The sequence below is a fragment of the Roseburia hominis A2-183 genome, assembly GCF_000225345.1.
In the GTDB taxonomy this organism is placed as follows: Bacteria; Bacillota; Clostridia; order Lachnospirales; family Lachnospiraceae; genus Roseburia; species Roseburia hominis.
In genome coordinates, this window is the sequence record NC_015977.1 from 258187 (window position 1) to 315857 (window position 57671).

At 48.2% G+C, this 57671-nt stretch carries 50 protein-coding genes and 4 pseudogenes (2 of these 54 only partly in view); 41 read left to right on the top strand and 13 right to left on the bottom strand.

The annotated features are described in order from the left end of the window. The 15 genes and pseudogenes from RHOM_RS01085 to RHOM_RS18275 form a co-directional block, all read left to right on the top strand. A protein-coding gene (locus RHOM_RS01085) for a S1C family serine protease (RefSeq protein WP_014078437.1) crosses the window boundary here: on the top strand, positions 1–730 show its 3' portion. 581 nt of this gene lie to the left of the window's left edge; the window shows 730 of its 1311 coding nt (coding positions 582–1311); its start codon lies beyond the left edge, outside the window; it ends in the stop codon at positions 728–730. A gap of 60 nt (positions 731–790) precedes the next feature. Next, a complete protein-coding gene (locus RHOM_RS01090; protein WP_014078438.1) occupies positions 791–1744 on the top strand; it encodes a 3'-5' exoribonuclease YhaM family protein in 954 nt (317 codons plus the stop codon). A gap of 14 nt (positions 1745–1758) precedes the next feature. After that, positions 1759–3183: a 23S rRNA (uracil(1939)-C(5))-methyltransferase RlmD gene (gene rlmD, locus RHOM_RS01095; RefSeq protein WP_014078439.1), complete on the top strand. Its 1425-nt coding sequence runs from the start codon at positions 1759–1761 to the stop codon at positions 3181–3183. A gap of 359 nt (positions 3184–3542) precedes the next feature. Then, on the top strand, positions 3543–3770 hold the full coding sequence (locus tag RHOM_RS01100) for a helix-turn-helix domain-containing protein (RefSeq protein WP_014078440.1): 228 nt from the start codon (positions 3543–3545) through the stop codon (positions 3768–3770). Next, positions 3763–5328, top strand: coding sequence for a type I restriction-modification system subunit M (locus RHOM_RS01105; protein ID WP_014078441.1), 1566 nt, complete (start codon positions 3763–3765; stop codon positions 5326–5328). The genes RHOM_RS01100 and RHOM_RS01105 overlap by 8 nt, the downstream gene beginning before the upstream one ends. A 1-nt stretch (position 5329) precedes the next feature. After that, positions 5330–6403, top strand: coding sequence for a PDDEXK nuclease domain-containing protein (locus RHOM_RS01110; protein ID WP_014078442.1), 1074 nt, complete (start codon positions 5330–5332; stop codon positions 6401–6403). Then, positions 6400–7062, top strand: coding sequence for a hypothetical protein (locus RHOM_RS01115; protein ID WP_014078443.1), 663 nt, complete (start codon positions 6400–6402; stop codon positions 7060–7062). The genes RHOM_RS01110 and RHOM_RS01115 overlap by 4 nt, the downstream gene beginning before the upstream one ends. Continuing rightward, positions 7055–7417 carry a restriction endonuclease subunit S gene (locus RHOM_RS01120; RefSeq protein WP_014078444.1) on the top strand — a complete coding sequence of 121 codons (363 nt, stop codon included), beginning with the start codon at positions 7055–7057 and terminating at the stop codon, positions 7415–7417. The genes RHOM_RS01115 and RHOM_RS01120 overlap by 8 nt, the downstream gene beginning before the upstream one ends. 251 nt (positions 7418–7668) lie before the next feature. Next, positions 7669–8586 carry a helix-turn-helix transcriptional regulator gene (locus RHOM_RS01125; RefSeq protein WP_014078445.1) on the top strand — a complete coding sequence of 306 codons (918 nt, stop codon included), beginning with the start codon at positions 7669–7671 and terminating at the stop codon, positions 8584–8586. Next, positions 8583–9269 carry a GyrI-like domain-containing protein gene (locus tag RHOM_RS01130; protein ID WP_014078446.1) on the top strand — a complete coding sequence of 229 codons (687 nt, stop codon included), beginning with the start codon at positions 8583–8585 and terminating at the stop codon, positions 9267–9269. Before RHOM_RS01125 ends, RHOM_RS01130 begins: the two co-directional genes overlap by 4 nt. A gap of 4 nt (positions 9270–9273) precedes the next feature. Further along, positions 9274–10020 (top strand): N-acetyltransferase, encoded by a 747-nt coding sequence (locus tag RHOM_RS01135; protein ID WP_014078447.1) that lies wholly within the window; start codon positions 9274–9276, stop codon positions 10018–10020. Between the two features lie 500 nt (positions 10021–10520). Next, positions 10521–11531: a LacI family DNA-binding transcriptional regulator gene (locus RHOM_RS01140; protein ID WP_014078449.1), complete on the top strand. Its 1011-nt coding sequence runs from the start codon at positions 10521–10523 to the stop codon at positions 11529–11531. A 119-nt stretch (positions 11532–11650) separates the two neighbouring features. After that, positions 11651–12862 carry an MATE family efflux transporter gene (locus RHOM_RS01145; protein WP_278244838.1) on the top strand — a complete coding sequence of 404 codons (1212 nt, stop codon included), beginning with the start codon at positions 11651–11653 and terminating at the stop codon, positions 12860–12862. Positions 12863–12966: 104 nt separating this feature from the next. Then, the gene (locus RHOM_RS17540; protein ID WP_158307313.1) at positions 12967–13107 is read left to right on the top strand and encodes a hypothetical protein; all 141 of its coding nucleotides are present in this window, start codon (positions 12967–12969) and stop codon (positions 13105–13107) included. Next, a pseudogene (locus RHOM_RS18275) lies at positions 13070–13883 on the top strand (carbohydrate kinase family protein). Before RHOM_RS17540 ends, RHOM_RS18275 begins: the two are co-directional and overlap by 38 nt. 11 nt (positions 13884–13894) lie before the next feature. On the opposite strand, the gene RHOM_RS01155 reads toward RHOM_RS18275, so the two are convergent. Beyond that, the gene (locus RHOM_RS01155; protein WP_014078451.1) at positions 13895–14779 is read right to left on the bottom strand and encodes a LysR family transcriptional regulator; all 885 of its coding nucleotides are present in this window, start codon (positions 14777–14779) and stop codon (positions 13895–13897) included. A gap of 190 nt (positions 14780–14969) precedes the next feature. Here RHOM_RS01155 and RHOM_RS01160 point away from each other — a divergent pair, with 190 nt between their 5' ends. The 7 genes from RHOM_RS01160 (at position 14970) to RHOM_RS01185 (ending at position 21183) form a co-directional block, all read left to right on the top strand. After that, the gene (locus RHOM_RS01160) at positions 14970–15626 is read left to right on the top strand and encodes a YoaK family protein (protein ID WP_044024758.1); all 657 of its coding nucleotides are present in this window, start codon (positions 14970–14972) and stop codon (positions 15624–15626) included. A 25-nt stretch (positions 15627–15651) separates the two neighbouring features. Next, positions 15652–16452 carry a DUF4866 domain-containing protein gene (locus tag RHOM_RS01165; RefSeq protein WP_044024759.1) on the top strand — a complete coding sequence of 267 codons (801 nt, stop codon included), beginning with the start codon at positions 15652–15654 and terminating at the stop codon, positions 16450–16452. A 15-nt stretch (positions 16453–16467) separates the two neighbouring features. Beyond that, positions 16468–17775, top strand: coding sequence for an FUSC family protein (locus RHOM_RS01170; RefSeq protein ID WP_014078454.1), 1308 nt, complete (start codon positions 16468–16470; stop codon positions 17773–17775). A gap of 17 nt (positions 17776–17792) precedes the next feature. Further along, on the top strand, positions 17793–19085 hold the full coding sequence (locus tag RHOM_RS01175) for an adenylosuccinate synthase (RefSeq protein ID WP_014078455.1): 1293 nt from the start codon (positions 17793–17795) through the stop codon (positions 19083–19085). 215 nt (positions 19086–19300) lie between these two features. Continuing rightward, positions 19301–19432, top strand: a complete 132-nt coding sequence (locus RHOM_RS18090; RefSeq protein WP_014078456.1) for a hypothetical protein — start codon at positions 19301–19303, stop codon at positions 19430–19432. Next, the gene (locus tag RHOM_RS01180; RefSeq protein ID WP_014078457.1) at positions 19425–20036 is read left to right on the top strand and encodes a glycerol-3-phosphate acyltransferase; all 612 of its coding nucleotides are present in this window, start codon (positions 19425–19427) and stop codon (positions 20034–20036) included. Before RHOM_RS18090 ends, RHOM_RS01180 begins: the two co-directional genes overlap by 8 nt. Continuing rightward, positions 20011–21183 (top strand): MGDG synthase family glycosyltransferase, encoded by a 1173-nt coding sequence (locus RHOM_RS01185; RefSeq protein ID WP_014078458.1) that lies wholly within the window; start codon positions 20011–20013, stop codon positions 21181–21183. The genes RHOM_RS01180 and RHOM_RS01185 overlap by 26 nt, the downstream gene beginning before the upstream one ends. Before the next feature lie 144 nt (positions 21184–21327). Here the strand turns inward: RHOM_RS01185 and RHOM_RS01190 are convergent, their stop codons facing one another. Together RHOM_RS01190 and uxuA are read right to left on the bottom strand one after the other, a co-directional pair. After that, positions 21328–22941 (bottom strand): mannitol dehydrogenase family protein, encoded by a 1614-nt coding sequence (locus RHOM_RS01190; protein WP_014078459.1) that lies wholly within the window; start codon positions 22939–22941, stop codon positions 21328–21330. Next, entirely contained in the window at positions 22928–24010 is a 1083-nt protein-coding gene (uxuA, locus tag RHOM_RS01195) for a mannonate dehydratase (protein ID WP_014078460.1), read from the bottom strand. Before uxuA ends, RHOM_RS01190 begins: the two co-directional genes overlap by 14 nt. Before the next feature lie 225 nt (positions 24011–24235). On the opposite strand from uxuA, the gene RHOM_RS01200 reads away from it, so the two are divergent. After that, complete coding sequence (locus tag RHOM_RS01200) at positions 24236–25099, top strand: helix-turn-helix transcriptional regulator (RefSeq protein WP_014078462.1); 864 nt, start codon at positions 24236–24238, stop codon at positions 25097–25099. 562 nt (positions 25100–25661) lie between these two features. Here the strand turns inward: RHOM_RS01200 and RHOM_RS01205 are convergent. Then, the gene (locus RHOM_RS01205; protein ID WP_014078464.1) at positions 25662–26558 is read right to left on the bottom strand and encodes an AraC family transcriptional regulator; all 897 of its coding nucleotides are present in this window, start codon (positions 26556–26558) and stop codon (positions 25662–25664) included. Between the two features lie 143 nt (positions 26559–26701). Here RHOM_RS01205 and RHOM_RS01210 point away from each other — a divergent pair, with 143 nt between their 5' ends. The 9 genes and pseudogenes from RHOM_RS01210 to RHOM_RS16445 all read left to right on the top strand — a co-directional run bounded on the left by RHOM_RS01210 (position 26702) and on the right by RHOM_RS16445 (position 37585). Beyond that, complete coding sequence (locus RHOM_RS01210) at positions 26702–28396, top strand: alpha-glucosidase (protein ID WP_014078465.1); 1695 nt, start codon at positions 26702–26704, stop codon at positions 28394–28396. A 244-nt stretch (positions 28397–28640) separates the two neighbouring features. Continuing rightward, positions 28641–29507, top strand: a complete 867-nt coding sequence (locus RHOM_RS01215; RefSeq protein WP_014078467.1) for a CPBP family intramembrane glutamic endopeptidase — start codon at positions 28641–28643, stop codon at positions 29505–29507. Continuing rightward, positions 29480–30751, top strand: coding sequence for a response regulator (locus RHOM_RS01220; protein ID WP_014078468.1), 1272 nt, complete (start codon positions 29480–29482; stop codon positions 30749–30751). Before RHOM_RS01215 ends, RHOM_RS01220 begins: the two co-directional genes overlap by 28 nt. A 165-nt stretch (positions 30752–30916) precedes the next feature. Continuing rightward, positions 30917–32620, top strand: coding sequence for a methyl-accepting chemotaxis protein (locus RHOM_RS01225; protein WP_014078469.1), 1704 nt, complete (start codon positions 30917–30919; stop codon positions 32618–32620). 324 nt (positions 32621–32944) lie between these two features. Next, positions 32945–34732 (top strand): methyl-accepting chemotaxis protein, encoded by a 1788-nt coding sequence (locus tag RHOM_RS01230; protein ID WP_014078470.1) that lies wholly within the window; start codon positions 32945–32947, stop codon positions 34730–34732. Between the two features lie 78 nt (positions 34733–34810). Beyond that, complete coding sequence (locus RHOM_RS01235) at positions 34811–35713, top strand: SseB family protein (RefSeq protein WP_014078471.1); 903 nt, start codon at positions 34811–34813, stop codon at positions 35711–35713. Positions 35714–35814: 101 nt separating this feature from the next. Beyond that, a pseudogene (locus tag RHOM_RS17845) lies at positions 35815–36078 on the top strand (response regulator). 336 nt (positions 36079–36414) lie between these two features. Further along, entirely contained in the window at positions 36415–36978 is a 564-nt protein-coding gene (locus RHOM_RS01240; RefSeq protein ID WP_014078475.1) for a glycerol-3-phosphate responsive antiterminator, read from the top strand. Positions 36979–37012: 34 nt separating this feature from the next. Then, positions 37013–37585 (top strand): TetR family transcriptional regulator, encoded by a 573-nt coding sequence (locus tag RHOM_RS16445; RefSeq protein WP_014078476.1) that lies wholly within the window; start codon positions 37013–37015, stop codon positions 37583–37585. A gap of 84 nt (positions 37586–37669) precedes the next feature. Here RHOM_RS16445 and RHOM_RS01250 read toward each other — a convergent pair whose 3' ends face one another. From RHOM_RS01250 to glpK, 5 genes are all read right to left on the bottom strand, one after another. Next, on the bottom strand, positions 37670–38032 hold the full coding sequence (locus RHOM_RS01250) for a DUF1667 domain-containing protein (RefSeq protein ID WP_014078477.1): 363 nt from the start codon (positions 38030–38032) through the stop codon (positions 37670–37672). Between the two features lie 3 nt (positions 38033–38035). Further along, positions 38036–39322: an NAD(P)/FAD-dependent oxidoreductase gene (locus tag RHOM_RS01255; protein WP_014078478.1), complete on the bottom strand. Its 1287-nt coding sequence runs from the start codon at positions 39320–39322 to the stop codon at positions 38036–38038. A 19-nt stretch (positions 39323–39341) separates the two neighbouring features. After that, positions 39342–40778, bottom strand: coding sequence for an NAD(P)/FAD-dependent oxidoreductase (locus RHOM_RS01260; RefSeq protein WP_014078479.1), 1437 nt, complete (start codon positions 40776–40778; stop codon positions 39342–39344). 92 nt (positions 40779–40870) lie between these two features. Next, entirely contained in the window at positions 40871–41581 is a 711-nt protein-coding gene (locus RHOM_RS01265; protein ID WP_014078480.1) for an MIP/aquaporin family protein, read from the bottom strand. Positions 41582–41615: 34 nt separating this feature from the next. Next, positions 41616–43112, bottom strand: a complete 1497-nt coding sequence (glpK, locus tag RHOM_RS01270; RefSeq protein ID WP_014078481.1) for a glycerol kinase GlpK — start codon at positions 43110–43112, stop codon at positions 41616–41618. Positions 43113–43431: 319 nt separating this feature from the next. On the opposite strand from glpK, the gene RHOM_RS01275 reads away from it, so the two are divergent. Continuing rightward, positions 43432–44448, top strand: a complete 1017-nt coding sequence (locus tag RHOM_RS01275; protein WP_014078482.1) for a cache domain-containing protein — start codon at positions 43432–43434, stop codon at positions 44446–44448. 35 nt (positions 44449–44483) lie between these two features. Here RHOM_RS01275 and ybaK read toward each other — a convergent pair whose 3' ends face one another. Further along, entirely contained in the window at positions 44484–44966 is a 483-nt protein-coding gene (gene ybaK, locus RHOM_RS01280) for a Cys-tRNA(Pro) deacylase (protein ID WP_014078483.1), read from the bottom strand. Positions 44967–45206: 240 nt separating this feature from the next. Here ybaK and RHOM_RS01285 point away from each other — a divergent pair, with 240 nt between their 5' ends. Continuing rightward, complete coding sequence (locus tag RHOM_RS01285; protein ID WP_014078484.1) at positions 45207–45785, top strand: HdeD family acid-resistance protein; 579 nt, start codon at positions 45207–45209, stop codon at positions 45783–45785. Positions 45786–46147: 362 nt separating this feature from the next. Here RHOM_RS01285 and RHOM_RS18405 read toward each other — a convergent pair. Then, positions 46148–46704 (bottom strand): annotated as a pseudogene (locus tag RHOM_RS18405) (hypothetical protein). A 250-nt stretch (positions 46705–46954) separates the two neighbouring features. On the opposite strand from RHOM_RS18405, the gene RHOM_RS01300 reads away from it, so the two are divergent. Together RHOM_RS01300 and RHOM_RS01305 are read left to right on the top strand one after the other, a co-directional pair. Next, on the top strand, positions 46955–48673 hold the full coding sequence (locus RHOM_RS01300; protein WP_014078485.1) for a methyl-accepting chemotaxis protein: 1719 nt from the start codon (positions 46955–46957) through the stop codon (positions 48671–48673). Between the two features lie 47 nt (positions 48674–48720). After that, entirely contained in the window at positions 48721–50412 is a 1692-nt protein-coding gene (locus RHOM_RS01305; RefSeq protein ID WP_014078486.1) for an EAL domain-containing protein, read from the top strand. Between the two features lie 51 nt (positions 50413–50463). Here the strand turns inward: RHOM_RS01305 and RHOM_RS01310 are convergent. Continuing rightward, positions 50464–50821: pseudogene (locus tag RHOM_RS01310) on the bottom strand (flavodoxin family protein). 144 nt (positions 50822–50965) lie between these two features. Further along, positions 50966–52567 (bottom strand): HD domain-containing protein, encoded by a 1602-nt coding sequence (locus tag RHOM_RS01315; RefSeq protein WP_014078489.1) that lies wholly within the window; start codon positions 52565–52567, stop codon positions 50966–50968. Positions 52568–52689: 122 nt separating this feature from the next. On the opposite strand from RHOM_RS01315, the gene RHOM_RS01320 reads away from it, so the two are divergent. From RHOM_RS01320 to RHOM_RS01340, 5 genes are all read left to right on the top strand, one after another. Next, positions 52690–52920 carry a hypothetical protein gene (locus RHOM_RS01320; protein ID WP_044024579.1) on the top strand — a complete coding sequence of 77 codons (231 nt, stop codon included), beginning with the start codon at positions 52690–52692 and terminating at the stop codon, positions 52918–52920. Between the two features lie 41 nt (positions 52921–52961). Continuing rightward, positions 52962–54020: an HD-GYP domain-containing protein gene (locus RHOM_RS01325; protein WP_014078491.1), complete on the top strand. Its 1059-nt coding sequence runs from the start codon at positions 52962–52964 to the stop codon at positions 54018–54020. 23 nt (positions 54021–54043) lie between these two features. Continuing rightward, entirely contained in the window at positions 54044–54610 is a 567-nt protein-coding gene (locus RHOM_RS01330) for a TetR/AcrR family transcriptional regulator C-terminal domain-containing protein (RefSeq protein WP_014078492.1), read from the top strand. 152 nt (positions 54611–54762) lie between these two features. Further along, on the top strand, positions 54763–56880 hold the full coding sequence (locus RHOM_RS01335; protein WP_014078493.1) for an efflux RND transporter permease subunit: 2118 nt from the start codon (positions 54763–54765) through the stop codon (positions 56878–56880). 21 nt (positions 56881–56901) lie between these two features. After that, positions 56902–57671, top strand: the 5' end (the start) of a protein-coding gene (locus RHOM_RS01340) for a flotillin family protein (protein ID WP_014078494.1). 1747 nt of this gene lie beyond the right edge of the window; 770 of the gene's 2517 nt are visible here — the first part of the coding sequence; it begins with the start codon at positions 56902–56904; the stop codon falls past the right edge of the window.

The window sequence follows — 57671 nt, forward strand, 5'->3', positions numbered from 1 at the left end:
GACGGTGGAAGCGTCCATGAAGCACTACGACGGCAATACGGGAATTGCAGTGCTCTCGGTGCCGCGCAGTCAGGTGGATGAGGATACCATGAATGCAATCTCGGTGGCGAAGCTCGGGAATTCACTGACTACAATGCAGGGAACCATGGTTATTGCGGTGGGAAGTCCGCTCGGAACGAACTATTCGATCCTTACGGGGAATATTACATCTACCAACAATGTGATTTCCACGATCGACAATAATTATACCGTCTTTACGACGGATATTGTGGGCAGCAGCAGCGGCAGCGGCGTCATCATCAATGTGAACGGCGAGGTGATCGGTCTGGTAATGCAGGATTACGGCAATGAGGAGGATCAGACGACGCTCACAGCCCTCTCGATCTCCGAGTTAAAGCAGTTGATCGAGAAGCTGTCCAACAATCAGGACATTCCGTATATCGGTCTGGGACTGACGACGGTTTCTGCGGCAACCGCCAAGGAATACGACATTCCGAAGGGTGCATACATCAAGGAAGTCAAGATGGATTCACCAGCGCTGGCGGCAGGACTGCAGAGCGGCGATGTCATTACAGAGATGGATGGAGAAGCTGTCTACACGGTGGACAGTTATGAGAGCAAGCTTCTGGCATTGAAACCGGGCGACGAGGTGGAGATCGTTGTACAGCGGCAGGGCGCGGAGAAGTACGAGGAGATCACCTGTACGGTACAGGTCGGAGTGTTAAAGTAGAGGATAGTAACAGAAGGCGGTGTCTTGCGGCACCGCCATATTATGGAAATGAGGTCAGAAATGAAGTATATTGAGAGCCTGCGTGAGGGCGAGAGAATCAACGAAATCTATTTGTGCAAGGTAAAGCAGTCAGCGCTGACAAAGGCGGGAAAGCCTTATGATAATCTGATCCTGCAGGATAAGACCGGTACACTGGACGCCAAGATCTGGGAGCCGGGCTCGGTTGGAATCGATGAGTTTGATTCGTTAGACTACATCGCAGTCATGGGAGACATCACAAGTTTTCAGGGAAATCTCCAGCTCAACGTAAAGCGTGTGCGCAAGGTGCAGGAAGGGGAATACGATCCGAAAGATTATCTGCCGGTATCCAAAAAGGACATCGACGGGATGTATACAGAGCTTCTCGGACTGATTGCTTCCGTGAAGCACCCGTATTTAAGAAAGCTTCTGGAGAGCTTTTTTGTCGAGGATAAGGATTTTGAAAAACGGTTCAAGTTTCATTCCGCAGCGAAGAGCGTGCATCACGGATTTGTGGGCGGACTGCTGGAGCATACGCTCTCTGTGACGAAGAACTGTGATTATTTTGCGGCAACCTATCCGATATTAAACCGCGATCTGATCGTGTCTGCGGCAATTTTTCATGATATCGGAAAGCTGGAGGAACTCTCGACGTTCCCGGAGAACGATTACACGGATGAGGGACAGCTTTTAGGACACATCATGATCGGCGCCGAGATGGTCGGAGAGCGGATCCGCACGATTCCGGGATTCCCGAAGGGAACCGCCAATGAGTTGAAGCACTGCATTTTAGCTCACCACGGAGAACTGGAATACGGTTCGCCGAAGAAACCGGCACTTGCGGAGGCACTGGCACTCAGTTTTGCGGACAATATTGACGCCAAGATGGAGACAATACGGGAGATTTTTGCAAGTGTTCCGGAGAACAATCTGGAGTGGCAGGGATATAACCGCCTGCTGGAGAGCAATATCCGCAGATCAGGAAGAGAGTCATAGGTATATCACAGGATATGAAGAAAAACGACAGTATTGAGTTAAAGATCGAAGATATGGGCGTTGACGGAGAGGGCATCGGAAAATACGAGGGGATGACCTTTTTCGTGAAAGATGCTGTGATCGGGGATACGATCCGTGCCGGCATCACGAAGCTCAAGAAGAACTACGGCTATGCCAGGGTGCAGGAGATTTTAGAACCGTCGCCGTACCGTGTGAAGCCGGAGTGTCCGCTATATGCGCGCTGTGGTGGCTGCCAGATCCAGGCGATGGACTATAGGCAGCAGCTTTGCTATAAGCAGAAAAAGGTGCGCGGCAATCTGATCCGTATCGGAGGATTTGCGCCGGAACTCATTGATTCCGTGATGGAGGAGATTGTGGGGATGGAGCAGCCGTATCGTTACCGCAATAAGGCACAGTTCCCGATCGGCGCGGACAGGGACGGGATGCCGGTGGCGGGATTTTACGCAGCGCGCACGCATAACATTATCCCGGTAGAGGATTGTAAGCTGGGCGTTACGCAGAATGAGCAGATTCTTGGAGTGGTGCTTTCCTATATGCGTGAGAATGGGGTCCGTTCGTATGATGAGACGACAGGGCGGGGACTGGTGCGCCATGTGCTGATCCGTTACGGATTCACCTCAAAGGAACTGATGGTCTGCCTGGTCATTAACAGAGAGACACTTCCGCAGGAGAAGAAACTGGTGGATGCGTTGTGTAAAATAGAAGGTATGACCAGCATTTCCGTGAACATCAACCGGAAGAATACGAATGTGATTTTGGGGGAGGAGACCCGGACCGTCTGGGGATCGGATTATATCACGGATCAGATTCATCTGCGCGACTGTGACCATGATTTTGCACTGACAGATACGGCAATCGCCTATCACATTTCTCCGCAGTCTTTTTACCAGGTAAACCCGGTGCAGACGGAGAAGTTGTACAGTCTGGCACTTTCCTACGCGGGTCTGACTGGCAGGGAGACCGTCTGGGATCTATACTGTGGCATTGGAACCATTTCCCTGTTTCTGGCACAGAAGGCAGGGAAGGTCTACGGCGTGGAGATCGTGCCGCAGGCGATTGAAGACGCGAGAAGCAACGCGGCATTAAACGGTATTACCAACGCCTCGTTTTTCGTGGGAAAGGCGGAGGAGGTTCTTCCGGAGTTCTACGAAAAGGAGAGCCGGAAGCCGGATGCGGACATGCTTCATCCGGATGTGATCGTTGTTGATCCGCCCCGGAAGGGATGCGATGAGAAGTGTCTGGAGACGATGCTTCGCATGAAGCCGGAACGGATTGTGTATGTCAGTTGCGACCCGGCAACGCTTGCAAGGGATCTGAAGATTCTGTGTGGGGGTGGCTATGAGCTGCGGAAGGTGCGGCCGGTGGACCAGTTCGGACATACAACACATGTGGAGACGGTATGCCTTTTGTCTAATTGAATGACCGACAGCCGGAGAGTGAAAGTTGACTTCTCATTGTTAAAAATACAGTTAATTAGAGGAAAAAGGACATTCCAGACCTGTTAGTTTTACGGGGCATGGGATGTCTTTTTTTCGGTTATGGAAGTGTCAAAAGGACAAGGTAATGATACTGAGGGTATTAAGACGGATATGAATAATATCTATCTTATCTAGAGATAAGGATGGATGGGATGATTGTATAAGGATGGATGGGATGATTGTATAAGGATGGATGGGATGATTGTATAAGGATGGATGGGATGATTGTACAGATTGAAAAAATCACGTTTTCGTGATAAACTTTTCTTAAATCTGTTGGAAAAATGAGGGAGGATGACATGGCAGTCAGTTACAAAAAATTATTCCATTTACTGATAGAAAAAAATATGACAAATGCACAGTTGCAGCAGGAGGCTGGCTTCTCCGCAAATATCATCACACGGCTGAAACGTAATAGGTATATTTCCCTCGAAAGCGTAGAGAGTATATGTCATGTCCTGAACTGTGGCGTTGACGATATTCTGGAATTTGTACCAGAGAATAACGGAGGAAAAGAGAATGGTTGATACCAAAAAAGAACAGGAACGTGACGAACTGCACCGTGCAATATGGGCGATTGCAGATGAACTGCGTGGAGCAGTCGATGGTTGGGACTTCAAAAATTATGTTCTTGGCACGATGTTCTATCGCTACATTTCCGAAAATCTGTGCAATTACATAAACAGCGGTGAGATTGATGCAGGCAATACTGATTTTGATTATGCAAAAATGCCGGATGAGGATGCGGAAGAGGCAAGAGAGGGATTGGTAGAGGAAAAAGGATTTTTTATCCTTCCGAGCGAACTTTTCTGTAATGTCCGAACCAACGCCGCAAATGATGAAAATCTGAATGAGACGCTGGAGCGTGTGTTTCGTCATATCGAGGAATCAGCAAAGGGCAGTGAGGCTGAGAGTGACTTTGCCGGATTGTTCGATGACTATGATGTAAACAGCAATAAACTGGGGTCTACAGTTGCAAAGCGCAATGAAAAACTTGTGAAACTGCTGAATGGCGTAGGTGAAATGAATCTGGGAGATGTGAAAGATCATTCCATTGATGCCTTTGGTGATGCTTATGAGTACCTTATGACCATGTATGCATCAAATGCCGGAAAATCTGGTGGAGAGTTCTTTACTCCGGCAGATGTGTCAGAATTGCTCACACGCCTTGGAACTGTAGGAAAAACGGAAATCAACAAAGTATATGATCCGGCTTGTGGTTCAGGTTCATTGCTTCTGAAGGCTGAGAAAATTCTTGGAAAGGATGCTATCCGTAATGGGTTTTATGGACAGGAGATTAATATCACAACCTATAACCTGTGTCGTATCAATATGTTTTTGCATGATGTGGGTTTTGATAAATTTGATATAGCCTGTGAAGACACATTGCTCAGTCCACAGCACTGGGATGATGAACCGTTTGAACTGATTGTGTCTAATCCGCCATATTCTATCAAGTGGGCGGGAGACGAAAATCCTCTGCTCATCAATGATCCTCGTTTTGCTCCGGCTGGAGTTCTGGCACCTAAGAGCAAAGCGGATATGGCATTTATCATGCACAGCTTGTCATGGCTTGCGTCTAACGGAACTGCTGCCATTGTATGTTTTCCGGGAATTATGTATCGTGGCGGTGCAGAACAGAAAATTCGTAAATATCTGGTAGACAATAACTATGTGGATTGCATCATTCAGTTACCGAGTAACCTGTTCTTCGGCACTTCTATCGCAACCTGCATTATGGTGATGAAGAAGAATAAGACGGACAATAAGACGCTGTTTATTGATGCCACAAGCGAGTGTGTAAAGGTGACCAACAATAATAAGCTGACACAAGAGAATATCGACCGTATTGTGGATGTGTTTGCTAAGCGTGAAGAAATCGAACATTTTTCCCATCTGGCAAGTTATGAGGAAGTATCCGAGAACGCTTATAATCTGTCGGTCTCCACTTATGTAGAGGCAGAGGATACCAGAGAAAAAATTGACATTGTGAAGCTGAATGCGGAAATTAAAGAAATTGTTGCCCGTGAACAAGTGCTTCGTGATGAGATTGATAAGATTATCGCAGAAATCGAGGTGGGATGATATGGAAAATAATCTGATGGTGTATCAGTCTGTTATTACAGATATAAAGAATATCATAAATGCAGGGCAGCAAGAGGCGTATGGTGCCGCCAGTAAGGCAATGGTTCTGACTTATTGGAATGTAGGAAAAAGAATCGTTGAGCAGGAGCAAGCGGGAAAAGAGCATGCTGAGTATGGGAAAAAACTATTAGTTGCATTGTCTGATGAATTGACGAAAGAATATGGAAACGGATATTCTGAACGTAATTTGCGATATTTTAGAAAATTCTACCAATATTTTCCAGACAAGGAGATTTGGAACGCATGCGTTCCGAATTTGAATTGGACGCAATTTCGCAGTCTTTTGCGTGTGTCAGATGAAAATGCACGTATTTGGTATATGAACGAAGCGGCAAAAGAAGGTTGGAGCAGCAGAACTCTTGACCGGAATATTTCCACACAATATTATAATCGTCTTTTGCAATCTCCCCAAAAAGAAAATGTGATTGCAGAGATGAAGCAAAAAACAGTAGGCTATCAAAAAAACAGTTTTGAGTTGCTGAAAAATCCAATCATGGCGGAGTTTTTGGGCTTTAAGAATGAAGACAGTTACTTGGAAAGTGATCTTGAAACGGCAATCATATCTCATATACGTGACTTTCTGATGGAGATGGGACGAGGTTTTGCGTTTGTTGCCCGTCAGCAACACATAGTCACAGAAACGGAAGACTATTATATAGATCTTGTTTTTTATAATATTGAACTCAAGTGTTATGTACTGATTGATTTGAAAATGGGTAAGATTACGCATCAGGATGTCGGGCAGATTGATATGTATGTGCGGATGTATGATGATTTAAAGTGCAAGCCGGGGGATAATCCGACCATTGGCATTTTGCTCTGTTCAGAAACGGATGAGGATATTGCAAGATATTCTGTATTGCACGATAACGATCATTTGTTTATGTCAAAGTATCTGACCTGTCTTCCGACAAAAGAACAACTGAAAGTCGAGATAGAACGCCAGAAAGAGATTTTCTATATGCAGCATCCGGATGCAGGTGAGAATGATGATGGGGAGGAGATTGAGGAATGAGCCATTCAGAAATAGTCAATATTGCTGTTTCAATCGTTTCGATTATCATTGCACTAGTTGCAATATTTCAAACGAAACAACAGATTGCTTTGAGCAACAAACAGCAATTATTCGATAGACGGCTTTCGTGTTTTCTTGAGTTTAATACAATCTACAAATTATATGTATCAAATAAGTTATATTTGAAAGATGAAAGCACATTTTATCACACAAACGATTTGGTTTTTTCTTGGCTAACAAACTGTATTGAGTTAGAAGAAATGACACTCGCTGTATCAAAACCGTTACATCAAGAGGAACAAAAAATGCTGCTCACAAAATATGAGAAGCTAAAAAATTTAGCCATTGAAATTTCAATGATATTTGATGGCGAGACTGCTCGGATAGCAGGCGAATTTGTTTCATCATTTGCGGATTTACTAAAATCTATGTATCAACAGCAGGTATATATTTCTAAGTTAAAAGAACAGGAAACAGTAGATAGAATACCATTGTATCTTGATGACTACGAATCGAAATGTAGAAAAATGGTTGAAAAACTTGGAATATTTGACATGCGTGACAAACTTGAGCATCTGGATCACGAGATGGCTCAAAAATGTGTAACTGACAGTTTAAAAAACAGTGTATGTCTGACGAGGGTGACAAAAAATGAATAAACTTGATAAATTGATTGAAGAATTCTGCCCAGACGGGATGGAGTATAAAGAATTATCTGAGCTTTTTCATACAAGAAATGGATATACTCCATCTAAGGGAAATAAAGAATTTTGGGAAAATGGGTCGGTTCCATGGTTTAGAATGGAAGATATTAGAGAAAATGGAAATATTCTTTCAAAAGCTATACAGTATGTTTCTGAAAAAGCAGTAAAGGGAAAGCTGTTTCCTGAAAACTCAATTATAGTTGCAACTTCGGCAACTGTTGGAGAATTCATGAAGCTAATCTGGATGTTACAGATATTCATTACGATAAAAAATTTCAGATTTACAGAGACGATTAGATACCCAATATGATAAAATAGATGAAGTGGAGGAGGCAATCGTAGAGGCACTGAGATATTTTCAGATGATTCCAAGTGAATCGTAGGATGATTCGGCTTATAAGAAAGAGAAAATTTAACTAATGTTATAGAGCCTTCGGACATTGGGAATAAAACCTGATGTTCGTAGGCTTTTTGTTTACAGAAAATTTTTTTGTGGATATAATAAACATGACATATAGTTGTCGTGTTGTGTTAGATATGATATGTATGGAGAGTGGAATTATGAAGATAGATAGGCTTATTGGGATATTGTCAATCTTACTGCAGGAAGAAAAGACAACGGCTCCTGAACTGGCAGAAAAATTTGAGGTATCCCGCAGGACAATAAACCGGGATATTGAAGACCTTTGCAAAGCAGGTATTCCAATAAGGACGGCACAGGGAACCGGTGGCGGTATAAGTATTATGGACGGATATCGTATGGATAGGACGATACTGACATCCAAAGATATGCAGATGATTCTTGCAGGTTTGCGGAGTCTTGACAGTGTGAGCGGAAGCAGATACTACAGTCAGCTGATGGAGAAAATCCAGACCGGATCATCAGAGTTCATCAGTGGAAGAGACTCTATGCTGATTGACTTATCTTCATGGTATAAGGGTTCCCTTGCTCCAAAGATCGAGGTAATACAGAGTGCAATAGAAAACAGGCGCATCATACGATTTAAGTATTATGCTCCGTCCGGAGAGAGCAACCGAAGGGTAGAACCATATTATCTGGTTTTCCAGTGGTCGAGCTGGTATGTATGGGGGTGGTGTTTAGAACGTAAAGATTACAGGCTGTTCAAACTGAACCGTATGGATTGTGTTGTTGAAACAGACCGTGGATTTCTGTGCAGAGATGTACCAATGCCGGATTTGTCAAATGAGAAGATATTTCCGGGTGGGATAAAGGTAAAAGCTCTTTTCACACCGAATATGAAGTGGCGGCTGGTTGAAGAATTTGGACCGAACTGCTTTACAGAAACAGACGATGGAAGGCTGCTCTTTTCAGCAGACTATACGGATATGGAAAACCTTGTGACATGGCTTATGACATTTGGAGCAAAAGTAGAGGTGCTTGAACCAAAAGAAGCACGGGACATTATCCGCAGGAATGCGGAAGAAACATTAAAAATCTATGGAGGATTAGGAAAATGACATTTGATTATAAAAAAGAATATAAAGAATTTTATATGCCGAAAGGCACACCGTCTATCGTAACTGTTCCGAAAATGAACTATATAGCGGTAAGGGGAAGCGGCAATCCAAATGATGCAGACGGAGAATACAAGCAGGCTATCGGACTTCTGTATGGAATTGCATTTACGATTAAAATGAGCAAAAAGGAAGATCATCAGATTGATGGATATTTCGATTATGTCGTGCCGCCATTAGAGGGATTCTGGTGGCAGGGTGAGCGGCGTCCGGGGGACGCCATGCTGCGAACCGACCGAGCCGGCAGGCGAGACGGCGTATCCGGAATTGATTATGCTCGTAAGGAAGATTTTAAGTGGATTTCTGTTATTCGCTTGCCAGATTTTGTTACCAGGGAGAATTTCGACTGGGCTGTCAGGAAAGCTACGGCAAAGAAAAAACAGGATTTTTCTAAGGTTGAGTTTTTTTCCTATGAGGAGGGCTTATGTGTACAGTGTATGCATATCGGAGCGTATGACGATGAGCCTGCTACGGTAGATGCAATGCACAGATTTATGGAAGAACAGGGATATACACTTGATATAACGGATCAGAGGATGCACCACGAGATTTATCTGAGTGATGCGCGGAGAGTGGCACCTGAGAAATTGAAGACTGTGGTCAGGCATCCGATAAGGAGGGCTTAAAGGTATGGAATATATTAGAGTTACGAAAGAAAATCTTGAAAAGGAGCATATTTGCTGTGCCATTTCCGACAATAAAGATATTCAGGTATCATCAAAGAAGGCATGGCTTGCGGATAGATTTGATGAAGGTCTTGTGTTTCTTAAGAGCGTAGAACGCGGCAAGTGCTTTATTGAGTACATACCTGCGGAGTGTGCATGGAATCCAATCGAGGCACCTGGTTATATGTATATTAATTGTTTGTGGGTGTCCGGTTCTTTCAAAGGTCATGGATATTCAAGTGACTTACTTTCCAGGTGTATTGAGGACAGCAGAGAAAAGGGGAAGGAAGGCCTATGTATTCTTGCGGCAGCAAGGAAAAAGCCATTTCTGGCTGATCCGAAGTTTCTAAAATATAAAGGATTTGAAGTTTGTGATGAGGCTGATAATGGAATCCAGTTATGGTATCTGCCATTTGAAGAGAAAACTGAGCCACCGGTGTTCAAGGAATGTGCAAAACACCCTCATATAAATGAACGTGGCTATGTTCTTTATTATACAAACCAATGTCCTTTCAATGCAAAGTATGTACCAATCCTGGAAGAAACCGCTCAGAAGAATGGCATTCCATTCAAGGCTGTGAAGATCGAAAGTAGGAAGGATGCTCAGAATGTACCAACACCGATTACGACTTATGCACTATTTTGTGATGGGGAGTATGTTACGAATGAGCAGATGAATGATAAGAAATTCTTAAAGCTGGTGGGAAGATAGGAGAAAACAACATGGCATATGCTTTACTTTTTTACGATATGATGTTGTATCGTATTTTATTTTTGAGAAAATGCAGATGGTTTCCATTTCAAAAGAGGTATGGAGATAAAAAGTGTCAGAAATTCGGCATCAGGCATTGCTGACCAAAGACCGTATAGTCCAAACTTCACTTGTAAAATAGTAAGAAATTCTTGCATTTAAGGGAGGCTTGGCAATGAACAAGGATTTTGGATGCTGCTGTGGCTTTCTTGCAGACATGATTATGAAATACGCACCAGAGATAAAAGATGCATACAACATCGACACCTTGCAGCAATGTAGGGTGTTTTTCTATTACAGAAAGTTCATCGGCTCGCCACCGTGCAAGAGGTGGACATACTTCATAACCGTATGCAAGAGGCAGGAATGCAATTTTTGTCATGGGTTATGCACTTAACCTTTGTAACACACATATTTCTGTTGTACCATATAATCAGAATATAGGAAAAGAAGGAATACATATGGCACAGGACAGAGTTCGGATTGCGGATGTTGCAGATTCATTAGGTCTTAGTACTGCAACTGTCTCAAAGGTGATTCACGGAAAAACAGAAAAGATTTCGGATGAGACGGTAAAACGCGTCCAGCAGGAGCTGGAGAGGTCGGGATATATCCCGAATATGGCAGCTATTCTGCTTGCCAGGAATAATTCAAGAATCATCGGAGTGGTGGTGAATGATAATGAAAAGTATGAGGGCAGGGTTTTAGAGGATGGATTTGTTATGGCTTCAATAAATGCTCTCTCCCATGGGGTAAATGAAAAAGGATATTTTCTGATGATAAAAACGACATCTGACATCAGTGAGATTCCGGTGTTTGCATCTATGTGGAATATGGATGGGCTGATTCTGATGGGTTTTTGTGAAGCGGATTATGAGAAACTCAGAAATCAGATGCGGATATCGTTTGTAGTGTATGATGGTTATTTTGAAAAATGTTCCAAGGTGGTCAATCTGGTCATCAATCATTATGACGGTGGTTATCAGGCAGGAAGATATTTTAGGGAGCTTGGACATAAAAAAGCGTTGTGCATAGCGGACAATTTTATCTGCATGGATAAAGAGCGCATCGAAGGTTTTAGCGAAGCCTTTGGACCGGGAGAAACATTAAGATGGAAAATACCAAGGACAGAAAAGGAGAGAATGCGTTTTTATGAGGATAAATATCAGGCGCTGTTAGAGAAAAATGTTACCGCTGTTTTTGCGGTATCAGATTTCTATGCACTTGAGTTTATGAGGTTTTTGCAGGGAAAGAACATTCGGATTCCAAGGGATATCCAGATAATCGGATTTGATGACAACATGGCAAGCAGGGAAAGCCATCCTTCTCTAACAACAATTCATCAGGAGGCGTCCCTTAGGGCAGAAACTGCAATTAAGTGTCTTGAGGCAATGCGCGATGGAGCAGAATGTGAGACAAAAATTGTGTTGCCGGTTGAGTTAATTAAGAGAGAAAGTACGGGGGAATTATAATGTCGAAATTTATGAAAACATTGTGTAAAATAGCAATTCCTGTCACCTTGCAAAGTATGCTGCAGGCATCTTTTTCAATTGTAGACCAGATTATGATAGGACAGTTAGTGTAGACTAACATATCGGCAGTTGGACTATGTGGAAACTTTTCGCTGATTTTTTCTGTAGTGATTGGTGCAGTGAGTACGGTTGCGGGGATACTGATCGCACAGTTTATTGGTGCGGAAGATACAAAAGAGGCATGGTGCAGTTTTGATGTGAGCCTTATTAGCGGAATGGTAATAGCTGCGCTGTTTTTGTTTGCAGCAGGAGTTTTTCCCTCGCAGATTCTTGGGCTGTACACGAGGGATGTGAGTATTGTAAATACCGGTGCGGTCTATTTCAGGATAGTAGCGTTCTCCTATATTCCAATGGCGGCCGGCAATATTTTATCTTCGTGGCTGCGCTGCAGGGAGCATGCCACAATACCTTTTTGGGCGAGCTTTGGGGCAGTCGCTGTAAACACAGGTCTTAATTATCTGCTGATATTTGGAAAATTCGGATTGCCATGTATGGGAATAAAGGGAGCTGCGATCGCAACACTGATTTCGCAGTTATTTAATCTGGTATTTATTGCGGTTGGATTTGCCTTATGTATCAGAAAGGATGAAGATAAACCGGTATGGTCATTGCGTTTCAGTAAAATTACTATCAAGGATTATCTGATCATGATTATGCCGATTCTGGTCAGTGAATTTTTGTGGAGCCTCGGACAAAATGTGGAGTCTGCCGTCTATGGGCATCTTGGAATGGCAAATCTGGCGGCATACACACTTACCTGTCCGATACAGGGGCTTATTGTAGGAGCGCTTAGCGGATTGTCGGCGGCTGCCGGTGTAATGGTTGGCAAGAGGCTTGGCAGGAAAGAGTATGATGAGGCTTATACAGAATCGAAGAAAATAATGTATGCAGGCTTAATTGGTGCGGCAGCAGTATCGATATTGCTCATTCTTCTGGCTGGAGTATATACCGGGCTGTATCGTGTAGATGACAGTGTAAAAGAACTTGGAAAGATATTGCTTATTGTATTTGCCCTGTATGCACCGGTCAAGGTTGAAAATATGATACTCGGAGGCGGTATCATAAGAAGCGGCGGCAATACCAAAATGATTATGATGATTGATATTGTTGGCACATGGTGCATCGGAATCCCGCTGTGTCTGCTTGCAGCATATGCATTTAAGTGGGACATAGTTGGTGTGTATACACTGCTTACCACCGAAGAAATATTCAGGCTGGTGGTAGCGCTTGTTATTTTTAAGAGGCGTAAGTGGATGATCAGCTTATCGTAGTGTGAGGTGATGGATATGGATGATATAAAAGAAAATTATATCAGCAGCTGGCAATTGACTATTGCTGTCAGGTTTCGGATATAAAGGATGATAAAAATTATTTTATGGAATATGAAAAACTGGAAGGCAGGAGACAGTTTGAAGAAGCAGATGATTGTATCTTAAAGGTAATTACTGTAAACGAGGCATATCTCAGGAAGCTGCCGTATGCGGCGCAGACGTACGCGGGGGGAAGTGCTGATTGATTTTACGGAAAACGGCAGCAGTGCACAGGGGAATCTCATGTATGAGGCGAATCCGGGCGGAGCACCCTGCAATGTGCTGGCAATGCTGCAGAAGTTTGGACATAAGACCGCGTTTTTTCTTTTTACCGGAATCCGGGCGCGGATATGATGCTGCGTACAGAGGAACTGCAGGAGCAGATCTTAAAGGACACCCGCATATTTCATTTTGGCACGCTCTCGATGACGGATGAGCCGGTGCGAAGCGCCACAGGACATGCCATTGAGACCGCAAAGGCAAACGGGGCGATGCTCTCCTTTGATCCGAACATAAGGGAACCGCTCTGGCGGTCATTGGAAGAGACGAAGAGACAGACTGCTTACGGGATGGAAGTGTGCGATGTGCTGAAAATATCGGACAATGAGATCTGGTGATTTACCGGCGAGGAGGATTTCGACCGCGAGTGGACATGCTTTGGCGGGAATACTACATTCCTCTGATTCTGTTGTCGATGGGAAGCGGGGGAAGCCGGGCATACTGCAGCAGCCGCAGAGCCGAACAACCTGCATTTATACAGGCGGGCACGATCGAGACGACCGGAGCGGGAGACACGTTCGGTGCATGCTGCCTGCACTATATTCTGGAACACGGCGTGGCGGGATTTGGCACGACGGAGTTGGAAGAGATGCTGCGTTTTGCAAATGCGGCGGCATCGATTGTCACGACACGACGCGGAGCGCTGCGCGTGATGCCGGAACCGGAGGAAATACAGGCGCTTCTTGCAGAAAAAAGCATTTGAGCGGTGTCGTTTCAGGTATCGCTCTGCAGATGTTCCATCAGCTTCTGGGCAGCGATGCTCTTCGGGCGGCTTGTGTCCCGGATGAGGCAGATCTCACGTTCCGGGATCGGCTCGACCAGACGGATGGGAAGCACTTCCCCGCGCGCAATCGGTTCGGAGGCGAGTGCTTCCGGATAGAAGCCGATGCCGAGATTGTGCGCGACCATGGGCAGAATCTGATCGGTCGTGGAGGCTTCCATGTCCGGTGAAAATACAAGATGATGACTTAGAAAATACTGGGAATACAATTCTCTCGTGCCGGTTCCGGCTCCGAGAGAGATAAAAGGAACCTCCGACAGGTCGTGCAGACTCTGCATGCGGGAGGCAATAGCGGCATAGGAAGAACCTCCGATCAGGATTTCGCGAAAGGATAAAAGCGACGTCTTGTGAAGAGGTTTTTTGATGTCGATCGGGGTCGTCACCACGGAAAAATCGACGGTGCCGTGCGACAGGGCACGGATGGCCTGCGGTGTGGAATGGTTGGAAATCTGCAGGCGCACATGTGGATAATTGTGGTGGAAAAGCTCCAGTTTGTTCAAAAGAAACAGGCGCAGAGCCGTCTCGCTCGCGCCGATGGTCACAAGACCGCTTTCGAGACTTTTGTCTTTTAAGATTTCCTGTTCCCCGAGCATCAGCTGTTCGTTGGCGATAGCGACATGGGAGAAGAGGCGTTCCCCCTCCGGCGTCAGGCTGACACCGCGGTTGGTGCGCACAAGCAGCTTGCAGCCGAGCTCGCTCTCGAGCAGATTCATGCAGCGGGAGAGATTCGGCTGGTTGTTCCCAAGAATCTCAGCAGCTTTGGAAAAGCTTTGATATTGTGCAACATAGTAAAAAATGCGGTAGTAATCCAGCGTCATGATCCGTGCCTCCTTTTGCACTCCTTGATATATGATATTGATATATCCAATATATAAAATATACTTTTTACATATCTATTTTCGGTCAGTATAATACAGAAGGATCAAGAAAGCAAGAGAGTTTGGAGTGATACAGGTGAAAAAGGGAAAGTTCACAGGCTGGATGACACAGGTACTTCCGGAAAAGCAGATGTCGGAAGCGTTTATCAACAGTATTTTCCTTGCAATGTCCGGAGGCTTTCAGGATGCATACACCTACTTTACCAGAGACAAGGTGTTCTCCAACGCGCAGACGGGCAATGTGGTGTTGATGAGCCAGCATTTTATGATGGGAGAGTGGAAGGACGGGCTGAAGTATCTGCTGCCGCTTCTGGCATTCGCGTTTGGCGTGCTGGCGGCGGAGCGGATACAGGCGCAGTTCCGCTTTGCCAGGCGGCTGCACTGGCGGCAGGGAATTCTGCTTCTGGAAATTGCAATCCTTCTGATTGTCGGATTCCTTCCGCAGACCCTCAACATGACGGCGACCATCCTGGTGTCGTTCTCCTGTGCGATGCAGGTGCAGGCATTCCGGAAGGTGGACGGCTATTCCTACGCCAGCACGATGTGCATCGGCAATCTGCGGAGTGGTACGGCATCGCTTTCCATGTATTTCAGGGAGCGCCGTCCCGAGTTTTTAAAGCAGGCTCTTTATTATTTTGGCATCATCTTGTTTTTCGCGCTGGGCGCTGGGGCAGGCGGCAACTTATCGGTTCGTTACGGAGTACATGTGATCTGGGTATCAGGCGGACTTTTGATGGTGAGCGTGCTGTTAATGTTCCTGGAAAAGCTGCGTGTATGGAACAGGTGAGAACAGACAGAAAGGGGAGAGTGTAATGGCAACTATTTTTCCAAGGGAAGAAAAAGCGGAGCAGTTGTTCGAGAAGATTCTGGAAAATCCGGATGCGTGTGAGCGGCTGAAGGATACGTTTTATGAGCATTTTCCGGAATCGGAGGATATGGATGCGCAGATGCCGGCGGTATCGCCACAGACTTTTACGAGGGCGCTGTTTCAGGCATACCAGAACAAGGATCTGTCGGCATTTCTGATGGCGATCTGCGGAAACAGCATGTTTGATCTGCTGCGCAACTCTTTTCTGATCCCGATCCGGTTTGACGACAAGGGCAAGACAAACCCGATTCTTTTGACCGATGACCAGGGAATCTTAAGAGAGAAGCTCCCGGTGAACGTCCCGGACAAGGTTTACCAGAAGTTCAGCAGAATCTATCAGCACAGGGAGCCGATCCCACAGATGCGGGAATATCTGGCGTACGGTTTCCGCGAGGAGCACCGCTACGGCGAGGAGGATCTGTCGGTGGAGAGCGTGGAGATCGGGCGACATCTGGGAATCCTGCTGCTCTATGCCATGCCGGAACATTTGCAGGAGCATCTGACGGATGCGCAGGTGTATGTCCATGTATGGGACGCGCTGATGCGGCTTGAAGATGTGCTGCCGCGTGCCTTTATGTATTACGGGAAAATGCAGGTAAACGGGCAGGAGACCGGAAGCGAGGAACTGGGAATTTTCCTTCCGCTGCGTCATTTTGGCGATGCCATGGAGCGCAACATTGAGCAGGCAAACGGGATTGCGCTGGGGTTCCGGGAAGAGATGGAACGTTATGCCAGAAGTGTCTGAAAAGGGATGAGAAGCATGAAAAAAAGTATGCCGCGCATTGGCATGAGGATTATAAAAACATCGATAGCGGCTTTCCTGATATTGTTGATTTTTACTGCGGTAGGGGCAAAGCGGTCGCCGTTCTACGTTCTGATCACGACGATCATCTGTATCCAGCCGGATATTGCAAACACAAAGGACACGGCATTCAACCGTGCGATCGGAACATTGATCGGCGCGGTCACCGGTGCGGTGGCGATGTTTCTGGAAATGCCGGTCAAGGGTCTGCCCGGAGGCGAACTGTGGTGGGATCTTTTAAACGCGGTAATGATCTGCATTACCATTTATCTGACGGTGCTGCTCGGCAAACAGTACATTGCGTTCATGGCGTGCGTGGCGTATTTAAGCGTTGCGGTCATCACACATGATGGAGTATCGCCGTATGAATTCCTGTTTTACAGGGTGGTGGATACTTTCCTCGGCGTGGGAATCGGCAGCCTGGTTGGCAGTTTTCACACACACGGGAAGAAGCGCAACGATGTGCTGTTCGTGGCGGAGCTGGATGATGAGCTGCGCAGTGCGCACCGGCAGATCAGCGAATTTAACAAGACAGCATTAAATCATATGATTGACGAGGGCGCACTTTTTACCATGATTACCAGACAGACACCGGCGTCTTTGATTGCGGAGGTCGAGCACTTAAAGCTGCGCCTGCCGGTGATCGCCCTTGACGGAGCGGTTCTGTATGATATTTATCAGAACAGGTATCTGCATGCATGCCTGATGGAGCACGATATGGGAATCCGTATCCGGCAGCTTTTGACGGAGCAGAACCGCGCATTTTTCACCAATGTCATCGTGGATGACGTGTGGGTGATTTACTATAACGATCTGGTGGACGAGGACCAGAAAGGATACTTAAAGAAACTCCGGACTTCGCCGTACCGCAACTATATGAAACGTGCACCGCACGATGAAGATCATATTTTGTATTTCAGTGTTCTGGACACGCACAACCGGTTGATTATGCTGGAGAAGCAGCTTGAGGAGATGGGATTCGCCGGGAAGCTGAAATTCCTGTTGGAGGATCACGTATTCGGGGAGAAGAGTCTTCTCAAGATTCTGTCGATTGAGGCAAGCCCGCGGAACATGCTTGACCGGCTTATGAAGATGCTGCATGTGCATCACAGTATTGTCTATGGAGACAAAGACTCGGAGACCTGCTGTGATGTGGCGGTGGCGGACAGTGATTTTAACCGGATTGTGCAGAACATCCGCGCAGACTATACCGGAAGAAAAAGAAAGACAAGAGTGTCCAAGAAGCTGGAGGACATCCGCAATTAGAAAGAGAGGCAATTATTATGTTAACATCAGTGACGGGAATTAACTGGGGCGATGAAGGAAAGGGAAGAATCGTGGATCTTCTCACAGAAAAGGCGGACTATGTTGTCCGTTATCAGGGAGGCAATAACGCCGGGCATACGGTGGTGACGGATCAGGGAAAATTTGTGCTGAATCTGCTTCCGTCCGGTATCCTGCATCCGACGGCAGTCTGTGTGCTGGGAAACGGTATGGTGATCGATCCGGATCATCTGCGCCATGAGATTGCAATGATGCAGTATATGAAAGTAAAAGTGGATGCGTCGAACCTTAAGATTTCAGATAAGGCGACCATCTGCATGCCGTTCCATGTGAGACAGGATGTGCTTGAGGAGGAGCGGCTTTCCAAGACGGGTTCCGCATTCGGATCGACCCGGAGAGGCATCGCCTACGCCTACGGAGATAAATATATGAAAAAGACGCTTCGGATGGGCGATCTGCTGGAACTGGATGCGCCGTCCGTACAGCATCGTTTAAAAGTTATCATCGACAGCAAGAATCTGGTGCTGGAGAATGTATACAATCAGGAACCGCTCTCCTATGATGAGATTATGGAGTGGTGCAGAAGCCAGGCAGAATTTTTCAAAGATTATATCTGCGACGTGGGAACATTGCTCGGTGCTGCTGCCGGTCAAGGGAAAAATATTCTGTTTGAGGCGCAGCTTGGAGCGCTCCGCGATATTGATTATGGCATTTATCCGTTTACATCCAGCTCCAATACAATTGCAAGCTATGCCCCGATCGGTGCCGGTATTCCGGGCTGCGCGCTCGACAACGTGGTAGGCGTCATGAAAGCATATTCCACATGCGTAGGCGAGGGACCGTTTGTAGCGGAGACGGCGATGGGCGAAGCCTGGAATGAAAAATTGCGGGAGAGCGGCGGAGAGTTCGGCGCAGCAACAGGCAGACCGCGCCGTGTCGGACCGTTTGACGCTGTTGCAAGCCGTTACGGCATCCGGTGCCAGAAGGCGCAGGATATTGCACTGACCAAACTGGATGTGCTCGGAGCATTTGATAAAATTCCGGTAATTACGGGATACCGTCTGCACGGTGTGTTGCTTGATTCTTTCCCGACGGACAGCAGACTCGAGGAGGCAGAACCGGTGATCGAGGAACTGCCGGGCTGGGAATGCGATATTTCCGGCTGCAGAAGCTGGAAGGATCTGCCGGAAAATGCCAGAAAATATGTGTGTACACTGGAGAAACTCGTGGATCATCCGATTTATCTGGTATCTACGGGAGCAGAGAGGGATGCGTACCTGCTGCGTGAGTGACAAAAACGTCTGCGAGGGCATTTCCTATATCCGGTTTTGTTTTTATTTCATAGGAAATACCGTGATACATTCATGTGTGAAAGTGGAACTTTCCTATGAAATAAAAAACGCTCCGCGAGGATGCGCAGCTCGCGGTAAGGAAAATATCGCTTTGCGAACCGCTCGCGCGCGGAGAATCTCGCAAGCAAGATTCTTTTTTATTACAGGGGAGTGTAATGGAAATAAACGAAAAGGACAGGGTGACAGAAAGAGTTTCTGCCGCCCTGTCTTTTCTTATGAAAGAAAATATGTTACATTACATATCAGTGTTAGAAAACGAGAGCGAGAGGAGCAGCGGTTATGAGTAGTTATCTGGGATTTGTGATCGGCGGCTATCTTCTGGGAAGCATTTTATTTGCTTATGTGCTTCCGAAGCTGACCCGCCATATCGATATCCGGGAGATGTCGGAGGACGGAAATCCCGGAACCTACAATGCATTCCGGTACGGCGGCGCAGTCTGTGGAACCTGTGTGCTGCTGCTGGAACTTTTGAAGGGATTTTTACCGGTGTGGCTGTGCGAGCGGACCGCCGGTCTGCAATCCCTGTGGTTTGCGGCAGTAATGGCGGCGCCTGTGCTGGGACACGCCTATTCCATTTATCACCGCGGGCGCGGCGGCAAGGCGATCGCGGTATCCTTCGGGGTTCTGCTGGGACTGGTGCCGGCGGGAATCTGGCAGCCGTTAGCGATGCTGGTGCTGTTTTATCTGCTGTTTTCACTTTTGCTTAAGATCAAAAGCCATGTGAGACGGAGTATTGTGACGTATCTGTGCTTTGCAGCGGGAACCTGTCTTGCGGTGGAGGAGCGGCCGGTTCTGATCGGAGGCCTGCTGATTGCCGAAACGGTTATCTACCGGCACACATTCGGATGCCCGGGGGAGGAAAAAAATGAATGTACTGATCTTATCATGTAATACAGGCGGTGGCCACAACGCGGCGGCACGCGCGGTTGCGGAGACTTTCCGTGCGCACGGGGACGAGGCGGTGGTGCTGGATTATCTTAAGCTTGCAGGAGAGAAGGTCTCGAGGACGGTCGGTAACGTCTATGTGGAGACGGTAAAGATTGCCCCGGGTCTGTTCGGACTTTTGTATAAGATCGGCATGCTTGTCAGCCGGCTTCTCCGTCGTTCGCCGGTCTATTATGTCAATGGGAAGATGGCAGTCTACCTGGCGGCGTATCTGAAGAAACATCCGGCGGACGTGATTGTCATGCCGCATCTGTATCCGGCGGAAACCATTACCTATATGAAGCGAAAGGGAATGAAGCTTCCGCTCACGGTGGCGGTGATGACGGATTATACCTGTATCCCGTTCTGGGAAGAGACGGACTGCGACTATTATATGATTCCGCACGAGAGTCTGATCCCGGAGATTGTGAAGCGCGGGATTCCGGAAGAAAAGCTGGTGGTGACGGGCATTCCGGTGGCGGCGGCATGCAGTGAGCCGTGGGGTGGTACGCCGGAAGAAAGTGCTGCGGCGGATACACACGCGCACAGCATTGTGCGCAAAAAGGTGCAGCAGGCGGCGAAAAAAAGTCTGGGACTCGAAGAAAAACAGCGGTATATCCTTGTGGCAGGTGGCAGCATGGGAGCGGGATCGATCGACCGGCTGATTCCGGCGTTGCTGAGGCGCATACAAGGGGAGGAGCACCTCATTCTGATCTGCGGCAGCAATCAGAAACTAGAGCAGCGGATGCAGGCACGCTTCGGCAGAGATGCGAGGATGACGATCCTGGGAAGCGTCAGCAACATGCCGGTTTATCTGCATGCGTGTGACATCATTTACACAAAACCCGGCGGACTCACCTCCACGGAGGCCGCAGTGACGGAGATTCCCATTGTCCACACAAAGCCGATACCGGGATGTGAGACAAAGAATCGGAGCTTTTTTGTCAAAAAGGGAATGAGCGTGACCGCATACACGGAATATGGCCTGGTCAGAAAAGGAATGCAGCTGCTTCATAATCCCGGGAAGAGAAACGCGATGCAGAGAGCACAGTGCCAGGGAATGGAAAAACACAGTGCGGAAAAGATATATCAGTTTGTAAAAACAAAAATATAGCGGGAGAGCACAGGAGTATTTTTCGATGTTTTCCGGTCAGCAGCCGGTATAGCGATCGTACATAGAAGAGGGGGCTGCCGCATGAAGCGGGCAGCCCCTCTTGACGTGATAAGTAACAGGAAAAAGGATTGTTCTGTCTCTGGATTAAGCGGTATATTTTGCAAGGGTTGCCGCAACAGCGCCTGTGCCTGCGGTAAGCTCGGTAAAGTAATCGCATACCAGCGTATCCATGCCGAGTGCGCACAGGTCAACGCCCCAGATCTTTGCGTTGGAGAGGATCGGTGCAAGCGTTTTCTTTGCATCGAAAGCCTCGCCGAGTTTTACATCGGCAACATAGGAGGACGCTTCTGCAAGCATCGGGTCCGGGCTTGGGGTGAATGCGTTACCGTTGTCGTCAACACCCATCAGGTAGCGCAGCCATCCGGCAAATACAAGCGGGATCAGCTTTAAGTCGGCAACGTTCAAAGAAGGAGCTGCCGCATAGGCTTTGATGGTCTCGCCGAAACGGATGGCCAGCTTCTGGGAGGTATCGGTTGCAATACGCTGCGGTGTGTCCGGCATAAACGGATTCGGAATGCGGACATTTAATACGGTATCGATGAACTCTTTCGGATCGAGAATGCCCGGATTGATAACAACCGGAAGTCCCTCTTTATATCCGATCACTTCAACAAGCTTCTTTAAAGAAGGATTCTTCATCTCCTCGGAGATTAAGTTGTAGCCGAGCAGGCAGCCGTAAACAGCAAGTGCGGTGTGAAGCGGGTTTAAGCAGGTGCAGACCTTCATTTTCTCGACTTTGTCGACGGTCTCCCGTGTGGTAAAGATCAGACCGCCCTTTTCCAGAGCCGGACGACCGTTCGGGAAGTTGTCTTCGATGACGAGATACTGGCATTCCTCTGCGTTGACAAACGGCGCCACATAGGTGTTTTTGCTGGTGACAACCGGATCCAGTTCCTCGACACCGTCCTTCTTTAAAATCTCCTCGATGGAAGCGTCCGGGCGCGGGGTGATCTTATCGATCATCGTCCACGGGAAGGATACCTTGCCGGAAGTCTTCACATAAGCCTCAAATGCCTCATCGGCAAGACCGTTCTTTACCCAGCCCTCTGCGAATGCTGTGATGGCTGCCGCGAGCTTATCTCCGTTGTGGGAGCAGTTATCCATGCTTACCATGGCGATCGGCTTCTCACCTGCAAGGAAACGTGCATACAGAAGAGATGCGACTTTTCCGATATAGCTGGCCGGCTTTTGCGGACCTGCTGCCATATCTGCGGCAACTGCCGGCATGAAGCTGCCGTCAGAACCGTAGAGGTTGTAACCCTTTTCTGTGATGGTAAAAGTTGCCATCTGCAGGGAGTCCGCGGAGAAAATCTCCTTCAGGCGGGAGAACTGTGCATCGTCCTCGGAATCGAGTGCCAGAGACTCCATCACACTGCCGACAACGGTTTTCTCAACGGTGCCGTTTGCCTTTAAAGTGACAAGAATGCTGTAGTCGTCATGCGGATGATTCATTTTCTCGATAATTTCATAATCGTAACCCTCGGCAACGACAAGACCGCGGTCAAGATCTCCCTTGTTTAAAAGATCCTGTACCACATTTGCCTGGAAGGCACGGAAAATGTTGCCGGCTCCGAAATGAATCCAGAACGGATTCTGCTTTGTTCTGGCGGCAACCGCCTCTCTGTCATACTGCGGAAGTGCGTAACCGGCAGCTTCCCATGCGTTCTTATTTTCTAATCCTTTGTTATTTAGCTTCATAGCGTGCAGCTCCTTTCTCAATTGCTTCCCAAAGTCCGTTCAGGTAGGTGGCGCCAAGTGCGCGGTCATAAAGGCCGTAACCCGGCATAGCGACTTCGCCCCAGATCATACGTCCGTGGTCCGGACGGATCGGACCGTCAAAACCGATCTCGTAGAGGGCACGCATGATTTCATACATATCAAAAGTGCCGTCTGAAGAGAGATGTGCGGCTTCCTCAAAGTCTGTCGGGCTGTTGAATTTCAGATTGCGCACATGGGCAAAATGGATACGTCCCTTTAAGGAACGGATCATATCCGGCAGATCGTTCTCCAGGTTGGTTCCGTAGGAACCGGAGCAGAAAGTTACACCGTTGTGCGGATTGTCGACCATGCTCATCATGCGGAGAATGTTTTTCTTGTTGATGATGATGCGCGGAAGACCAAATACGCTCCAGGCAGGATCGTCCGGATGGATTGCCATGTTGATGTCATACTTGTCGCACACCGGCATGATGCGCTCCAGAAAATACTTCAGGTTGGCAAACAATTTTTCATCGTCAATGTCCTTGTACATGGCAAAAAGCTCTTTGATGTGCGCCATGCGCTCCGGCTCCCAGCCCGGCATGATGCTGCCGTTGGTATCCCCGGCGATGGACTCAAACATTTTCTCCGGATCGAGGGCATCCACAGCCTCCTGGGTGTAAGCGAGGACAGTAGAACCGTCCGGACGCTTTCTGGCGAGTTCCGTGCGGGTCCAGTCGAAAACAGGCATGAAGTTATAGCATACGAGATGGATATCTTCTTTTCCGAGATTTTCCAGTGTCTCAATGTAGTGATCGATGTAGAGATCACGGTCCGGTGCGCCGGTTTTGATGGCGTCGTGGACGTTGACGCTCTCGATACCGGAAATATGAAGTCCTGCGGCAGCAACTTCCGCCTTTAATGCGGCGATGCGCTCTCTGCTCCAGACCTCACCCGGTGCGGTATCGTAGAGGGTGGTGATGACTCCGGTCACGCCCGGAATCTGTCTGATCTGCTCTAAGGTGACGGTGTCAAATTTGGAACCGTACCATCTTAAAGTCATTTCCATAGTGTGTAACCTCCGTTCTTTTCTGCTCCGTTAAGGAAGTGTCATATTGGATGATTTCATTATATAAAATCCGCTCCAAAAGCAAATTGAAAGACTTGTTGCATACATTGCAAAAGTTGCTATCTTCCGCTATAATCAGGGAAGAGTTTGAAAAAATATAAGACGAAAAAGGAAAGCAACGGATCAATGGCGGCATGAAAGGAGTGCCCGAAGAGGAAATAGCGCATGCAGAAAAATTTACAGACCAGATTCAGCACCAGACAGTACATGCTGTCCCGCGATTTTGAACTATATTATTATAATGAACATTACACGTCAAAAGTGGATACGCACACACACGATTATTATGAGTTCTATTTTTTTATGGAGGGGGACGTCTCGATTGAGATTGAGGGGCAGAGATACCCGCTCCGCTATGGGGATATGGTGGTAATTCCTCCGCACCGCAGGCACCGTGCCGTTGTGCACAACCATGCGCAGGCATACCGCCGGTTCGTGTTCTGGGTCAGCCGGGAATATGCCAGCCGGCTGATGGAACTTTCTCCGGCATACGGCTACCTGATGCAGCGCGCGGAAGTGTCCGGGAAAAATGTGTTTCACAGTGATGTAATTACATTTAACGCCACGCAGTTTAAAATCTTTCAGCTGATTGAGGAGATGCAGATGGAGCGTTTTGGGAGGGAGGCGCGGATACCGCTGCTGGTCAACGATCTGATCCTGCACTTGAACCGGATGGTGTACGAGGAAGAAAATCCCGCCAAGGTAAAGGAGCAGGATCTCTATCAGAATCTGATCTATTATATAGAGGAGCATCTGGAGGAGGAACTGTCGTTGGAAAAACTGGCAGGAGCCTTTTTCGTGAGCCGCTATTATGTGGCGCACGTCTTTAAGGAGCAGGCGGGAATCTCGGTTCACCAGTATATTTTAAAGAAAAGGATGCAGGCGTCCCGGGAGGCGATTTTAGGCGGTGAGAACATCAGCCAGGTGTATGAGCGGTTCGGGTTCCGGGACTATTCCAGCTTTTACCGCGCGTTCCGCCGGGAATATGGCATGTCGCCGAAGGAGTACCGCGAAGAGCGCCTGCGGTAGCCGCTGACCGGAAAATAGGGCATGCCCCGGGCGGTTTTCACGGAGCCAGCCGGGGAGAAGTGATCTTTACGGGGATTTATAACAGACAATCACATTCCGGAGCGAAGCAGCGGGGCGGAGTCTGATCACAAAATACGGACTTTCTAACCCAGCCGCTTTCGACAACTGCGATGATCCGCGTCTTTCCAGGCTTGGAGCACTCCGCGAATGTGTCCGCAAGCCGCAGACAATTTTAGGACTTACGTGCAGCACTTTGCACACCGATGAGCAAAACATAACCGCGCGAGACCGATGTTTGAGCTGCTTTCTGCCTTGTTTTTAATAGCAGAAAGCAACGAGTTTCGGCTCGCGCGGTTTTATCATGTCTGTGAAGAGGTGTGCTTAGCGCTGCTAGGAAGTCCGCTCATTGTCTGCGGGTTTGTCGGACACATTCGCGGATTGTTCAAGCGTGGCAAAGACACGGAATGAATTGCCGAAAGCGGCAGGGAAGAAACTCTTGCATTTTGTTTCAAAGACTCCGTCCCGCTGCTTCGCTCCGGAATGATATTTCCTATTATAAAGCCTATTTCTCCCGGGCACCGGCTCCGCGGAAATCCCCCGGGGTCACGCCGTATTTTTTCCGGAATTCCCGGTAGAAGTAGGACAGGTTGTGGAAGCCGGCGGACAGGGAGACGTCCAGCGGGGTAAGCCTGTCCTGCCCGAGCAGCTCGGCAGCCTTCTCCAGACGCAGGTTCTTGATGTAATTTAAGCAGGAGGTACCCATGAAGCGCTTGAAAAAACGCATGAAATGATACTCACTGAAATAGCACAGGGAAGCCAGAGCGGAGATGGAAAGCTCCTCCGCATAATGGGCATCAATATACTCCAGAACTGTTTTTAATTTGGCGGTATATTCCATGTGGAGCCGTGTGTCCTCATCCGCTGCGCTGCAGCAGGGGAGAAGCAGCGCAATCAGGCGCAGAAAATCAGCCTTCAGCAGCAGCTCATAGCCCGGCGTGGCGGCGTCGTGCAGGGCATCCATATCGTTGAACAGGTCATCTAAGGCAGCGTGCAGCGGATGACGGGTATCAAAGAAAAACGGCGGAATCAGCTTTGCTGTCGCAAGCGGCGTCAGATACTGCACGGAGCAGATGTCCGCGGTGCTGGCGCCGAGAAAATGCATGTGAAAAACATAAGTCTCGGTGCAAAGCTTCTCTCTGGGCGTCACGGTGATTGCGTGCAGTAGCGCCGGAGGGATGAAGAGGAGATCGCCCGCGGCAACGTCATAGTGCTGCAGCTGGATCTGATAGGTGCCGCTCCCGGAGAGAATGCGCGTAAATTCCGCTTCCTCGTGCCAGTGTGCGCTGACGGACGGGTGCAGATCGTCCAGCGTGGTGATATATTTTTGCAGTGGAAAAAGCTGTTCACCGTGCCGGGCGTGTTCCTTTTGCTCCGGCGCCGGAATGGATGTCCTATTCATGTGCGTTCCCCTGATATTAAATAGCAGTATTGTGCAATAAAAAAGAAAATATAGTGCAAGATATTACGGATTTCTCTTATTATAATAACAGTATCATACAAAAAGGAAAAGAAAAACCGTATTGGGAAAAAGGAGAATGTGCAATGAAGAAAAAATGGTGGCACGATAAAGTGGCATATCAGATTTATCCGAAGAGCTTTCTGGATACGAACGGGGACGGAATCGGGGATCTGCGGGGAATTATCTCGAAGCTGGACTATTTGAAAGAGCTTGGCATTGACATCATCTGGCTCTCTCCGATTTATAAATCTCCCTTTGTGGATCAGGGGTATGACATTTCCGACTACTACGCGATCGCGCAGGAATTCGGAACGATGGAGGAGTTTGACGAGCTGCTTGCCGAGGCAAAAAAGAGAGGCATGTACATTGTGATGGATCTGGTGGTGAATCACTGTTCCGACCAGCATGAATGGTTCAAAAAGGCGCTGGCAGATCCGGATGGGGAATATGCGGATTACTTCTACTTTGTGAAGGGAAAAGACGGCAGGGAGCCGAGCAATTACCGCTCGTATTTTGGCGGAAATGCGTGGGAGCCGGTGCCGGGAACAGACAAATATTACCTGCACATGTTCGCAAAAGAGCAGCCGGATTTAAACTGGGAAAATCCTGTCCTTCGTCAGAAGATCTACGATATGGTGAACTGGTGGCTGGCGAAGGGACTTGCCGGATTCCGCATCGATGCAATCATCAACATCAAAAAAGACACGGCATTTCCGTCATTCCCGCCGGATGGAGACGACGGACTTGCCTCCTGTGTGAAGATGGTTGAGGAAGTGCAGGGAGTCGGCGCGCTTTTAGAGGACTTAAAACATGCAACCTTTGAAAAATGGGATGCATTTACCGTGGCGGAAGTTTTTAACATGAAGGAGGACGAACTGCCGGAGTTCATCGGGGATGACGGGCATTTTTCCACCATGTTTGATTTTTCCGCACATGAGCTGACCTACGGAGAACACGGCTGGTATGACAGCAAACCAATCGAATTCAAAAAATGGCGCGATACGCTGTTTGCATCCCAGTTAAAATTGCAGAAGGCGGGATTCGCGGCGAACATTATTGAGAATCACGACGAGCCGCGCGGAGCGAGCCGCTATCTGCCGGAGCATGCAAGAAATGAAGCCGGGAAAAAGATGCTGGGAACCACATCCATTCTGCTCCGCGGCATCCCGTTTATCTATCAGGGACAGGAGATCGGCATGACAAATTGCATCCGGAACGACATTTCGGAGTATGACGACATCAGCACGAAGGATCAGTATCAGGTTGCCATTGACGCGGGCTGCAGCAGGGAGGAGGCACTGCGCTGCTGCTACGAGAACAGCAGGGACAATGCCAGAACGCCGATGCAGTGGACGGATGATGAGAATGCCGGATTTACGGACGGAACGCCGTGGCTGGCAATGAATCCGAATTACCGGCAGATCAATGTCAGGGAGCAGGAGGCGCGGACGGATTCGGTGCTTGCCTATTACCGGAGACTGGTGCATCTGCGCAAGGCGGACGCCTACCGGGAAACATTCACCTACGGTATCTTCGAGCCGGCTTACCAGGAAATGGCGGATGTATTTGCGTATTACCGTGTGTCCGGGGAGAGTGGGCAGCGCATACTGGTTGCAGCAAACTTTGGAACGGATGCGGTTTCCCTGACGCTTGCCTATCCGTGCAGGCAGGTACTGCTGTCGAATCTGAGAGCAGAGAGCGCGGTGGAGACGGCATGTGAAAAAGCGAACGCGCTGACACTCGGAAGCTGTGAAGTGGCGGTAATCGAGCTGGGATAGGAATCCGGCGTTAGTAACCGGATCGGGATGGAAGTCAGCCGGCGGAAGAAGTGAGCCGGAATAAGCGTCAGCCGGCGGAAGAAATGAGCCGGAAAATGCGTGTGGAGCGGTGCAGGAAATTTTTGCATCGCTCCATTTTTTATGTTATGATAAGTGCAGAAAAACGGCGGAAACAGGCAGTTTTCCGTAAAATGAAATGTCGCAGCGGGCAGACAGAAGCCCACACGCAGGATGGGAGATTGAGATGAAAGAGAGCATAGATTGTCCGAAGCTCGTTGAGCAGTCGAAAAAGGTACAGAAGGGGCAGCACTGGCTGGTGGAATTGCTGGTGTTTGTGACGGTGTACATCATTGCGGCATTTGGAGAGATGCTGATTCTGCTGCCGGGAGAGCTTGTGCTGCTGAATACGAACACGGCATATCAGGATGCGGCTGCCTCCGGGGATATGGAACAGCTGTCGGAGGTGTCGGTGCAGATTGCGGGTTCGGATGCCTACGCGGTGTTAAAGCTTTTTTCCGGAATTGCCATGCTTCTGGTGGTCGTCTTATTCTGCAGGAAGTTCCAGAAGCGCAGCTTTGAGATGATCGGTTTTGTGAAGGAGCACGCGCTGCGGGAATATGCCATTGGACTGGGACTTGGGGTGGTATTTGCGGTAGTCACGGGGGGTATCGCGGTGGCGGCGGGAAAAGCGAAGCTGTTTACCGGAACGGCGCCGGGGATGCTGGTGCTGTTTCTCCTGGGATATCTGATCCAGGGGATGGCGGAGGAGCTTTTGTACCGCAGTTACCTGATGGTAACGATCGCGCGGCGCTATTCGATGACGGTGGCGGTGCTTATCAGTGCGGTGATCGGTGCGCTTCCGTACGCGGCGGGAGCCGTGGAGGCGCCGCTTGCATTTTTAAACGGTATGCTGTTCGGTATTTTCGCGGCGCTTTATCTGATCCGGCGCGGAAATATATGGGGAATCGGAGCGTTTCACGCGGCGTGGAGTTTTGTGCGTGACATTGTTTTTGGGACACCGGATCAGGTGGCGACGGCGGTAGTGCTGCTTGTCGGAATGATACTTGTTGGAGGAAAAAGACCATGGGGGAAAGCGGAATCCTGCTGCTGATTTTCCTGCTGCTTCTCGGAGCGATACTGGCGGTCAGCATCGTTTTGATCCGGAAGGCGGAGCGTGAGAGGGATGAGGCGTTGCAGCATGTCGCGGATGCAAGGACGGATTTTCTCTCCCGCATCAGCAATGACATCAAGACGCCGATGAACGTGATCATGGGAATGACGGCGGTCGGACTTGAAGAGTCGGATCACCCGGAGAAGATGGTGGAATGTCTTGGAAAAATTGATACGGCGAGCCGGTTTCTGATGGGGCTTTTGAATGATCTCGTGGATGTTTCCATGATTGAACTGGGGAGATTCCGGCTGCATCCGAAGCCGTATGCGCTCGAGGATTTTATGGAGGCGATCCGGGATATGACAGAGCCGGAGTGTGCCAAAAAGGGGATCACATTTCACATGTCCGGCGGCGAGAACAGTCTGAATGTCATGGTGGATCCGATCCGGCTGGAGCAGCTCTTTTTTAATCTGCTGGGGAACGCGGTCAAGTTCACTCCGGAAGGGGGAGAGATCTCTTTTCGGGTATGCAATTATGCGGTTCACAGCGGTACTTTTTCTGCGGATTATGTTGTCGCGGACACCGGAATCGGCATGAGCAGGGAGTTTCAGGAACTGCTGTTTGAGCCGTTTACGCGGGAAAGACGGGATGAGGCGGAACGGCGGCACGGCAGCGGACTGGGGCTGGCAATTACACAGAATATTGTGCAGCAGCTTGGCGGAAGTATTGCAGTCACGAGTGCGATCGGCGAGGGCACGAAGGTGAAGGTGCATCTGGATCTTCCGCTCGTGGATATTCAGCCGCAGAAGGAAGTGGCGAGAGGCGGGGGTTCCAGACAGGCGTTTGCCGCGCTCGGGGGGAAGCGGGTGCTTCTCGCGGAGGATCATCCGCTCAATGTTGAGATTACGCGGAAGCTTTTGGAGCGCCGGGGCGTGGAAGTCGTCTGTGCGGAAGATGGACGGCAGGCGCTGGAGCTTTTTATGGAGAGGGAAGAGCATTATTTCGATGCGGTCCTGATGGATATTGTGATGCCGAAGATGGACGGTTTTGAGGCGGCAAGGCAGATCAGACGGGTGCCGCACAAGGATGCGCAGATGATTCCGATTATCGCAATGAGCGCGAAGGACGCGCGCGAGGATATGGATGCCTGTAAGGAAGCCGGAATGAACGACTATCTTGCAAAGCCGGTGGAGCCGCAGAGACTGTACCAGGTGCTCGCGGAATATCTTGAGAATCCGATGTGAGTTTTTGGACAGATTGCCGAAACGGTCAGATGTAAAATAAAAATAAAATAAAATAAATGACGTGTATTGACTTTTAAAAAGAAGTTGATATATTAGTGTATTAGTACTAAGGATATACTAAAAATAAGCGAAAGGAATAAGAATCCCATGATATCACAAGAGAGTATGAAGAAGAAGAAATTGGAAAACATGCATTTAAAGGAAAGGATAGACTATGGCTATAGAAAAGTCATTACAATGATGTTGATCTCTGGTCTGCTTTCTGTTGTAATTATAGGGGTATTGTTTGCCAATATGATGCATTATGTTGAGGATGTTAATGCAGCAGACCAGGCAGTAAAAATCTGCAGGATTAACGTTAATGCTGCAGCAAGAAATATCAGAGAGATGGCATTAAATGAGGATACATCCTCTTACGATAACTATGAACAAACAGTAAAAAGACTGCTTTCAGAAGTTGATTCTGAACTGCAGATTTTAAAGAAAACGGAAGTCCTTTCCGATGAAAATTACGAGGAATATTCATCGGCTCTTTCTGACTGGGGAGAAATTGGTTATTCCATTATGGAAGAAGAAATAAAAAACGGAAACGATGAGAATGCCACAGATGCAATTCTTAATGATTGTACCCCGGCTTTAAATAAAGTAGTAGAAATTGCGATAAAATTAGATGAACTGACAGATGAGGCAAGCAGCGAGACAGTCAGAAATATAGTAGTCTGTACGGTTGCAGGATTTGTAGTGATTATTGTCTGCCTGATTCGTGCATTTACTTTGACGCGGAAAACAAGTAAGAGAGTACTTGAAACAATTCTGGAGCCATTACATGCGATTGAGGACGTTGCAACGGAATTAACAGAAGGAAATCTGCATAGTACGCTGGAATATCATTCCGATGATGAGATCGGAAGACTGGCGCACAGTATGCGGAAATCAATTCGTATACTGGGAACCTATGTAGATGATATTGACCGCTCCATGAAGCTCTTTTTAGAAGGAAATTTTGATGTTCATCCTGAGGCGGAGTGGAGAGGTGATTTTGTCAGTATTTTAAATTCGTTTATGGCATTTCAGGCAAGTATGGCAGGTACGATCAAAGGAATCCAGAATGTTTCCAATGAAGTCTCCGGCGCAGCAGAGCAGGTAGCATCAAGCTCCAATGATCTTGCAGATGGAGCTACAAACCAGGCAGCGGTAGTAGAGGAGCTTACAGCAACTGTTACAGGTGTTTCAGAACAGGTGGAAAAAAATTCACATTCTGCAAAAGAAATCAGTGTAAAAGTGGATGAACTGGGAAATGCCATTTCAGAAAGTAATGGCAAGATGCATGAAATGGTTGATTCCATGCATGAGATCAGCGAGGCATCAAAAGAGATTGATAAGATTATCACAACAATCAACGAAATTGCATCCCAGACAAATCTGCTGGCACTGAATGCTTCCATTGAGGCTGCAAGAGCGGGAGAGGCTGGAAAGGGATTTGCAGTTGTGGCAAATCAGGTAAACGTATTGGCAGATCAGAGTGCGCAGGCGGCAAAGGAATCTGCGAATCTGATTGAAACCTCTGTGAAAGCTGTGGAAAAGGGAATGGTGATTGCGGGACAGACTGCGGCACAATTAGAAGAGGTTGCTGAGAATTCCAAATTAATTACGACTGAAGTTACAAATATTGCAGAGACGTTGGAGACACAGACGACAGAAATTAAGCAGATTAATGAGGGAATTGAGCAGATCAATGATGTCGTACAGACAAATTCTGCAACATCAGAGGAATGCGCGGCTGCCAGCCAGGAGATGAGCAGTGAGGCGGAAAGTCTGCGTGAAATGATCCGCAAATTCAAAGTTGCAGAAGATAAAAAAACGGTGTAACAGGTACTGTTTTTAAAAACATATAGAAACAAAAAGCGCACCCCTGCTTCTTCGCAATGGAAGAGGCAGGGGTGCTGGCATGTGGAAGACATCTGCTGTCAGCCCGGGGACGTGGGAATCAGTCCGTTCCAGAAGAACACAGGCTTTTCTACGGTACTCATATGTAAGAATCATCCGGTTCCGTAAGTGTTATCGCGTTATCTGTAAGTGATATATGGGCAATATTTACAAAAAACGGGGAAAGATTGCAAAATAATTAACATCTATAGACAAAAAAATGAAAAAGTAGGATAATAAAAGAAATAACTATCAGGAAGGAGTCGGATGGGTATGAAAAATGTGAGCGTGCGTTGGAAGATGATTATTCTTGCGCTGATTACGCTGATTGGAACACTGGCGATCGGAGTTCTGGCAGTGAACCGGATGCTGGTTATGGAGGAGGGATCAGAGAGCGTTCTCCGTACAAGTATTGAAGATGATTATGATGAGAATATCAAGAATCAGGTGGATAATGCAATTTCCATGCTGGATGCGGTGTATGCGGGCTATGAAAACGGCGACTATTCCTATGAGGAGGCCGAAACGCGCGGAGCGGATCTTTTAAGGGAACTCCGGTATGGAGACGGTGGTTATTTCTGGGCGGATACCTATGACGGAGACAATGTTGTTCTGCTCGGAAGCGAGACCGAGGGAACAAACCGTATGGAGACAAAGGATGCGGAAGGTTACCAGATGGTAAAAGAGATTATACGTGTCGGACAGGAGCCGGACGGCGGTTATACAGATTATGTATTCCCGAAGGAAGGGGAGACGGAGTCCTCTCCGAAGCGCTCCTACAGCAGGGCATTTGAGCCGTTTGGATGGGTTGTTGGAACGGGCAATTATATCGATTATATTGATGAGACTGTTGCCAAAGAGACACAGGCAATGAAGGAGAATGTAAAAAGTGCACTGCTTGCGATTATCGGAATGGGAAGTTTTCTGGTTGTGATTGTTATGGCGGTCTGTCTTTATATGGCGTTTTCACTGAGCAAATCATTTCAGGTTGCACTCACGTACATCGGTTATATTACAAAGGGTGATTTTTCGCAGCCGCTGCCGGTACAGCTTGAGAACCGCAGGGACGACTTTGGTATTCTCGGCGAGCGCCTTGAGAATATGAAGTGCCAGATCAGAGATCTTATCAGAGAAGTGAAAAATGAGAGTTATGTAATCGGGGAGGTCGTCGATACGGTCAAGACGAATGTGATTACGCTGAACGGCAATATCGAGGACGTTTCCGCAACGACAGAGGAACTTGCTGCAAGCATGGAGGAGACCGCGGCATCCTCGGATACGATTAAGAGCATGTCTCTTGAGATTGAAGAGGCAGCAAAAAATATTGCAAATCGTTCGCAGGATGGGGCACAGCAGGCAGCAGATATACACGAGCGGGCATCAAAGGCACAGAACGATACCAGAGAACAGCGTGAGCATGCGAGCCGGATCCACAATGAGATACGGGAGAGCCTTACAAAGGCACTTGAGGCTGCAAAGGTAGTTCAGCAGATCGAAGTGTTATCATCGGCGATCATGGAGATTACAAACCAGACAAACCTGCTTGCGTTAAATGCTTCGATTGAAGCAGCACGCGCCGGGGAGGCAGGCAAAGGATTTGCCGTTGTGGCAACAGAAATTGGCGGACTTGCAGATCAGTCCAAGCAGACTGTTACCCAGATACAGAAGGTGACGGAGGAAGTTACGACTTCTGTCGCACAGCTTTCTTCCGATGCGGAGCAGCTGCTTGCATTTGTGGGAAATGATGTCGTGGCAAGCTATGACATGTTCGATGCGGTGGCTGATGCATACAACCAGGATGCAGGAAAGATTGATGCACTGATCAGCGATTTCAGCGCGACATCGGAGGAACTGCTGGCATCAATCGATGGAGTGCTGGATGCGATGGAGGGAATTGCAACGGCAACCAACGAAGGTGCAAAAGGAACGACAGATATTGCACAAAAGACCGTGGAAGTCAAATCCGAGGCGGATACGGTCACAGATGAAGTTGGCAGATGCGATCAGACGGCACAGCGTCTGACACAGGATATCTCAGTCTTTGTTGTGGATTAGAAAACAGTTCATTTTATGGGAAAGATATGATATAATTCATTTTAGCGACATCGGAGCATAGGAAAGGATACTTATAAGATGGACGAGAAAATGACAATGGAGATCACCAACGATAGATTAGAGGAAGCGATTAAGCAGTATGCGGCGGAGCGCACCAAGGAGAACCTTACCACGGTGTTAAACCTGCTTCGTCCGACCAAGCTGTATGTGCCGGCAATGCTTAAGGCGCCGGATCAGCCGACCCCGTGTTTCCTCAAGAACAACAAGGGCGAGCAGTTTTTTGTGGCATATACTTCCAAGGAGCAGATGCCGGAGGAGCCGAAGAGCCAGGCACTTCTTTTCATGCCGTTCCCGGCGTGCAACAACATCGTCGTGAAGCCGGAACTGGAGCTGACCGGGCTGGTCATCAATCCGTTCTCGGATAACCTTGTATTAAAGACCGAACTTGTACGGAAGCTGCATGAGGCAGATCAGAAGGCGGCACAGATGCGGCAGGTGAAGATGACACCGCAGCAGTTTAACGTGTTTGTGAAAAAGCAGGTGGAGTTTGGAGTTCTGCCGAAGCGCCTGTATGCAGAGGGAGAGACGTTTGTCCGGAAGCTCTGTGAGGAGCGCGAGGCGTTCGTGAACCAGATTTTTGCCGAGACGTATAAGGAGCCGAAGCTCTATCCGTACACAGAGGCAGACTATTCGGTTATGGCGCTTGACATTGCGGAGGATCTGACACTGATCCGCGTGGATCTGCCGGAGAAAGCACTGGCAGCCCCGCTTTGCTATCGTATCTATATTACGTTTAATCCGCAGACGAAGAAAGCGGGTTACTACACGATTGAGATGACGGCGGAGAAGGAAGTGCGCGCATTGGGACAGATCCTGCCGGATGGCAGGCATGAGAGTCTGGGCGAGGCGCCGGTTGAGGGAGCGGAGCTTCAGAAGATCATGGATCTGGCACGTTATGACGGCACAGAGATGACAAGCTAAGGCATACCGAAGCGAAGGCATATATGTCATATCGAAACGAAGGCATACATAAAGATACAATAAGAGACGCATGTCCGGCGGGAATCGGGGTGCGTCTTTTTATGGAGAAGGAAGCGCATTATTTCGATGCGATCCTGATGGATATTGTGATGCCGAAGATGGACGGCTTTGAGGCGGCAAGGCAGATCCGACGGGTGTCGCACAAGGATGCGTAGATGATTCCGATTATTGCGATGAGTGCAAAAGATGCACGCGAGGATATGGATGCCTGTAAGGAAGCCGGAATGAACGACTATCTTGCAAAGCCGGTAGAGCCGCAGCGGTTATATCAGGTGCTGGCGGAATACCTTGAGAATCCGATGTGAGTTTTTTGACAAAACGCTGAAATTGTCAAATGCAAAATCTGAAATTCGGTTGCGTTTCCTTTTTGACATAGTTATAATAATGTCAGAAAGAAATTACACGGTATTTTGCATACAATTCTATAGTGTGAGCCAAGAGTGAAAGAGCAGGCCGGGAATAACAGAAATGTTACTCTGTCGGTGTGCTTTTTTTCATAGGAAATTACGCCCTATGAAGAAATAAAGAATGTGCAGCTTGCGGGATTTTTTGACTTCCGCTATGGGAAATATCATTATGGAAATGATGCGCCAGGAATGCCATGATGCGGCAGGGGAGAATGGGGGGAGTGCAGACAAAAGATGAAGCAGCAATTTTATGACGCGATTGTGGACGGACCGATTATCGCGGCGGTGAAGGACGAGACGGGGGTGGAGGTCTGTATACAGAATGATATCCGCGTGGTATTCATTTTGTATGGAGAGTTGATTACCATCCCGGATATTGTGCAGCGGTTAAAAGATGCCGGAAAGTTTGTCATTGTACATCTGGATCTGATCGGGGGGCTTGCGGTCAGGGAGGAAGCGGTGCGTTTTATACGGTATGGGACGGCGGCGGACGGTATTATTTCCACAAAGCCGGAAATGATCCGTTATGCGAAGGAGCTGGATCTCTGTACGGTATTTCGCATATTTGCGATTGATTCCAAGGCGATTGGAGGACTGGAACACCACGGTATGGAGTTTGCAGATCTAATCGAGGTGCTGCCGGGCATTATGCCTAAAATCATAAAGCATATAGCAGGGCAGGCAGCAGTACCGGTGATCGCAGGAGGTCTGATCTCGGAGAAGGAGGACGTCATGCGGGCACTGGATGCGGGAGCGATTGCGATTTCAACGACAAACCAGGCAGTGTGGAAAATGTAACGGATACAGTGTATCAGGAGAAGGGGGTACGGGTATGTGTTATTCAACTAAGAAAAAAATTGCGGATTGTGTCAGGCAGCTGATGAAGCGCAAGGAGATATCCAAAATTACGATCGGGGACATCATGGAGGCAACGGGGATGAGCCGCCAGAGTTTTTATTATCATTTTAAGGATATTTATGATGTGCTGGAGTGGATCGGCTGTAATGACTTTAAGGATCAGCTGCAGGGACAGTATGACAGTATGGAAAAGTGGGCATGCGATCTGATGGAGGTGCTGCAGAGGGAGCGCAGCTTTTATGAGAAGCTGGCGAACGAGCTCGCGTGGCCGATGATCGTGCGTGGTGTACGCATGGCGTTGGATGCGCAGGTGCGCCGTCTGCTGCTTGGCGAGAATCCGGGCATGTTTGAAAAGCATCCTGAGGAACTGGAGGCGGTGACGAGCTTTCTTTCCACATCCATCTGCTACTATATGATTGATTTTGTATATTACAGAAAAACGTTATCGGGGGAACAGGTAAAGCGGGATGTGCAGTTTATGATGCGGGCGATTGCAAAAACGGACGCGGGGCTTGCCGTATTGCTCCCGCGCACCGCAGTATTGTAATGCTATTCTGACAAAATTAAAAAGTACCGGTAAGCTGGTCTGGCTTACCGGTACTTTTTTACTTTTGCAGCTGCATCTGCGGTTCTAAGAGAGAACTTCTTTGGTGGCGATCAGGTCGACGCCGGTTCCTGCAATATCTTTCAGCAGGACATCTCCGATGTGTACCGGAGCCGTCACCGTCAGCGCGTTGATATATTTCATGATCTCGAAGATCTTTTCTTTGGGAATATCCTGTGCGGTCTTGACGGATACCATCGGGATGGAGCCGCCGCGGACACAGACGGTGCTTGTGACGATGCGCGTCGGATGTGTGACTTCCTTTGCGGCATAGTCAGAGCCGCGCTTGCAGGTATTTCCGGTGATGGAGACAACATTTCCGCCATCCATGGTAACTGTGATGGCACAGCCCAGCGGGCAGCCGATGCATGTAAGATTTCTTGTTTCCATGTGTTACGCCTCCTCTTCTATTTTGATGGTAATGTGATCCAGGTCACTCATTGCTTCCAGAACGGACTTCTGCAGCTTTACCTGCTCCATCTCGCCGGGAGCCATGACAGGACGCTTGCGGCAGATAATCCGCTGGTCGTTTAAGTAGGTGGAAATATAACAGTTCTTGTATACACCGCCGACGCGGAAACGCACGGTCAGCTCGTCGTCCATATTGGCGACATGCAGCGTTTTTGGAACGGTATAGCGGACGCCGTCGGTTGCGACGATGGGGATCTCTTTGCCGGAATCAGCATGATCGCCCCCGCACTTGATATATTTTGCGGCGTTCTTTCCGGCAACGCCGGCTTCCTCGGATACATAGTCCACGAGATCATGAACGTGAAGAACATTACCGCAGGCGAAAACGCCCGGAATATTTGTCTCAAGGCTTTCGTTGACAGAAGGACCGGAGGTGACCGGATTTAGCTCGACGCCCATAGAGCGGGAAATCTCATTTTCCGGAATCAGACCGCAGGAGAGCAGCAGTGTGTCGCATTCGTAGTCTTCCTCCGTGCCGGGAATCGGCTTGTTGTGTTCATCCACCTGTGCCAGTGTGATTCCCTCCACGCGCTCTTTGCCGCGGATGTCAACGACAGTATGGCCCAGCTTTAACGGAATACCGAAATCGTCCAGACACTGCACAATGTTTCGTTTCAGACCGCCGGAATAAGGCATCAGCTCGGCGACGACTTTGACTTCGGCGCCCTCTAAGGTCATACGGCGTGCCATGATGAGGCCGATGTCTCCGGAGCCGAGGATCACAACCTTGCGTCCCGGCATAAAGCCCTCGATGTTCACCAGGCGCTGCGCGGTTCCGGCAGAGTAGATGCCTGCAGGACGGTAGCCCGGGATATTTAAAGCTCCGCGGGAACGCTCGCGGCAGCCCATGGCAAGAATCACGGTCTTTGCGTTAATGTGGAACAGCCCGTCGGTGCGGTTCATAGCCGTCACGATCTTATCGGAAGAGCCTTCTGCCAGAGAAATATCCATCACCATCGTGTTCAGACGGTATTCGATGTTCAGATCGAGAGCCTGATTGATAAAGCGTCTGGCATATTCCGGGCCGGTCAGCTCCTCCTTAAAGGTGTGAAGGCCGAAACCGTTGTGGATGCACTGATTTAAGATGCCGCCGAGTTCGCGGTCGCGCTCGAGAATCAGGATCCGGTCGATGCCGTTATTTTTGGCGGAAACGGCTGCCGCAAGACCGGCGGGACCTCCGCCGACGATCACAATATCATATGAAGTCATAATAATCCTCCTTTTTCCTTCAGGTTCTGTCTTTGCTCAGGCCGACGACCATGTTGGATGAGCCGCCGTTTTTCGTGATTTCAAGCTGGGAGATACCAAGCTCACGCGCCAGGATTTCCATGGTGCGCGGCGAGCAGAAACCTGCCTGGCAGCGTCCCATGCCTGCACGGGTACGGCGCTTGACGCCGTCTAATGACCGTGCGCCAAGCGGACGGTGAATGGCGTCTAAGATTTCTCCCTCGGTAATCATCTCACAGCGGCAGATAATATTTCCGTAAGCTGGATTTTCGCGGATAAGCTCCGCATAATCTTCCTCGGAGAGTGTTTTCGGATTGAGAACGCCCTTCCGGCTGCCGTTCCATGCCGGGTTTTTCTGTGCGTGAAGCAGTCCGGATACAATCTGCGCTACGCGCTCGCCGATCGCCGGGGAACTGGTGAGGCCCGGAGATTCGATGCCGGAGCAGTCGACAAAGTGTGGAGCATCCGCCAACTCTTCAATAATGAATTCATGGTTGTCCTCATGGGCGCGGTTTCCGGCGAAGGACGTGATTACCTGACGGACCGGAACGGAAGGCACGGAGCGTCTTGCTGCGCTGCAGACATGGTCAAGTCCCTGGCGGGTGGTGTTGGTTGCCTCCTTATCGTCGTGATCGTCTGCGGTAGGGCCGATCAGCGTATTGCCGTGAACCGTCGGGGTTACAAGAATGCCCTTGCCGTATTTGCCCGGAAGCTGGAAGATGGTCTTGTCGACCAGACCGCCGGTTGTTTTGTCGAGCAGGCAGTATTCGCCGCGGCGCGGGGTAATGTGGATCTTCTTGCTGCTGACCATGTTGTGAAAAACATCTGCATACACACCGGCAGCGTTTACCACGCAGCGGGTCAGGATGTAACCGCGGTTGGTGGAGAGTTGATAGCCGTCGTCCTTGCGGCAGATGTCTGTCACTTCTGTGTTAAAACGGAATTCGACGCCGTTTGTGGCAGCATTTTCTGCGAGTGCAATGTTCAAACCGAACGGGCAGACAATGCCGCCGGTCGGACAGTAGATGGCAGCGATGACTTCCTCGGAGAGGTTCGGCTCCATCTCATGAACTTCGTGTGCATCTAAGATCCGGATATCCGGGATTTTGTTGGAAATGCCCTGCTCGTAGAGGGCTTCCAGCTTCGGGCGGTCCTCCTCGGAGAAGCAGACGATCAGGGAACCGTTTCTGCGGAATTCAAAATCCAGCTCTTTGGAGAGCGGTTCCATCAGTTCATTTCCCCGGACGTTCATCTCTGACATCAGGGTTCCGGGTTTACAGTCGATACCGGAGTGGACGATGGCGCTGTTGGCTTTGGAAGTGCCGCAGCAGACGTCCTCCTCTTTTTCCACAACACAAATGGAGAGATTGTATCTGGAAAGTTCACGTGCACAGGCGCTTCCAGAGACGCCGGCACCAATGATCACTACATCATACATAGTTTTTCCTCCTTAAAAGAGCCATGCAGATCATACATCATTTCTGATGTGTTTTCTGCCTGGCTCTCTTCTCTGACATTCAATCTATAGTTTTAAAAAATAAGTCCATATACCAGCACGGCAGCCAATGCGCCGAGGATCGGTCCGACGATCGGAACAACGAGTCCGTATCCGAAATCAGAGGAACCTTTTCCCTGAATCGGAAGCACTGCATGTGCAAGACGAGGACCCAGATCTCTTGCCGGATTGATTGCATATCCGGTCAGACCGCCCAGAGACATACCGACAGATACGATAATGGCGAATACGAGAAATTTTCCGGTGCCGTCCGCCAGATCCGGAACCTGTGCCAGACCCTTGATGGCAAATACGAGTACAAAAGTGCCGACAGCCTCGCTTAAGATATTGCGCGGGATGTTGCGCACTGCAGGTGCCGTACAGAACACGCCGCGCTTCGTTGACGCGTCTTCCGTTGCGTCAAACTGATCTTTGAACAGCAGATATACAAGGCATGCGCCGCAGAAAGCACCAGCCAGCTGTGCCACAATATATCCCGGTACCATGCTCCATGCAAAACTGCCGTCAGCAGCAAGCGCGATGGTCAATGCAGGGTTAAAGCTTGCGCCGGATGCCGCGCCGAAGATAAAGGCGGGAACCAGTACGGCAAGACCCCAGGCAAGTGTGATCTGGACTGCACCGGCACCTTTCATGCCGGATTTGTTCAGGTTGACATTGGCAACAACACCGTCACCTAACAGGATGAGGATCATGGTGCCGACAAACTCTGCAATATATGGTGTCATAATAAATACCCCCTCTTAGATATGAAATTGTGTGTTAGTCTTCCTTCGCCCAGTTGAACGAATAAGTAACGGCTTTCTTCCACATGCGGACTTTCTTGTTACGCTCCTCGTCGGTGATCTCCGGTGTGAAGGTGCGGTCGATTGCCCAGTTCTGAAGAACATCCTCTTTGCTTGCCCAGTAGCCGACTGCCAGTCCGGCGAGATAGGCAGCACCCATGGCTGTGGTCTCCACGCACATCGGACGGTTGACCGGAGCATTGCTGATGTCCGCCTGCATCTGCATGAGCAGATTGTTTGCGCTTGCTCCGCCGTCTACCTTTAATGCTGCAAGATCAATACCGGAATCTGCTTTCATTGCAGCCAATACATCATTAACCTGGTAAGCGAGAGACTCTAAGGTTGCACGGATAATATGGTATTTATTCACACCGCGGGTAATGCCTACGATAGTTCCACGTGCGTATTGATCCCAGTACGGGGCACCAAGACCGGTGAAAGCAGGCACGACGTAGCAGCCGTTGGTGTCTTTGACTTTTCTTGCCATGTATTCGGAATCCGGAGAGGAATCGATGAAGCGCATCTCATCGCGAAGCCACTGGATGGAGGCACCTGCAACGAAGATGGAACCCTCGAGTGCGTAGTTTACTTTTCCGTCGAGACCCCATGCGATCGTGGTAACCAGTCCGTTCTTGGAGAATACAGGTTTTTCGCCGGTGTTCATAAGTAAGAAACAGCCGGTTCCGTAAGTATTTTTTGCCTCACCGGCGGTAAAACAGGTCTGACCGAACAGAGCGGCCTGTTGGTCACCGGCAGCACCGGCAATCGGAATCGGGCCTCCGAAGAATACCGGGTTTGCTTCGCCGTACACGCAGCTGGATGGCTTCGGTTCCGGCAGCATACATTTTGGAATATTCAGTTCTTTTAAAATATCTTCATCCCACTCCAGGGTATTGATGTTGAACATCAAGGTTCTGGAAGCGTTGGAGTAATCAGTTACGTGAACCTGACCCTGTGTCAGTTTCCAGATCAGCCATGTCTCCACGGTTCCGAAGAGCAGCTCGCCTCTCTCGGCTCTCTCTCTGGCGCCTTCAACGTTGTCGAGCAGCCATTTTAATTTCGTTCCGGAGAAGTAGGCGTCGATCACCAGTCCTGTCTTCTGGCGGAAGGTATCAACCAGTCCCTTGGCTTTTAAGGAATCGCAGTATTCGGAAGTACGGCGGCACTGCCATACGATCGCGTGATGAATCGGTTCGCCGGTGTTCTTATCCCATACGATGGTGGTCTCGCGCTGATTGGTAATTCCGATTGCCCCGATATCGGCTGCAGTCGCGCCCACATTTGCCATTGCCTCCTTGGCAACTTCAAGCTGTGTGGACCAGATCTCCTCCGCGTCGTGCTCTACCCAGCCCGGCTTCGGGAAATACTGTGTAAATTCTTTCTGGGCAACGCTGCACATTTCACCCTTCTCATTGAAAAGTATGCAGCGGTTGCTGGTGGTTCCGGCATCGAGTGCCATGATGTACTTTGCCATGTAAAGTCCCTCCATTTTCTTAGTGTGGAAACCGGCCCCACCCGGTTCCCCTCTGGTTGTATGAGTGGCGGTCTGATGTGCCGCTCACCGTTTGTGGCTTTAGTGTAACTGCGTTGCGGGTGAATGTCTTTAGACAGACTTCTGTGATTGTAAAAGAGGAGTCCTGCGTTTTTACATATATGCAATATTGACAAAAAACATGAATAGATTGCTAAATTATTAACAAATATAGACGATTAGTGGGGAATATACGATAATAAAAGAAGTAAGCACAGGAAGGAGTCGGATAGGTATGAAAAATGTGAGTGTACGTTAGAAGATGATTATTCTGGCACTGATCACACTGATCGGAACACTGGCGATCGGAATTCTGTCAGTAAACCGGATTCTGATTATGGAGAGGGGTTCAGAGAGTGTTCTCCGCGCAAGTATCGAAGAAGATTACGATGAGAATATTAAGAATCAGGTAGATAATGCGATTTCCATGCTGGATGCGGTGTATGCAGGCTATGAGAATGGTGATTATTCCTATGAGGAAGCGGAAACACGCGGTGCAGATCTGCTGCGGGAACTCAGGTACGGGGACGGCGGATACTTCTGGGCAGATACCTATGATGGAGAGAATGTGGTTCTGCTTGGAAGCGCGACGGAAGGGACGAACCGCATGGAGACGAAGGATGCGGATGGTTACCAGATGGTAAAAGAGATTATCCGCGTCGGGCAGGAACCGGACGGCGGATATACGGATTATGTATTCCCGAAAGAAGGTGAGACGGAATCTTCTCCGAAGAGATCCTACAGCAGGGCATTTGAGCCGTTTGGCTGGGTTGTCGGAACGGGAAACTATATTGACTATATCGATGAGACTGTTGAGAAAGAAACGCAGGCAATGCGGGAGAATGTAAAAACGGCACTGATCGCGATTATCGGAACGGGCAGTCTGCTGATTGTGATTGTCATGGCGGTCTGTCTGTATATGGCGTTTTCACTGAGCAGATCTTTTCAGGTTGCCCAGATACAGAAGGTGACGGAGGAAGTTACATCTTCTGTGGCACAGCTTTCTTCTGATGCGGAGCAGCTGCTTGCCTTTGTTGGAAATGATGTGGTGGCGAGCTATGATACGTTTGATGAGGTGGCAGACGCTTATAACCAGGATGCCGGAAAGATCGATGCACTGATCAGCGATTTCAGCGCGACATCCGAGGAGCTTCTGGCATCGATTGATGGCGTGCTGGATGCGATGGAGGGAATTGCAACGGCAACGAACGAAGGTGCCAAGGGAACGACTGATATTGCACAGAAGACCGTAGAAGTGAAATCCAAGGCAGATACGTGATCTGCTCCACATCTTAGAGGAGATGGAAGAAGAACTTACTCATGCCGGATGACGTCGGCATACTGGCCGCGCACCACGGTAAGCAGGGAATCCGGATTGACCGTGATGGAGGTGCCGATGCGTCCGCCGCTGATGTAGATCTTGTCAAAAGCCGCAGCGCTCTCGTGCACGATGGTCGGGAACTGCTTTTTCATGCCCAGAGGAGAGCAGCCGCCGCGGACATAACCCGTGATGGCAGTGATGTCTTTGACGTGAATCATCTCCACGGATTTTTCGCCGACGGCTCTGGCGGCGGCTTTTAAGTCCACCTCGTCCGCAATGGGGATGACGAACACATAGTATTGCCTGCTTTTTCCCTGCATCACCAGAGTCTTGAAGGACTGTTCCACCGGAGCGCCGGTCGCCTCGGCGGTGTGCAGCCCGTCGATAAATTCTCCACACTCATAATTTAAAATTTCGTACGGAATCTTATTTTTATCAAGAATGCGCATCGCATTCGTCTTTACTTCTTTTCCCATAAAATATTCACTCCTTTGTTTCTTTCCGGAAAATATGTCCTGTGAAGGAAAAACGCTCCGCGTGGATTGCACTGCGGCGGGACATATGATTCATTGTGCCCATAGTCTAGTGGAATTGTGAAAAAAAGTCAAGCGGGACAGATCGGGCTGAATGGGAATAGACAAAGCCGCCGCATTGTTTCTTGAAACTGTGGATTGAATAGAGTATAATGCAGAAAAAGTGACAGAGAGGTATGTGATATGAAAGAAACATTAAAGCGGATCAAGGCAGACATCATAGTCTCGGCGCTGCTTTGCATTGCACTTGGCATTGTGCTTCTGGTATGGCCGGCTGAGACGATCGATGTATTCTGCAAAATCCTTGCCGTTGGATTGATCATTATGGGAGGCGTCGACATCGCATCCTATTTTATGAACCGCAGTATTCATCCGTTTGCGGGAGCATTGGGACTGATTGTATTGTTAATCGGAATCTGGATTTTCCTGCGCCCGGAGAGCATTGTGAGCCTGATCCCGATTGTGATCGGCGTGATCCTCTGCGTACATGGAATCCAGGATCTGAAGCTTGCGATAGAAACGAAGCGCAACGGTTATGAGAAATGGTGGAGCATGTTAATCATTGCAGCGGTCAGCCTGGTGTTCGGTGTGCTCTGTATCGTGAATGCGTTCGGCATGGTAAAGCTGGCACTGCAGTTTATCGGAATTGCCCTGATCTATGACGGTATCTCGGATCTGTGGGTGGCAAACCGCGCCGTGCATGCGGCAAAGATGATGAAGCAGGAAGCGGAAGCCGTGGATGTAGACTATAAAGAGATATAAGATAGCGTCTCTTCCACGTTTGGACAATCCAACGGGTGCATGTCCGGCACACCGGAGACAATGGGCGGACTTTTTAGATTTGTTAAGAGATGTCAACACAATTTTTAATTTTTTTTGCATAAGAAATAGGCCTGATTATTCAGGCTTTTTTCTTATGCAACTATGCTATATTCTTATATATTTCCATCACTCTTGCATAATAGATTTGCAAAAACTTATTTAAACCGGCTATTTTGGCTTGTTTCCTACTTTTTCCTTCATTCTCTTTTTTAATTATAAAACTCAAACTTCGCACATAAATTTTAGCTATGCACCTTGAAAATTCAATATCTGGCAGTTATTTAGTTGTCAGTGTTCAGCCTTTATGCAGCCTGCAGTCGTATTTTCATCATAGTAGGAAGTGCATCCATAAATGCATTCGCCAATTCATTGATTTTTTCGTCTGAAAGTTCAGTGTTATCTGAAAGCATTGTTCTGAACATTTGAAGCAGCATTTGAAAAGCCTGTATCCATGTGATATCAGACATTTCGTCAGAAAAGTATAAAAAGAGCTCCCCAAGTGACCGGTTATCATTGGATTCCCGGCTTTCCAGTGACAGCATCATATATCGGGTGAAAACAACTGCGGTATGCGCAGTCATTGCATCATAGGACAGAGAATTACATTCTCTGCTCAAGTTAAGGTAGCTTTTGCAAAATTAGGTGTGTTTTTTCCTGTAAGCAGACTCATATACATACTTCTGTTGGAGAAAATCAGCAGAAACATGTATTGAAAAATCTCCGTTACCGGAGTGCCTTTCCTTTTATAGGCATTGGCAGCTTTCAAGGCTGAGGAAATATGAAACCTTGTAAAAAATCGTTTGATAGATTTAGAAATCTGCTTATCATTTTGAGGCGCTTGTGTTATACTTTTATTCATAGCATGAGTCTCCGGTTTGTAATTGTTTTTTTGGCAACTCAATTATACCAAAACCATTGGTTTCATGCTATTTTTATGCCAGTTATTATTGAATTTTCAAGGTGCATAGGCACATTTTAATGTGCGAAGTTTGAGTAATTTAATACTTTAGTAATAGATTTTCCCAATAAAGTATGCTATCTTAGTACGATATATGGATAGATATACGTGATAAAAAGAACAATAATTTACAAAGGAAGGGAAAACTATCATGGAAAAGATCAAAAAGCGTATAACTAACTTAAAGGTTGCAGGAAAATTAAAAGTATATCGAATGACAGTGCTTGTTATGACATTATTTTTAGTATTGGTGGCACTGATCTCGACATTAGTGATCCGTTTAAATATAGAGAAGATCACGGAGGTCTGGTCTCCGTCATTGGAATATCTGCAGGATTTAGAGACAATGACTGCGAAATACAGAATCAAACAGTATCAGCATCTAGTAGAATCAGATGCAGCAGTCATGAACTCCTGCGAAGAAGAAATCCAGAAGCTGGAGAGTCAGATCGAGGATACCGGTGCGAAGCTGGATGCAATAATTTCTGCAGACAGCAAAGCTCAAAAAGGACGGGATGATTATGATGTAGCAAACGCTGCATGGGAAAAATACAGGGCTGCTTCAGATGAAATTCTGCAGTTGAGCCGTGAAGGTAAACAGCAGGAAGCATCGAAGCTGATGACCGGAGAGGTGTATGAAGAATATAAGGCTTTTGCTGAGAAATTAACTACATTATGTGAAAAGTTCCAGGTAGAATTAGATCAGGCAAAGACCATGGCTAATGTATGCACTGTAATCATATTTATTGTGATCGTGGCAGCGGGTCTTGCGATTGCTGTAGTGACGACACTGATCGGAAGGATCATTACCAATTCCATTACAGAGCCGGTAGAACAGATAGAGGCAGCAGTTGCCAGCCTGCGTAAGGGCGAACTGTCTAATGTAGAAATGCTTACCTATGAGTCTGAGGATGAGTTTGGCGATACCATCAGGAATCTGAAAGAAGCCATGGGTATTCTGGCAGATTATGTCAGCGAGATCTCTGTGGAGGTAAAGGCAATAGCGCAGGGTGACCTGACCAGAAATGGTGATGATATTACAGATTTCCTAGGCGATTTCTCGGAATTGAAGACATCACTGCTGTATATTCTGAAACGGTTTAACAGTACCTTGACCGAGATCAGCAATCTGGCAGAACAGGTATCATCGAATTCATCCGAGGTGGAAAATGCATCAAAATCCCTGGCGGACGGTGCAACAGAGCAGGCAGGAGTCATCGAGGAATTGAATGCCACCATTGATGCGGTCGTGGATCTGGCAGAAGATACAGCGAAGGAAACACAGAGCGCATCTGCACGTGTAAAAGCCTCTGCAAATAAAGCGAACGAAGAAAAAGAAAAAATGAATGAGCTGCTCACGGAAATGGAGTACATTACAGAAATCTCCAAGGAGATCGGTAATATTATCACAGATATCGAGGATATTGCATCCCAGACCAACCTGTTATCCCTGAATGCTTCCATTGAAGCTGCCAGAGCAGGAGAAGCTGGAAGAGGTTTTGCGGTGGTTGCAGATCAGATCGGCAAGCTGGCAGCAGACAGTGCAAAATCCGCTGTAAATACGAGAGAGTTGATCGATAAGACCTTAGTGGAAATCGAAAAGGGCAATACGATTACAAGAACAACAGCAGAATCATTCAATCAGATCATTGAAGATATGAAGTCCTTTGCAGAGCTTGCAGAGAACACCATGGAGAAAGCCAACTCCCAGGCAGAGTCCTTGGAGCAGATCGGTCAGGGAATTGAACAGCTGTCCGGCGTAGTACAGGGCAATGCTGCATCCTCCGAAGAGAATACTGCGATCAGTATTAATCTGGCAGAGGGAGCAGCCAAGATGCATGACCGCGTGAATATCTTTAAGCTATTCTAGAAAAATGGCAGGAATAGAGTGAAGCTGTCGTAAGGAAGGTTCTTGTTGTGATTAATGATATATTTAAAGTGTTTGGAGAGCAGACAGCAGAAATCTTATTTGAGATCGTTACGGAATGTATGGATGATTATCTGTATATATTTGATCTGCAGGATAATACCTTTGAGATTTCACAGTCAGCTGTGAATCGGTTTAATATGTCGGAAAGTGTTCTGACAGATGCTGCAAATGAAGTTATGAAGGTAGTATATGAGGATGACCGCAGGATGCTTGCAAAGCATCTTGCGGATATATGCGAAGGAAGAGAAAAGGTACATAATCTTCATTACAGGTGGCTTGATAAAGAAGGTATGCCGGTCTGGATTAACTGCCGTGGTATCGTGATCATTGATCAGCAGGGAAAGGCAGAGTATCTGGTCGGGTGTCTGAATGAGACCGGCAACAAGAGAAGAGCCGATAATGTCACAGGACTGCTTGGCGGTCCGGAATTCCTTGCTTACCTGCGTGCACAAAAAGAACCCATTACCAAGGGATTTTTTATGCATGTAGGAATTGATGATTTTGGAGCGATCAATAGCTCCAGAGGAGCTGATTATGGTAATTATATCCTGAAAAGCGTAGCCGGCTGTATGAAGGAATGCCTTTCAGACAAGCAGAGAATTTACCATCTGGTAGCGGATCAGTATGTGATCGTGGATCTGGAAGCTTCCTCCGCAGAAGACGCTGTGGCACTGAAAGAAAAGATTACAGATAAACTTCGTAATTTCATAGTAGCCGAAAATTATGAAGCTATATTTTCTATTTCTATTGGTGTTATAGATGCAGCAACATTTTGTGAGGGAACCGAAGAATGCCGCAAAAAATTTGAATTTGCCTTGAAACAGGCAAAAAGCATGGGTAAAAATGGATTCTATATTTTTGACCAGGATGACTATGAGGTCTTTTTACGAAAAGGAAGAATCATAGCAACACTTCGTAATGCTATTGTGAACCATTATGATGGCTTTGAAGTATACTACCAGCCGATCGTGGACTGTCAGTCCGAACAGATCATTGGAGCAGAGGCACTGATGCGTTTTTCCATGATAACGGAAGAAGGGCGGGAGTTTGTTTCACCGATGGAGTTTATCCCATTATTGGAAGAGACCGGATTGATCATTCCCGCTGGAAGATATATTTTGAACGAAGCTGCAGCAATGTGCTGTGAAATGCAGAAATATATTCCTGACTTCCGGATGAATGTAAATGTATCCTATGTTCAGATCCTGCAAGGCAATGTGGAGCGGGATATTCTGGATGCAATTCAAAAATATTCATTACAGCCGGAATGCTTATGTGTTGAAATGACAGAAAGCGGATTTATGGATATGACACCTTCGTTCTGCAAATTTCGTAAAATTCTGGACAAGAACGGGATTCCCTTTGTGATCGATGATTTTGGAACAGGATATTCGAATCTTCATTGTATCCGTGATATGAATCCAAGTTACGTGAAAATGGATAGGGATTTTACTGCCAAGGCGATGAACAGTGACAGGGATTATGAATTATATAAAAATATCATCCCCATGGTACATAGTATTAACGTCAGGATATGCGCAGAAGGCATCGAGGAAAAAGAATGGCTTCTGAAAATGAAAGAAATGAAGGTTGATTATCTGCAGGGATATTATTTTGGAAGACCATGTGGAAAGAAACAGTTTCTGCAGCAATATGTCAGTGGCATCAACGTTAAATAAAGAGAGTAAGGCAGACTCAGCTATGCGGGGCTGCCTTATTTTATGGTCTTATCAGAAGGATGGATCCATAACGGCTTCTTTCAGTTTTTCCAGATCATTGGCATCAGGGTGAGACAATGCACAGTCAAAATTCTGGATCAATACATCAAGATTTGCCGGATGAGCAGGAGCTTCCTTCATTTTCAAGTAGCGTTCCCAGACAGACTGCGGCATTCTGCCCTGACACATATACTCTCCGACGATAACATTGCTTGCGTCAATGATAGAGCAGTTCGGAAGAAGGGATCACTGTGTCGGACACACCGAAATACTCACATTCATCCTGAGGTAATGCCCCGTGGATTGCATCAGCCAGCACCTTGGTATTACCTGTTAAGCTGCTATAAACGATGGAATATTTTTTATTCATCGTGGATGCAAACATCCGGCTGGTTAGAAATGCCACATTTTATGAACCGAATATCCAGCTGTATTTCCAGCTGAAATCCCACGATGTGTGCTTCCTATAATATTACTTATCACTGAAAGGCAGACGTGTACCTGGTGCGGATTTTCACCCCGCAATCTTTCCGTCCTCTATGAGGGACAGAAACACCGGCACCAGTTCGGGATCGAACTGCGTGCCGCTGTTCTTTTTTAGTTCACCTGCCGCGTAGTCGATCGAGCATTCCTGCTTGTAGGGGCGTCTGGCCGTCATCGCGTCAAAGCAGTCTGCAATGGTTAAGATACGTCCCATGAGGGGAATTTCCGTTCCTTTTAATCCGCGGGGATAACCGGTTCCGTCATAGCGCTCGTGGTGGGCGACAACTGCAGGGATCACGTAATCCATGTTCGGAAGGTAACGGATCATCTTGATGGAATTCTCCACATGCGTTTTCATGATTGCGTATTCCTCCGGCGTCAGCCCCTCGGTTTTCTTTAAAATGTGCTCGGGGATGCTGATCTTGCCGATGTCGTGAAGCATGCCTGCGACCCGTACCACCTCGATATCATTGTCGGTCATATGAAGCGCTTCCGCGAGCATGACCGCATATTTTGAGACATTCATGGAATGGATGAACGTAAAATTATCCTTGGCGTCGATGGCGGCGGTCAGCGCATAGATGGTCGGCGCCACCCGCTCGTAGGCGGTGCGGATATCCGGATTCTGGGAGCGGTTCTCAAGACCTTTGCGGTAAACGATGAGATGGCCTTTCCCATCAAGCTTTCCAAAATAGACAGCCTGCTCGACATTGTGGATCAACTCTCTGCCGTCGGCAGAAATATCCGGAAACACGGAGATGCCGCAGGTGATGGTAATTTCCCACACCATGTCGGGCATGCTGCCTTTTGTCAGAACTTCCACGAGAGACTGGGTAAACGCTTTGGCGGCTGCGGCATCACTGCCGCGTTTTAAGATGAGAAATTCGTCTACACCGAAACGGAATGCCATGTCGTCCGCATCCAGAGCAGAGAGAATGATCTTGGCACAGCGCTGGATTAAGTGATCGCCCTCTTTGGAGCCGTAAAGTTCGTTGTAAAGCTTGAAATCATCGATATCGAGCATGATTAAAGAGCACGGCGTACCGGAGAGGCAGAGCTCATCAATCATCTCAAACGCATGCTTGCGGTTGTAGAGCGCCGTCAGATCATCCGTGATGGAGGCCCGGTAGGCGTTCATGTAGAGATTCGCGTTGCGCAGTGCGTGGGTGGCATAAAAGCCGATCTTGCACAGTGCGGACACCTGATCTGCAGACAGTGGCATGTGATTGTGCAGCGCGATGAAGAGAAAGCCGATCAGTGCCCGGTTGTACTTCAGACAATAGACACCGATGATATTCTGCCGGATCAGCCAGCTGCGTGTATGGCTGGAAACGCCGTCAAGCGCGGTCGGCAGACCTGCGCCCGGCATAAACGGAATGTAGCTGTCGGCGTTTAACAGCTGCTCTAAAAGAATGCTCGAATCGAGAAAAGAATCTTTTTCCCAGGAGATATCGCCAAAACTGCGCGTGACGTGGTAGGAAGGACTGACATCGTCACGGATCGTGAGTAGCAGACCGTCCGGAGACAGCAGACGGACGGCTGTGTCTATAATAGAATCAAAGATTTCGTCCGGGTGAATCGTGCCGATGACGGATGACAGGAATTGATCGATGAGAACAGTTTGATCGCTCATAAGGCTCCTTTGTATATGGTAAATGAAAACATCTTGAGAATTCAGAATTATTATACTATAATGAAAAATGCATGGCAATAGTGGAAAACACATAGAAAAGCCATAGAAACAGGGATATTTTCATGCGGAGAGAAGAGTTTAAAATGGAGCGCACCGGACTGCTTGAGGTCGGCGATGTGCTTCCGATTACAGAGGGGAAGCTGCCCAATTCCTATTACTATACACTGGGCAAGGCGTACGCGATGTCGGCGAACTATGTGGTAAGCCAGCGCATCAAGTCGCGGGAAGGCACAGTGGTAGACGTCAAAGAGACCCCGAAGGGATATTTTGTTACGGTTGAATTTGATGAGTAAAAGCGCTAAAATAATAATAATTTAGCGGAAAGGAAGCACAAATGCGTTATTTACCGACGAGCAGACTGACGCCGGGAATGGCACTGGGGCAGGACATTTATGACGGGGCGGGAAGACTTCTTCTGGGAAGGCATATTCTGCTGACAGAAGAACAAATTTCAAATCTGGAATTCCTTGGGTTCCCGGGTGTCTACGTGGACGATGAGTTTTCCAGGGGGATTGAGATACAGCAGATTGTCAGCCCGGAAGTCCGGAGGCAGGCACTGAAAATTGTATATGATCTGTTTCACACGGATATGCGGAAGCAGGAACCGTCGGAAGCGGAGTTTAAGCTACGCAAAACGGTGGAGTCTGTGGTCGATGATGTGATATGCAATGGAGACATCATGTGCAATATCATGGACATCAAGAGTTATGATGATTATATCTATTACCATTCCATTCATGTGGGCATCCTTTCTGTGGTAGTCGGCGCACGGCTGGGGCTTCCGCATGATGAGCTGTGCCAGCTTGCAGCGGCGGCGCTGCTGCATGACATTGGGAAGCGGTTTATCGATCATGACATCGTGCGGGGAGGTAAGGCGCACCGCAGCGAAAAAGAGCAGGAGGTCTATCGGAGCCATCCGAAGATCGGTGCGGAATATCTGCGCGAGACATGCCGATTTTCCGCGGATGTGTATGAGGGAATCATGGAGCATCACGAGTGCTACAACGGCGAAGGGTATCCGCTTGGCAAAAAGGGCGGCGAGATTCACCTGTTTGCCCGCATTATCCGGATTGCAGACTGTTATGACGCAAAGGTTTCCGCGTTTCCGGCACAGAAATCACTGTCGCCGTCGGAGGCGTTAGAATATGTGATGGCGCTGGGCGACCGCTGGTTTGACCCGGATATTGTGGCTGTGTTCGCAAGGAAAGTGGCGGCGTATCCGATCGGCTGCGAAGTCGAACTGTCCAACGGGCAGCATGCGGTGGTGGCACGGAATTTTGAGAATTTCCCGCTGCGTCCGCTGGTGCGCGTTGTGGAGACGGGAGAGATGTTGAACATGCGTGACGATGAAAAAGCGAGGGCGGTAACTGTTGGGAGACTCATAGTGCGATAGAGCACCTGGGGCGAGAGGGAGTTATGACTGGACAGGGAAAGAGTGCGATTGATACACTTTTGGCAGAGAGCTTTAAGGAACTGGCGTTAAAGCAGCCGATAGAGAAGATTACAATCAAAGAGATTACAGATAAGGCGGGCGTGATCCGCCCGACATTTTACAATCATTTTCAGGACAAATATGATCTGCTGGAGTGGATTATCGACAAGGAACTGCTGGAACCGGTGGAACCGCTGATCCAGAACGGGATGATCAACGAGGCGCTGGTGCTTCTGTTCAGCGGGATCGAGCGTGAGAAGGAGTTCTACACGAAGGCAAGCCGGCTGGAAGGACAGAATTCATTCGGCAGCATTGCACAAAGCTGTGTGGAGCGCGTGCTGCTACAGGTCATCAAAGGACAGGCAGAGGGCAGAAAAAGCCGGTACGTGTGGCTGACACCAGAGCGTATCGCGGAGTATTATGCACAGTCCATGTGCTATGTGGTGATCACCTGGATCAAGTCCGGAATGACGATTTCATCCAAGGAACTTGCAGAAATCTATAATTACATGATCAAGCGGTCGATGACGGATATTCTGACAGAACTGTAATTGCGGACAGAATACAAATGAATATAAATGTATAGATAGTTATACATTTCGGGTCGAGTGTATAATAACCCGATACACGGAGAAAAGATTGAATATTTTCATATTCAGTCTTTTTTTTTATACAATGCTTTTATGGAAAGGAGAGAGGGACCATGATTAAATTTGGAAAAGCGGTCGTCAAGCTGCGAATACCGATTTTGATTCTCAGTATTTTCTTATTGATACCGTCGGCAATCGGATATTTTAACACGAGAGTGAATTATGATATCCTGACATATCTGCCGGAAGAGATTGAGACGATGAAGGGGCAGGATCTCCTGCTTGACGAGTTTGGAACGGGAGCATTCTCGTTTTGTGTAGTGGAGGGTATGGACGCGAAGGACATATCTGCAATGCGGGAGCAGATGGAGGAAGTTCCTCACGTAAAATCAGTGATCTGGTACGATTCACTGGCGGACATCAGCATTCCGATGGAGATGCTGCCGGATGAGATCTATGATTTCTTTAATAATGATGAGAAGGACAGCACCTTGCTCGCAGTGTTATACGATACATCGATGTCCGCGGACGAGACGATGGATGCGATTGAGGAACTGCGCGGTGTGGTAAAAGATCAGTGCTATATCAGCGGTATGTCGGCAGTGGTTACAGATATCAAGAATCTGTCGAACAAGGAGACCCCGGTCTATGTGCTGATTGCGGTTGTACTGGCAGTCATTGTCCTGTCACTTACGATGGATTCGGCTCTGGCACCGATTTTCTTTTTGCTCAGTATCGGAATGGCGATTGTATACAATCTGGGTACCAATGTTTTCAAGGGAGAGATTTCCTATGTGACACAGGCGCTCGCGGCGGTCTTACAGCTGGGTGTGACGATGGATTATTCCATTTTCCTCTGGCACAGTTACGAAGAGCAGCAGGGGCGTTTTCAGGGAGATAAAAAACGTGCGATGGCGCATGCGATTTCTAATACGATCACATCGGTGGTCGGAAGCTCCATCACGACGGTGGCTGGTTTCGTGGCACTGTGTTTCATGAGCTTTACACTTGGTATGGATCTTGGAATTGTCATGGCAAAGGGTGTTGTTCTCGGCGTTATCTGCTGCGTTACGGTGCTGCCGTCGCTGCTGCTTGTATTTGACAAGGCGATCGAGAAGACGAAGCACAAGGTTATCATCCCGGATCTGGGACGGATTGCAGACTGGATCGTGCGCCATTACGGCGTATTCCTGATCGTATTTCTGGTGGTGTTGGGCCCGGCAATCTACGGCTACACACACACGGATGTGTATTACGATCTTGCGGGAACACTGCCGAAGAGCTTAAGCAGTATTACTGCGAACGATAAGTTAAACGAAGACTTTGAGATGGGTGCGACGCACATGATCATTGCGGACAGCAGTCTCTCCGCAAAAGATGCCAGCGCAATGTTGGATGAGATCAGCAAGGTGGATGGCGTGAAGATGGCGCTTGGCTTTGACTCGCTGGTAGGACCAGGCATCCCGAGGGAGTTTATCCCGGATGACGTAAAAGACGTCTTGATCAACGGCGATTATCAGATGATGGTGGTCGGCTCGGAATATGCGGTTGCTTCTGATGAAGTGAACGCGCAGTGCGAGGAGATCAACAATATCATCAAAAAATATGATTCCTCTGCCATGTTAATCGGTGAGGCACCGTGTACGAAGGATCTGATTGAGATCACAGATCAGGACTTTAAGACAGTCAGCATCGTGTCGATCGGTGCAATTTTCGTGATTATCGCACTGGTATTTAAGTCAGTGTCACTGCCGGTCATTCTGGTGGCGGTCATTGAGTTCGCCATTTTTATCAACATGGGTATTCCGGCATATACGCACACGACGCTGCCGTTTATCGCTTCTATCGTCATCGGTACGATTCAGCTCGGCGCGACGGTCGATTATGCGATTCTCATGACAACAAAGTACAAGAAGCTTCGCTACAACGGGGCGGACAAGAAGGAAGCGATTGCGACGGCACTCCGCAGCTCCATCCAGTCGATCATTGTCAGTGCGCTCAGCTTCTTTGCAGCGACCTTCGGTGTCGGCATGTATTCCAATATTGATATGATCAGTTCCCTGTGTATTCTGATGGCACGCGGAGCAATCATCAGTATGTTTGTCGTTATTTTCATTCTGCCGTCCATGTTTATGATTTTTGATAAACTGATCTGTGCGACGAGCATGGGATTTCGCAATAAAAAGGGCACGACGGTGAATGTGTCGGAAAACAATGTATCGGTACAGTAACGGGAAAGGAAGGTAAAAACCATGAAATTACCAGAGTTAAAATCAAAATTCAAAAATAGATATGCAATCCGCATTATTGCCGGAGTCCTGGTCGTTACGCTTGTTGCAACAGGTTCCTCCGTCTACAGTGTGAATGCGGCAAAGGCAGGCAGCGCTGCCACAGAGACCGTGGAGGAGACGGAAGTTTCTGAGGAGGCGGAAGATACGGAAGATGCCGAGAGCAGCTTAAAGGATCTGCTGGATAACGGAAGCAAAGTAAGCGAGAAAGAGATCGGAAAAGAAGAGACAGTATATGTCATCGCCGACAATACCGGCAAGGAGCAGAAAATCATTGTCTCCGATCATCTGATCAACAACGATGACAAGGATACGCTGGAAGATGCGTCCACATTAAAAGATATTGAAAATGTAAAAGGCGATGAGACCTTTACACAAAGCGGCAATAAAGTGACATGGCAGGCAGACGGCAATGACATTTTCTACCAGGGAACGTCAGAGAGCGAGCTGCCGGTGACACAGAAGCTGACCTACTATCTGGACGGCAAGGAAGTGACACCGGAGGAGCTTGCCGGAAAATCCGGTGAGGTTACGATCCGGTTCGACTACACGAACAACCAGAAAGTGACAGCGAAGATTGACGGAAAAGACGAAGACATCTATGTACCGTTTATGGCAGTCAGCGGCATGATCCTCGGAGATGAATTCTCGGATATCGAGGTGGAAAACGGTAAGGTGATCTCCGACGGAAGCAACAATGTCGTGGTTGGCTATGCACTTCCGGGACTGAAGGA

What these genes read in the sequence shown, in the direction of transcription:
- RHOM_RS01090 (WP_014078438.1), top strand. Translation starts at nt 791, where the DNA reads ATGAAGTATATTGAGAGCCTGCGTGAGGGCGAGAGAATCAACGAAATC.
- rlmD (WP_014078439.1), top strand. Translation starts at nt 1,759, where the DNA reads ATGAAGAAAAACGACAGTATTGAGTTAAAGATCGAAGATATGGGCGTT.
- RHOM_RS01100 (WP_014078440.1), top strand. Translation starts at nt 3,543, where the DNA reads ATGGCAGTCAGTTACAAAAAATTATTCCATTTACTGATAGAAAAAAAT.
- RHOM_RS01105 (WP_014078441.1), top strand. Translation starts at nt 3,763, where the DNA reads ATGGTTGATACCAAAAAAGAACAGGAACGTGACGAACTGCACCGTGCA.
- RHOM_RS01110 (WP_014078442.1), top strand. Translation starts at nt 5,330, where the DNA reads ATGGAAAATAATCTGATGGTGTATCAGTCTGTTATTACAGATATAAAG.
- RHOM_RS01115 (WP_014078443.1), top strand. Translation starts at nt 6,400, where the DNA reads ATGAGCCATTCAGAAATAGTCAATATTGCTGTTTCAATCGTTTCGATT.
- RHOM_RS01120 (WP_014078444.1), top strand. Translation starts at nt 7,055, where the DNA reads ATGAATAAACTTGATAAATTGATTGAAGAATTCTGCCCAGACGGGATG.
- RHOM_RS01125 (WP_014078445.1), top strand. Translation starts at nt 7,669, where the DNA reads ATGAAGATAGATAGGCTTATTGGGATATTGTCAATCTTACTGCAGGAA.
- RHOM_RS01130 (WP_014078446.1), top strand. Translation starts at nt 8,583, where the DNA reads ATGACATTTGATTATAAAAAAGAATATAAAGAATTTTATATGCCGAAA.
- RHOM_RS01135 (WP_014078447.1), top strand. Translation starts at nt 9,274, where the DNA reads ATGGAATATATTAGAGTTACGAAAGAAAATCTTGAAAAGGAGCATATT.
- RHOM_RS01140 (WP_014078449.1), top strand. Translation starts at nt 10,521, where the DNA reads ATGGCACAGGACAGAGTTCGGATTGCGGATGTTGCAGATTCATTAGGT.
- RHOM_RS17540 (WP_158307313.1), top strand. Translation starts at nt 12,967, where the DNA reads ATGGAATATGAAAAACTGGAAGGCAGGAGACAGTTTGAAGAAGCAGAT.
- RHOM_RS01155 (WP_014078451.1), bottom strand. Translation starts at nt 14,779, where the DNA reads ATGACGCTGGATTACTACCGCATTTTTTACTATGTTGCACAATATCAA.
- RHOM_RS01160 (WP_044024758.1), top strand. Translation starts at nt 14,970, where the DNA reads ATGTCGGAAGCGTTTATCAACAGTATTTTCCTTGCAATGTCCGGAGGC.
- RHOM_RS01165 (WP_044024759.1), top strand. Translation starts at nt 15,652, where the DNA reads ATGGCAACTATTTTTCCAAGGGAAGAAAAAGCGGAGCAGTTGTTCGAG.
- RHOM_RS01170 (WP_014078454.1), top strand. Translation starts at nt 16,468, where the DNA reads ATGAAAAAAAGTATGCCGCGCATTGGCATGAGGATTATAAAAACATCG.
- RHOM_RS01175 (WP_014078455.1), top strand. Translation starts at nt 17,793, where the DNA reads ATGTTAACATCAGTGACGGGAATTAACTGGGGCGATGAAGGAAAGGGA.
- RHOM_RS18090 (WP_014078456.1), top strand. Translation starts at nt 19,301, where the DNA reads ATGGAAATAAACGAAAAGGACAGGGTGACAGAAAGAGTTTCTGCCGCC.
- RHOM_RS01180 (WP_014078457.1), top strand. Translation starts at nt 19,425, where the DNA reads ATGAGTAGTTATCTGGGATTTGTGATCGGCGGCTATCTTCTGGGAAGC.
- RHOM_RS01185 (WP_014078458.1), top strand. Translation starts at nt 20,011, where the DNA reads ATGAATGTACTGATCTTATCATGTAATACAGGCGGTGGCCACAACGCG.
- RHOM_RS01190 (WP_014078459.1), bottom strand. Translation starts at nt 22,941, where the DNA reads ATGAAGCTAAATAACAAAGGATTAGAAAATAAGAACGCATGGGAAGCT.
- uxuA (WP_014078460.1), bottom strand. Translation starts at nt 24,010, where the DNA reads ATGGAAATGACTTTAAGATGGTACGGTTCCAAATTTGACACCGTCACC.
- RHOM_RS01200 (WP_014078462.1), top strand. Translation starts at nt 24,236, where the DNA reads ATGCAGAAAAATTTACAGACCAGATTCAGCACCAGACAGTACATGCTG.
- RHOM_RS01205 (WP_014078464.1), bottom strand. Translation starts at nt 26,558, where the DNA reads ATGAATAGGACATCCATTCCGGCGCCGGAGCAAAAGGAACACGCCCGG.
- RHOM_RS01210 (WP_014078465.1), top strand. Translation starts at nt 26,702, where the DNA reads ATGAAGAAAAAATGGTGGCACGATAAAGTGGCATATCAGATTTATCCG.
- RHOM_RS01215 (WP_014078467.1), top strand. Translation starts at nt 28,641, where the DNA reads ATGAAAGAGAGCATAGATTGTCCGAAGCTCGTTGAGCAGTCGAAAAAG.
- RHOM_RS01220 (WP_014078468.1), top strand. Translation starts at nt 29,480, where the DNA reads ATGGGGGAAAGCGGAATCCTGCTGCTGATTTTCCTGCTGCTTCTCGGA.
- RHOM_RS01225 (WP_014078469.1), top strand. Translation starts at nt 30,917, where the DNA reads ATGAAGAAGAAGAAATTGGAAAACATGCATTTAAAGGAAAGGATAGAC.
- RHOM_RS01230 (WP_014078470.1), top strand. Translation starts at nt 32,945, where the DNA reads ATGGGTATGAAAAATGTGAGCGTGCGTTGGAAGATGATTATTCTTGCG.
- RHOM_RS01235 (WP_014078471.1), top strand. Translation starts at nt 34,811, where the DNA reads ATGGACGAGAAAATGACAATGGAGATCACCAACGATAGATTAGAGGAA.
- RHOM_RS01240 (WP_014078475.1), top strand. Translation starts at nt 36,415, where the DNA reads ATGAAGCAGCAATTTTATGACGCGATTGTGGACGGACCGATTATCGCG.
- RHOM_RS16445 (WP_014078476.1), top strand. Translation starts at nt 37,013, where the DNA reads ATGTGTTATTCAACTAAGAAAAAAATTGCGGATTGTGTCAGGCAGCTG.
- RHOM_RS01250 (WP_014078477.1), bottom strand. Translation starts at nt 38,032, where the DNA reads ATGGAAACAAGAAATCTTACATGCATCGGCTGCCCGCTGGGCTGTGCC.
- RHOM_RS01255 (WP_014078478.1), bottom strand. Translation starts at nt 39,322, where the DNA reads ATGACTTCATATGATATTGTGATCGTCGGCGGAGGTCCCGCCGGTCTT.
- RHOM_RS01260 (WP_014078479.1), bottom strand. Translation starts at nt 40,778, where the DNA reads ATGTATGATGTAGTGATCATTGGTGCCGGCGTCTCTGGAAGCGCCTGT.
- RHOM_RS01265 (WP_014078480.1), bottom strand. Translation starts at nt 41,581, where the DNA reads ATGACACCATATATTGCAGAGTTTGTCGGCACCATGATCCTCATCCTG.
- glpK (WP_014078481.1), bottom strand. Translation starts at nt 43,112, where the DNA reads ATGGCAAAGTACATCATGGCACTCGATGCCGGAACCACCAGCAACCGC.
- RHOM_RS01275 (WP_014078482.1), top strand. Translation starts at nt 43,432, where the DNA reads ATGATTATTCTGGCACTGATCACACTGATCGGAACACTGGCGATCGGA.
- ybaK (WP_014078483.1), bottom strand. Translation starts at nt 44,966, where the DNA reads ATGGGAAAAGAAGTAAAGACGAATGCGATGCGCATTCTTGATAAAAAT.
- RHOM_RS01285 (WP_014078484.1), top strand. Translation starts at nt 45,207, where the DNA reads ATGAAAGAAACATTAAAGCGGATCAAGGCAGACATCATAGTCTCGGCG.
- RHOM_RS01300 (WP_014078485.1), top strand. Translation starts at nt 46,955, where the DNA reads ATGGAAAAGATCAAAAAGCGTATAACTAACTTAAAGGTTGCAGGAAAA.
- RHOM_RS01315 (WP_014078489.1), bottom strand. Translation starts at nt 52,567, where the DNA reads ATGAGCGATCAAACTGTTCTCATCGATCAATTCCTGTCATCCGTCATC.
- RHOM_RS01320 (WP_044024579.1), top strand. Translation starts at nt 52,690, where the DNA reads ATGCGGAGAGAAGAGTTTAAAATGGAGCGCACCGGACTGCTTGAGGTC.
- RHOM_RS01325 (WP_014078491.1), top strand. Translation starts at nt 52,962, where the DNA reads ATGCGTTATTTACCGACGAGCAGACTGACGCCGGGAATGGCACTGGGG.
- RHOM_RS01330 (WP_014078492.1), top strand. Translation starts at nt 54,044, where the DNA reads ATGACTGGACAGGGAAAGAGTGCGATTGATACACTTTTGGCAGAGAGC.
- RHOM_RS01335 (WP_014078493.1), top strand. Translation starts at nt 54,763, where the DNA reads ATGATTAAATTTGGAAAAGCGGTCGTCAAGCTGCGAATACCGATTTTG.